This window comes from Caballeronia sp. SL1002, from assembly GCF_057814995.1.
Genome location: NZ_JBYMUW010000002.1, coordinates 1,036,091 through 1,093,761, shown reverse-complemented (window position 1 = coordinate 1,093,761; position 57,671 = coordinate 1,036,091). Strand labels below are relative to the sequence as shown.

Genomic DNA, 57,671 nt, shown 5'->3' with positions numbered 1-57,671 from the left:
CGAAACAGCGCTTCGGCCGCCTCCCAGGGCGCGATGTGGATCATGTTCACACAGACAATCGCCGCCACCTCGCCGATACCCCAGTCGGCCGCGCGCACGTCGAGCGCGAGCGGCGCGTTCACGTTCGGCAGCGCATCGTGCGCGCGCCATGCGGCGATGGACTGGCGCGCGTTTTCGTCCGGATCGCTCGGTTGCCACGTCAGGCCCGGCAAGGCTGCCGCGCAATGCACCGCGTGCTGGCCGGTTCCGCTCGCGATTTCCAGCACCGTCCCGCTGGGCGGCAAGATGTCCTTGAGGACGGCGAGAATCGCATCGCGGTTGCGGTTCGCCGCCGGGGCGATGCGGCGCGGAGTGGGATCGAGGGAATCGGTCATGGGGTCTCTTTTTGGCGCGGCGCGGGGTGGTGCGGGGAGCGTACGGGGGAGCGCGTTGTCGCGTCAAGCGGGGTTGCTGGCGTTCGGGGTTTTTTGGGTGCGTGCGCTCGCTGGGAACCTTCCGTCGGTTTTGTTTGCTGTTTTGTTTTCGTTTGCCGGCGCCCTTCGCTTTTGTTTGCCTGTGCTTCTCGGTGACTTGCTCTCGTGTAGGTCTATTAGCACGCCGCTATGCGCGGCAGCAGTCACTTTCTTTGCTGCTGCAAAGAAAGTAACCAAAGAAAGCAGCTTATCCGTCGAAGTGTCCACCACGAATAACCTCGCGGATAGGCGCGCAAGCTGACTATGGCAACTCGCATTCGTTGATATTGGCACAGCGCCTGTCAGTTCCCTCCTCGCTGCGCTCGGACGACGGGTGCATCAAAATCGGCGGTCGGTGTGGCTTGGTCTGGTTTTTCCGGTTATGCCTTACCGGCAGGCATTTATGCCTGCCGGGATGAATGAGCGGCTCCACTCTGTTGTGTGGTGCGATATCACGGCTGTTCTATCGCACCACTCCGGGTTACGGTTCGTGGTGGACACTTAGACGGTCACGCTGCTTTCTTTGCTTACTTTCTTTGCAGCAGCAAAGAAAGTAAGTGCCGCCGCGCACAGCGGCGCGCTAATAGACCGACACGAAATCAAGTTCCCGGGAAGCACGGTGCTAGGCCGGCTATGCCCATCGTCCGAGCGCAGCGAGGATGGAACTGACCGGCGCTGTGCCAATCCGAATAACTGCTCGTTGACCGAATCAGCTTGCGAGCCTATCCGGGTAGTTATGTGCGAGAGACACTTAGGCGGACAAGCTGCTTTCTTTGGTTACTTTCTTTGCAGCAGCAAAGAAAGTGACTGCTGCCGCGCATAGCGGCGTGCTAATAAACCTACACGAATGCAAGGTCCATAGAAGCGCCCGAACATCAGACGGTGTAACCCACCCACCCTAATCCCTCCATAGCGCCAGCAAAAACCAAACCCCAACTGCGCCAGCCATCCATCGCCCCCCGTGCACCTGGCGCGATTCGTGCTGTCAACGTGCGCCCGCAAGAACGCGCTGTCCGCGAAACCCCGTGAAACCTGTGTATCCTGCCAACTAAACGGAACGCCGCGAACAGCCCCCACCCACGACTCATCTTCCGCCCATGGAGCGACGCTATGCAGCATGAACCCGGCACACCGTCCGGTGAAGGTCCCGGCGAAGGTCTAAGTGAAGGCCCCGACGACGACATGATCGCTTTCGCCAGCGAAGTATTCGACGTCGCCCGCCGTGGCGACGCCGCGATGCTCGACGCGCTGCTCCACAAGGGCCTGCCGCCGAACCTGCGCAACGATCGCGGCGACACGCTCGTCATGCTCGCGAGCTACCACGGCCACGCCGACGCCGTGCGCGTGCTGCTCGGCCACAAGGCCGATCCGGATCTGCGTAACGACAACGGCCAGACGCCGATCGCGGGCGCGGCCTTCAAAGGCTTCAAACCAGTGATCGAGGCGTTGCTCGAACACGGCGCGGACGTCGAGGGCGCATCGCCCGACGGCCGCACGGCGCTGATGATCGCGGCCATGTTCAATCGCGTGGAGATGGTCGAATTCCTGATCGCGCATGGAGCGAACCCGGACGCGCGCGATGCAAACGGTTTCACGGCCCGCGACGCCGCCGAAAAAATGGGCGCACCCGACACGATGAAGCGCCTCGCCGACGCCGCCGCCACGCAAACGCGGCCCGACGGCGTCTGAACGTGCGGGACGTCCGGCAAAGGCGTCGGACACGACACGACACGCGCGGCAGAGCATTCCTGGCCGCGCGCCATCAATCCGTCCGGTACCATCCCGGACGATCTGAATCATGGCAGGTGGCCCGCAACATGGAGTGTTTGTGATGATTGGCGGTTTCTCGCGTCGCGGCGACGCCCGCATAACCTCGATCCCCGGCAGCGCGCGCGCTTTTCGCGCGGCTTCCGGTTTCGCGCCCGGTTTTGCGTCGGCATTGAACGCCGCCCTCGCCCGCGCGCGTCGCCCGCTCGCGATGCTGGCGGCCGTATCGGCGCTGGCCGCGCTCAGCGCGTGCAGTCTTTTTCCGCAGCAGGGCGCCGCGCCCATCGTCGATCATTCGAACGCCGAGGCCCCGCCCGACCTGATCGCCGCCGAACCGGACGAAGCGTCCGCGCCCGCCGTTGCCGAACCGGCGTCGGGGGCGAAACCGCGCCCGGCCAAGCCGAAGAAGCGGGTCGTCAAGCCGAAGCCGCGCGAAACGGTGGTGCAGCCGCCGCCCGAGGAACCGCCTCCGCCTCCGCCGCCCGAAATCATCACGACGCGCATCATGCAGCCGGAACAGGTGCATGGCCTCCTCGACAGCGAGGTCCAGCGGCCCGATGGCAAGGTCATCGGCCGCGCGGTCGATGCGTTCGCGGATCCCGCCGGCAAGCCCAAACTCATGGTGCTCAACCTGTCGGGCTTCTTGGGCGTCGGCGACCGCAAGGTCACGTTCCCGTGGAGCGCGTTCCGCTTCAACCCGGCGGCGAAGAAAGCGCCGATCACTCTCGTCCCCACGCCGCCCGCCAATCCGAAAGCGAAGCCCGAGCCGCCGAAGCCCGGCTCGGTGAACGACATTCCGCCGAGCATGGCGCAACTCGTCGATTCGACCGTGCTGCAACGAAGCGGCGCGCGCATGGGCCGCGTGGTGGACGTGCTGATCGACGCGCAGGCGCGGCCTCAGGCGCTGGTCGTCGATTTAAGCAATTCGCTTTCTGGCGAGAAACGCCACGTTGCGGCGAACTGGGCCGACGTGCATATCGTGACGCGGAACAAGGCGCAGCAATTGCAGATCGACTTCAACGACGCGCAACTGAAAGCGTCACCGACCTACGCGCCGGAACAGCCGATCAAGATCGTCTCGCCCGTCGTGCCGCCGCCCGTGCCCGCTTCGGCGCCGGCTGCCGCTTCGGGCGCGTCGGCATCCGGCGTACCCGCTGCCGTGCAGCCTGCATCGGCCACGCCAGCCGCCGCGCCGGTCACGGCCGCAAGCGGCGGCGCGACGGCAAGCGCTGGAGCGCATGCGCCGAAACCGCCTACAGACAACGCCAAATAACGATACCTACGATAAAGAGAGCGATCCAAACCAATGGTAATTGCACGAAGTCTTCGCGCGCTCGACTGGCTGAACTTCTTCGTCGCCAACGTGCAGACCGGCTTCGGCCCTTTCATCGCTTCCTACCTTGCCTCGAACAAGTGGACGCAAGGTGAGATCGGCCTGATGCTGAGCGTCGGCACGATCAGCGCGATGGCGAGCCAGCTGCCCGCGGGCGCGCTCGTCGATGCGTTGCGCAACAAGAAAGGCGCGGCCGCGGCGGCGATCATCGCGATCATCGCGAGCGCGCTGCTGCTCGCGGCGAGCCCGACGTTCGTGTCGGTTTTCGCCGCCGAAGTGCTGCACGGTTTCGCGAGCTGCATGCTGGTGCCGGCGATGGCCGCGATTTCGCTCGCGCTCGTGTCGCGCGCCGATCTCGGCGACCGGCTCGGCCGCAACGCGCGCTGGGCGTCGATCGGCAGCGCGCTCACCGCCGCGCTGATGGGCGCGTTCGGCGAGTATCTGTCGCTGCGCTCGGTGTTCTTCCTGACCGCCGCGCTCGCGTTGCCCGCGCTCGTCGCGCTGCACATGATTCACCACGAAATGGCCCCGCGCGTGCCGCGCCAGCGCACGGGCGATCTGCGGAAGGACGCCGACCCGAACGCCGACGCCGACGCCGCTTCCGATCCGAGCGCGGCAGTGACCGAGCCGCCCGAAAGCCTGCGCGAATTGCTGCGCGATCGCCGCTTGCTGATTTTCGCGGCGTGCGTCGTGCTGTTCCACCTCTCGAACGCGGCGATGCTCAATCTCGCCGCCGGCGAAGTGACCGCGCACATGGGCGACAACGTGCAGCTCGTGATCGCGGCGTGCATCATCGTGCCGCAGTTCATCGTGGCGGCGCTTTCGCCGTGGGTCGGACGGCAGGCGGAACGCTGGGGACGCCGGCCCGTCCTCTTGCTCGGCTTTTGCGCGCTGCCGGTGCGCGCGCTCTTGTTCGCGGGCGTGAGCAGCCCGTATCTGCTCGTGCCGGTGCAGATGCTCGACGGCATCAGCGCGGCCGTGTTCGGCGTGATGCTGCCGCTGATCGCCGCCGACGTCGCGGGCGGCAAGGGCCGCTACAACCTGTGTATCGGATTCTTCGGGCTGGCGGCGGGCGTCGGCGCCACGCTCAGCACGGCGGCGGCGGGTTTCGCCGCCGACCGCTTCGGCACGGCGATGAGCTTTTTCGGTTTAGCCGCAGCCGGTGCGCTGGCGGTCGCGCTGGTCTGGTTCGCGATGCCCGAGACCCGCGATGCGCGCATGCAGGACGAAGCGAAGAAAGCCGCCGCCTGAGCGTTCGGGCGCCGCGCAGCTTGTCCGCTGTGTCCGCGCCGGTTTATTTCAACGGTTCGAGACTGCCGAGCAAAGTCGGGATCAGTTCGCAGACGGTCGGATGAATGTGCATCGCGCGCTGCAGCGTGGTGTACGGCGCGTCCGCGTTCATGATGTCGATGAACGTATGGATGGCTTCGTCGCTTTCGATGCCGAGCATCGCCGCGCCGAGGATCTTGCGGGTCGCGGCGTCCACCAGCACCTTCATGTGGCCCGCCGTTTCGCCGCGCTCGCGCGCGCGCCCGACGCGCGACATCGGCATGGTCGCGATCAACGCTTCGCGGCCGTCGGCGCGCACCTCGGCCTCGCTCATGCCGACGCGCGCGAACGGCGGATCGACGAAAACCGCGTAGGCCATGATGCGCGTGTCCACGCTGCGGGCTTCCGTGCCCGCGCTACCGTCCACACCGCCGTCCACCACGTTCGACGCGATGATTTCGTAATCGTTGTACGACGTATGCGTGAACGCGCCGCGCCCGTTCACGTCGCCGAGCGCCCAGACGCCCGCCACCGCCGTGCGCAATTGCCCGTCCACATCGATCATGCCGTGCTTGTTACGCGCGATGCCCGCGTGCTCGAGACCGAGATCGTCGGTATTGGGCAGGCGGCCGGTGGCGAACAGGAGGTGCGACGCGTCGATCGACGAGTTAATCGACGAATTCGCCAGCGTCACCCGCACGCCGCTGCCGGCCACTTCGAGCCGCGCCGGATTCGCGCCGAAGCGGAATTCGACGCCCTCGCCCGCCAGCACGTCCTGTATCGCCTGGGCGAAATCGTCGTCCTCGCGCGTGAGCCCGCGCTCGCCGCGCACGAGCACGGTCACGCGGCTGCCGAAGCGGCGGAACATCTGGGCGAATTCGAGCGCGACATAACTCCCGCCGACGATCACCAGATGCTCCGGCACGACCTCCAGATCGAGCAGCGTCGAATTCGTGAGGTACGGCACGTTCGCGATACCTTCGATGTCCGGCACCGCCGCGCGCGTGCCGGTGTTGATGAAGATGGCGTCGGCGGTGAGCGCCTGCAGCGTGCCATCCGCGCTTTCGACTTCGATCGCATGCGGCCCGCTGAAACGGCCGTGACCGTTGAACACGGTCAGGTTCGGCGTGTCGCGCAGCCACTTTTCGACGCCGTCGCGCGACGCGCCGATCACCTCGTCCTTGCGCGCCTTCACGCGCGGCATGTCGATCCGCACGTCGCCGCCGATCACCACGCCGAACTCGCCCGCATGGCGCGCGACGTGCGCCGCGCGGGCGCTGGCGACGTAGGTTTTGGTCGGCGTGCAGCCGACGTTCACGCAGGTGCCGCCGAACAGATGCCGCTCGATCACCGCCGTGCGCCGGCCGCTCGCCGCGAGGCGCACGGCGAGCGGCGCGCCGCCCTGTCCGGTTCCGATCACGATGGCGTCGAAATGGTGTGACATGCGAAAACCTCCGGTGGCGTTTGCGGACTCAAATAAGGACTCGAAATAGGACGCAGAAAAGGACGAGGCAGCGCGAAAGAATTCGCCATCTTAATCGCTCGGACGCGCGCGCGTCTGTACGCGGCTAACCCGCGGCGAGAACTTGTTTCAGCGGCTCGTGTTGCCGCGCCGCCGGTCATGGCGGGCACGGAGCTTGCGCCGCTTTCCGATCCTCCGGCCACTGGCGCGCGCGCCGGTCTGTCTTTGCGGCTCAACTCAACACAAACAGGTTTCCATGACCGAGACGATGTGGTTTCTCGTCGTTGGCGGTGTACTCATTCTCATGGGACTTGCCAGTTCGACCTTCAAGCACCTGCCGATCAGCACGGCCATGTGCTATCTCGCGATCGGCTTCGGTTTGGGGCCGCTCGGGGCGAACCTGCTGTCGCTCAATCTCGTCTCCGATGCCGCCTTGCTCCGGCGTATCACCGAAGTCGCGATGCTCGTTTCGCTCTTTGCGATCGGCCTGCGGCTGCGCGTGCCGCCCACCGACCGCATCTGGCTGCTGCCGGTGCGCCTCGGCGTCCTCGCGATGATTTTCACCGTCCTCGCGATGACCTTCGTCTGCGTGTACCTGCTCGGCCTGAACTGGGGACCGGCGCTGCTGCTCGCCGCGATCCTCGCGCCAACCGATCCCGTGCTCGCCCACGATGTCCAGGTCGATACCCCCGGCGACGTCGATCTCCTGCGCTTCTCGCTGACCGGCGAAGGCGGCCTGAACGACGGCATCGCGTTGCCATTCGCGCTGCTCGGTATCGCCGTGTGTAAATACGAGGCATCGCCCGGCCAGGCGCTTAGCTGGGCCTTCACCGGCGAAGCGGTGTGGGGCGTCGCGGGCGCGCTCGCGAGCGGCTGGCTGCTCGGCGATCTGTCGGTGCGGCTGGTCGCGTGGCTGCGCACGCGCCACAACCAGGCGCTCGGGCCGGAAGGTTTTTATGCGCTCGGATTGATCGCCCTGTCTTACGGCTTGGCGGAATTGATCCACACGTATGCGTTTCTCGCGGTATTCGCGGCGGGCCTCGCGATGCGTCGCGTCGAACAGAAAGCGAGCGGCGACAAGACCCCTCGCCAGGCGGTCGGCACGATCGATTCGGAGGATGTAGGCGCGACCGCCGTCGACCCCGAGCGCGCCCACGCGTTCATGGCGGAGCGCGTGCTGGGCTTCACGATCGAACTGGAGCGGATTGCGGAAGTCGCGATCATGCTGATGATCGGCAGCGTGCTCGCCACGTTCTGGCGCGCGCTGTTCACGTGGCAGACGCTTGCGTTGATCGTGGCGCTATTTGTGGTCGTGCGACCGATTTCGGTGAGCGCGGCGTTGTTGGGGTCGAGCGCCACCGGCCCGCAGCGCCGGTTGATGAGCTGGTTCGGGATACGCGGGGTTGGGTCGTTCTACTACCTCATGTATGCGCTCGAGCATGCGCCACGGAGCGCTGCTGCGCCGTTGATTCCGCTGGTGATCGGGGTGATTACGGCTTCGGTTATCGTGCATGGGATCTCGTCTACGCCGTTGATGAATCGGTATCGCAGTTTGAGGGATGGGGAGACGGCGGACATGCCATGAGGGGTTGGGGGTTGACTGGGGCGGCGAGTTTTGGCTCGATTTTCGAACGGGATTGGTCTGCTGGCGCCGTACGCTTTTGTTTGCCTGCGCGCACGGTGAATTTGCTTACGCGGACGTTTATTGGCGCGCCCCTGTGCGGGGTGGCTGGCGCGTTTGGGTTTGCTGGCGCTCTCTTCTTTTGTCTGCTCGCGCTTCCTGGAAACTTGCTTTCGTGTGCGTCTATTAGCGATGCCCCTGTCCGGGGCGGGACTCACTTTCTTTGCTGCTGCAAAGAAAGTAAGCAAAGAAAGCAGCTTATCCAGCTAAGTGTCCACCACGAACCGTAACCCGGAGTGGTGCGCAAGCTGATTCGGCCATCGCACCACTCAACAGAGTGGCGCCGCTCATTCATCCCCGCAGCCACAAAGTGCCTGCCGGTAAGGCATAACCGAACAACAAACCAAACCAAACCGAACCACCGAACCAAACCGAACCAACCGAACCAACCGAACCAACCGAACCAACCGAACCAACCGAACCAACCGAACCAACCGAACCAACCGAACCAACCGAACCAACCGAACCAACCAAACCAACCGAACCAACCAAACCAACCAAACCAACCAAACCAACCAAACCAACCAAACCAACCGAACCAACTGCTGGTTGTTAGATATTCCCGTCGTTCGAGCGTAGCGAGGACGGAACTGACAGGCGCTGTGCCAATCCGAGCAACTGCGCGCTAGCCGAGTCAGCTTGCGGGCCTATCCGCTAGGTTATTCGAGGTGGACACTTAGCCGGATAAGCTGCTTTCTTTGGTTACTTTCTTTGCAGCAGCAAAGAAAGTGACTGCTGCCGCGCATAGCGGCGTGCTAATAGACCTACACGAAAGCAAGTTCAAAAGAAGCGCAAGCAAACAAACACGCCAGCGCCACCAAACCAAACCGTTGCAAAACGTTCCCAAAAAAGCACACGCAAACAAGACCCAAAGCGCCAGCAAAAAACCCTTAGGCGATTGCAAGCCGCGGCAACTCCGCCCTCAAGGCAACGCCCTCATAAAGCTCCCCAAAGCGGTTCGCCAGAAACGCCCCCAGCGGTACTTGCTCCTGCCGCACAAACCCGCTCTGCGGCAACACGCCTTCGCGAAACAAATCAAGCTCCGCGCACAAAGCCCCCGCCGTCGCGATCTGAATCGCGCTCATCCCCGCGCCGCACACCTCGCGCGCGAAAATCTTCCGCGTGAACACGTCCTGCACCAACTGGCCGCGCCGCATCCCCGTCGCGGTGACAAAAACGAGCACCACGTCCTGCGCAGTCGATGGCACCGCGCGACGCAGCATCGCCTTGAGGCCGTCTCGATCGCTCGCCATGCGCAAGTCGTCAAGAAGGAATTTCATCAGGTCGCGATGCCCCGGATACCGCACCGACTTGTAATCGAGCGCCTCCACCTTCCCGCTCAACGTTTCACAAAGCGTCCCCAATCCGCCGGAAGTATTGAACGCCTCGTATTCGGCGCCATCGAGCGAAAAATGTTCGACGCCTTCGAGCGGCTGAACCCATTGCGTGCGCCCTTCGCGGATCGCCTCGCACGGCTGGCAATACTCGTTGATCAACCCGTCGATACTCCACGTCAGGTTGTACTTCAACGCGTTGGTCGGGAATTGCGGCAGCGCGCCGACCCGCATCTTGAGCTCGTGCAGGTCGTCGAAACTGCGCGCCAGATCGTGCGCCACGATGCCGATAAACCCCGGCGCGAGCCCGCATTGCGGCATGAACGCGTGCGTCGAGCCTTCGGCGATCGCGCGGATCGCGTGGGTCGCGCGCACGTCCTCGGTGAGATCGAAGTAATGGACGCCCGCCGCTTTCGCCGCCGACGCTACGTTGATCGCGAGGTAGTACGGCAGCGCGTTGACGAGCGCGTCGAAGCCATTGAGCGCCTCGCGCAGCGCGGCGGTATCGGCGCAATCGACACGCCGCGTCGCCACGCCGTCGGCCGCGAGAAGGTCCAGTGCGGCTTCGTCGCGATCGAGCGCGACGACCTCGAAATCGCCCGTGTGACGAAGCAGGCGCGCGATGCTCTGGCCGATCAGGCCAGCCCCGACGAGGGCGACTTTCATGTTCTTCTCCTGTGGTAGCGCGCGCCGTCCGGCCCGCTTCGAACCCCAGTGTAGAAGCCCCTGAATATTGATCCTAGACGCAAAGTGCTGCGTATCGACGTCGATTTTCGACGTTATGACGTCTCAATCCTGCAAAACGTCGAAAATCAACCGGTGCGGTCGATCTTGCGCGCGAGAATGATCGAGGTCGTCGTGCGTTCGACGCCTTCCAGCGCGCCGATTTCGTCGAGCAGATCGTTCAGCCGGTCGGGTGAATCGGCGCGCAGCCACGCGACGTAATCGAATTCACCGCTGACCGCGCACAGCAGTTGCATTTCGGGCATGCGAGCGAAGCGTTTCTGCACATCGCGGCCGAATTTCGGCGCGAGCTTGATGCCGACATACGCCTGAATGCTCGCGTCGAGCACGTCCTGTCCGAGCCGCACGCCGTAGCCCGCGATCACGCCGGTCTTTTCGAGCCGCGCCACACGCGCGATGACGGTCGTGCGCGCCACGCCGACCAGACGCGCGAGATTCGCGACGCTTTCGCGCGCGTTGGCCTGAAGCAGCGCAATGAGATTGCGGTCGATGTCGTCGAGTTGGTCGAGGCGCGGCGGTCTCATGCGTGGAGGTCCCTGGTGGTCTGCCGGTATTTTTCGCAGACGTTTCGGTTGTAAGCGTTTGTGGCGAAGAACGCGGCGCGTCACGCAATCGTGATACTAATATCAGCCACGGGAGGCAGGTTCTCCTCTGCGCCGTTTTTCTAAAATAAACCGAAGGTGTATCGAATGAAAAAAACACTCGCTGCTCTGGTTGCGTCGCTCGCGGTTTCGGCAGCGTTCGCTCAATCTTCCGCGCCCGCTGCTGCATCCGCACCGGCCGGCGCATCGGCCGCGCACGCCACGCCTCGCGAGGCGCGTGTCGAAGAGCGTATCGCCGATCTGCATTCGAGCCTGAAAATTACCGCGCAGCAGGAAGGCGACTGGTCGAAGTTCGCCGATGTCATGCGCGACAACGCGCACACGATGGGCGATCTGTATCGCCAGCGGCTCGCGCAGGCGAGCACGACAACCGCCGTCGACGATATGAAGCAATACGCGCAGATCGCGCAGGCACAGGCCGACGGCACGAAGCGGCTGGTCGATGCGTTCGAGCCGCTCTACGCGAGCCTCTCGCCCGAGCAAAAGAAACTCGCCGACACCACGTTCCACAAGTCGGGCCGCCCGCACGAGCACAAGGGCGCGCACCGGCCGAAGAAAGGCGCGTCGCCCGACAGCGTCGCACCGGAACCGGCGATCACCAAGCCGTAAGTGTTTGCGCTACGCCAACACTCAAAACCCGCATCGGCCGATGCGGGTTTTTTCCTTACGCGCCGTCGGCGTGTGAGCGGTCTCAGTGGTTTAGCAGCGGTTTAGCAGCGGTTTAGCAGCGGTTTAGCAGCGGTTTAGAAGCGGCGTCCAGCCTTCGCATAAGCGCGCAAAATCGCGCCGATGCAGTAAGATCGCGGATCTTTATTCGAACTCGTCAGCCCACTCCATGACCGCACTTACTCGCATCGATTTGACCGGCGACCCGGCCGCCCAGCGCGTCGTCAAGGACGAAGCCGTCACGGTGGAATTCGCCTCGGCGAACGGCGCGTTGATGAGCCTCGAAGGTCCGAACCGCTACGCGCCCGGCGACGCGCTCATTACCGGTGCAACCGGCGAGCGCTGGGTGGTATCGCGCGACCGTTTCGACGCGAAGTATCTGCCCGAAGGCGGTATCGCGCATGGCGTGGCGGGCATCTACCGGAACCGGCCGGTTGTCGTGCTGGCGCGGCAGATGCAGGAGCCGTTTTCGATCGCGCGCACGGAAGCGGGCGATGTCTTGATCGGCGCGGCGGGAGACTGGGTGATGCAGTACGCGCCCGGCGATTATGGCGTCGTGAAGGCCGCGCGCTTTGCGAAGGTGTATCGGCTGGCCGAACAGGGCTGAAGCACACGCTCGCCGCTGATAATCCGACGCTCGCTAAAGCGCATGCTCATGCCTAGATTCAGGCCTAGATTCAGGCCTAAATTCACCCCCGCGCTGCGTCCTCAGGCGAAATCTTCGCCCATGTCGATTTCCACCGTGCGCGGCACGGTTTCCCCGTTCGCATACATCTCCTCCAGCGAGCCCAACGTCGCCTCGACATAGGCGCGCAACACCGCGTAACTGCGTGCGTGCAGCTTCGCCGGCATCGCGCGATAACGCGCAAGCGCAGCGGGATCGAAACGCACGTCGATCGCGATCCGTCGCGCCGTCGCGCCGAAACGCATCGCCACGTAGTGGATCACGAGCGACGTGCGGCCATCCTCGCCGATCCGTTCCGCGAACTGCGTCTGCTCCGGGAACAGGTCGCTGACAACGTGCGCGAGCACGTCGATATCGGCACTCGGGCAATCGAACTGGTAGTCGTCCATAAGCGTGAACCTTCTGTAAGAGCGAGTGCCGACTCAACGCGGCGTCGTGACGGACACCGGCCGCCCCGCGCCACTGCGGAAATACCGGACCAGCGCGCGCAGCACGATCAAACCGAACACGAGATACACGGCATCGGCGGCGAGAAGCGGAATCAGCCGCGCCTGGAACAATGCGGCCGGCACGCCGATCAACGCATGCGCCGCAATCAGCAACGGCAGCGTGTAGCGAACGCGTTCGCGCAGCAGTTGCCACATCAGCACCGACAACCCGACCTGAAACACGAACGCGGCGGCACGCTCGATCACGAAGAGCGCTGCGTATTGCGGCGAAAGATTGCCGAGAATCATGTGCAGGCGCATCAGGTCGTCGAGCGGCACGCTCGTGAAATGCGCGTCGAGCTGGTTATTGTTCGCGAGCACCGCGTAGACAATCCATTGCAACTGCACGAACACGCCGACCAGCCACGCCTCCGCGCCACCTTGTCCGATGCCGTAGCCGAGCGCCGTGCCGGGATTCTCAAGCGAGGCCGGCGCGCGCGAAATCAGCCATTTCATCGCGATGAAGCGCCCCACTTCCTCGCAGACGCCCGCCGCCAGCGCGCCGTAAGCGACGAACGCGGCCGGATGCATCAGCCAGCCGACGAGCGCGGCGTTCCCGAGCACGAAACCGTGCAGCGCGCGCTCGACCACCATCGAAAAGAACGCGAACGCGGCGATCCCCGCGATCACCTCGCGCCGCTCGAAGCTGAAGCGCGGCTTGAGGCGTCGATAAAGCACAATCGGCAACGCGGCGATCAAGAGCGTTGCAAGCGTGAGGCAAACCAGCGTCAATACACTAACCATTCAATTTCCTTGAGGATTGTCACGCCGCGTCGATGCGCGCACGACCAGTTCGCCGGGCAGCAGACATTCGCGCGCGGGCATCTGCGCGCCTTCGAGCCGCTCGTGCAGAAACTCCACCGCGCGGCGTCCGATGTCGCCGGTCGGCTGGCGGATCGTCGTCATGCCGGCGAGTTCGGCCCATTCGGAATCGTCGATGGACATCAGCGCCGCATGGCTTTGCCAGTCCGCGCCGAAACGTTCCCGCAAATGCAGCGCGAGGCGCAGCGCGACAGGAGCGTTCGCCGCGAACAGCGCAATGCGTCGTCCGGCGTCGCGCGCGGTGTCGAGCTGCGCGTCGATTTCGGCGAGCGCGGCCGGCGCGGCGACGGCGTCGCCGAGATCGAGCACGACCGTTAAGCCGCGCATCGGCGCAGCGCGTGAACCGGCCAACCCTGGCCGGGCCAAACCTGGCCGGGCCGAACCTGGCCGGGCCAAACCTGGCCGGGCCAAACCTGGCCGGGCCAAACCGGGGCCGCCGATAGTGTCACGAAACGCCGCTTCGCGCACGCGGCGCGAACTGACCTGCCAGAACGGCTGCACGATAAAAACCACGTCGTCGAAGCCGGCTTCCGCGAGATGCCGCACGGCGAGCGATACGGCGCTCGGGTTATCGAGCGAGACCATATCGGTCACGAGACCGTCGATCGCCCGATCCACCAGCACGACCGGTACGCCGCCCTGATTCAGCGCGTGCAAGAGTTCTTCCTTGACGCCGAGCGCATTGACGATCACGCCTTCCACCCGATACGTCGTCAGCAATTGCAAATAACGCCGCTCCATGTCCACTTCGTTCGCCGCGTGGCAGATGAGCGGCATGTAGCCGAGCGCGTGGCACGCGGCTTCCACGCCGCGCAGCACTTCCACCGAATACGGATTGGTCAGGTCCGCGAGCAGCATGCCGATCAGCCGGTTGCGTCCGCGCTTCAGGCCCCGCGCCATCTGGTTCGGCCGATAGTCGAGCTTGGCGATCGCCGCTTCGATCCGCGCGAGCAGTTCCGGCGAAAGCACGCCGGTTTCGCCGTTCAGATAGCGTGAAATACTGGTCTTGCCGGTGCCGGCTTCGCGCGCGACATCGGTAATGGTCGCGCGGCGCGGCAGTGCCGTCGAGCCGGGGCGCGCGCTGGTCGGAAAAGATCGTTCGGTCATTCGCTCGTGGGTTCGGGCTGCAAGAAGCACACAGCGCGCTCGGGGCGCGCTGTGTGTCCAGACCGCGATCTTACTGCACGCGGTGCGCGCAACGCCGCTGCTTCAGCGCTTCAACGCTTGAGCACGGCCGGATTCACGATATTGATCGCAAGCGTGCCATCCAGCGCCGCGACGAGGTTCTCCGCCGCGTTCATCGCCATCGCGTGGCGCGTTTCGTGAGTCGCCGAGCCGATGTGCGGCAGCGCCACCACGTTGCGCATCTTGAGGAGCGGCGAATCGGCGGGCAGCGGTTCGGTTTCGAACACGTCCAGCCCCGCGCCGAGAATCGTGCCGTCCTTGAGCGCCTCGATCAGCGCGGCTTCATCGACGGTCGGTCCGCGCGATGCGTTGATGAGGATCGCGCTTCGCTTCATCGCCTTCAGTTGCGCCGCGCCGATCAACCCGCGCGTCGCTTCCGTCAGCGGCACTTGCAGACAGACGAAATCGGACGTGGCGAGCAGTTCGTCGAGTTCGACGCGCTTCGCGCCGTAGTCGCGCTCGGCCTGCGCGTTCGGGCTGCGGTTCGTGTATTGCACGTTCATGCGAAAGCCGAGCGCCGCTCGCCGCGCGACCGCGCCGCCGATGCGTCCCAGCCCGACGATACCGAGCGTCTTGCCCTGCACGTCCACGCCGAATTCCGCCTCGCCGATGCTCTTCTTCCACTGTCCCGCCTTCACCCATTCGGCGAGATCGACGACACGTCGCGCGCTCGCGAGAATCAGCGCGAAAACGGTGTCGGCGGTGGATTCGGTCAGCACGTCCGGCGTGTGCGCGAGCACGATGCCGCGTTGCGTGAGGTCGTCCACGTCGAACTGGTCGAAGCCGACGGAGATCGTCGACAACGCCTTGAGGCGTGTTGCGCCTTCGATCATCGCGGGCGTGATCTGCACGCTTGCGCCGATCGCGCCGTCCGCGTTCTTCAGCGCGGTGACGAAGGCGTCGTGGTCTTTCGACTCGACGTTGACGACTTCAGCGTGTTCGCGCAGATACGCGAGGACGTCATCGGGGAGCGGCTTATAGGCGACGATCTGCTTTTTCATCGGAACGGATTCCTGTTGGGAAGGTGGATTTTTCAGCCGCGTGTGGCGAGCTTCGCCGACGGCGCTGCGGCGGGTTGCGGGCGCACGGCAAGCGTCAGGATGACGGCGGCGACGAGCGCGGCGCTCATGAACACATACGACGCCGCGGGCGAACCGGTCGCGCCGTTAAGATAGCCGACAAAATACGATCCGACGAACGAACCGAGCGCGCCCATGCTGTTGATGAGCGCCATCGCGCCGCCCGCGACGTTCTTCGGCAGCAGTTCCGGCACGATCGCGAAGAACGGGCCGTAAGGCGCGTACATCGCCGCGCCCGCGATCACGAGCAGCGCATACGACGCCCAGAAATGGGTCGCGCCGAGCAGGTAGCTGCCCGCGAACGCGAACGCGCCGATCAGCAGAAACGGCCAGACGAACAGCTTGCGTCGATTGAGTTTATCGGAGGCCCATGAAGCGGCGAGCATCGCGATAGTCGCCGCCAGATACGGCACGGCCGACAGCCAGCCCGTCTCGACCATGCCGAAGCTCGACGCATTTTTGAGAATGGACGGCAGCCACAGCACGAAGCCATACACGCCGATGCTCCAGCAGAAATACTGCGCGCACAGCTTGATGACCGCGGGCGAACGGAACGCTTCGCCGTAGTTCTTGACCGGCTTGATGGCGGCTTGTTCGGCGCGCAGCGTAGCGTCGAGATCGCGCTTTTCCTGATCGGTGAGCCACTTGGCTTGTGCGGGCTTGTCCTGCACGATGAACCACCAGATCACCGCCCAGATGATTGCCGGCGCGCCTTCCGCGATGAACATGTGACGCCAGCCGAACGAATTCACGAGATAACCGGACACGACCGACATCCACAGCACCGTGACCGGATTACCGAGAATGAGGAACGTGTTGGCCCGCGAGCGCTCCGATTTCGTGAACCAGTTCGCGATGAAGATCAACATCGCGGGCATGACGGCCGCCTCCACCACGCCGAGTACGAAGCGGATCGCCATCAGCGAAGGAATGTTGCTGACGAGTCCGGTGAGCGATGCACACGCGCCCCAGAGCACGAGGCTCCAGAAGACGAGTTTCTTCACGCTGCGGCGTTCGGCGTAGATCGCACCGGGAATCTGGAAGAAGAAATAGCCGAGAAAGAACAGCGCGCCGATGAGGGACGCCAGACCGTGGCTGATGTTGAGATCGCGATTGATCCCGGCCGCGGCCGCGAAGCCGAAGTTCGCGCGGTCGAGGTAGGCGAGACTGTACGTGATAAAGACGATCGGCATGATCGCCCACCAGCGGCGCGCTGCGAGTTTCGGTTGCATGAATGGCTCCGGGGTCCGGGGGGGTTGGGTTGCTGGCGCTCGTGGTTTTGTTTGCCTGCGCTTCTTGGGAATTTGCACTGGTTTTGGGTTGCTGGCACTTTTGCTTTTGTCTGCCTGCGCTTCCTGGGAACCTGCACTGGTTTTGGGTTGCTGGCGCTTTTGGTTTTGTCTGCCTGCGCTTCTCGGGAACCTGCACTGGTTTTGGGTTGCTGGCGCTTTTGCTTTTGTCTGCCTACGCTTCTCGGAAACTTGCTTTCGTGTACGTTTATTAGCACTGCCCCTGTCCGGGGCGGGACTCACTTTCTTTGCTGCTGCAAAGAAAGTAAGCAAAGAAAGCAGCTAGTCCGCCTAAGTGTCCACCACACATAACCAGACGGATAGGCGCGCAAGCTGATTCGGCTAACTCGCATTCAATCGAATTGGCACAGCGTCCGTCAACTCCATCCTCGCTACGCGCGGACGACGGGCATAACAAAAACCAACCCACTAAGTACGTCTTCTTGCAGCTCACAGTTCACAGTTCACAGCTCACAGTTCACAGTTCACAGTTCGTGGTTCGTGGTTCGTGGTGGTTCGTGGTGGTCTGGTTTGGTTTGTCCCGTTATGCCTTACCGGCAGGCACTTTGTGCCTGCCGGGATGGATGAGCGGCTCCACTCCGTTGTGTGGTGCGATGGCCGAATCAGCTTGCGCACCACTCCCGGAAACCGTTCGTGGTGGACACTTAGGTGCCCTAGCTGCTTTCTTTGGTTACTTTCTTTGCAGCAGCAAAGAAAGTGACTGCTGCCGCGCATAGCGGCGTGCTAATAAACCGACACGAAAGCAAGTTCCCAGAAAGCGCCCAAGAAACCAAATCAACAAGCGCCAGCAAACCCAAACCCTCACGCGTGATTCAAAGCGTCCGCAGCCTGCTCGAGCAAATCGAGCTCGCCCCTTGTGGGCAACCCTTCACTATCCCCAATCACCTGAATCGCCAGCGCGCCAATCCGATTCCCGCGCGCGAGCGCATCCCTCACATCGCGCCCTTCAAGCAGCGCGCTGACAACCCCAACAGCAAACCCGTCCCCCGCTCCAACCGTATCGACGACCTTCGCCACCGGCATCGCGGGAACGATGCCCTGATCGCCGTCGGCGGTGCGGAAATACGCGCCATGTGCGCCCAGCTTCACAATCACGCCCTTCGATCCCTGATCCAGATAAAACCGCGCGATGTCCTCCGGCGTCGTGTAACCGGTCAGCGTGACGCCCTCGCTCACGCCCGGCAACACCCAGTCGGCGTGCGCCGCGAGCGCATTCAGCGCGTCGGCCATCGCCTCGCGCGAAGGCCAAAGCGTCGGACGCAGGTTCGGATCGAAGGTGATGGACTTGCCGGCTGCGCGCATCTCCTTCGCGAGATGGAACGCGAGTTCGCGCGAACTCGGCGAAAGCGCAGGTGCGACGCCCGTTAAGTGCAGATGCCGCGCGCCGAGCACGTAGTCGGCCACGTAGTCGTCGAGCGAAAGATGGCTCGCCGCCGACCCGCGCCGGAAATATTCGACCGTCGGATCGCTGCCGTCGTCGTTCTTCGATTTCAGCTGGAAACCCGTCGGATAACGTTCGTCGACCGTCACGCAGCCCGCATCGACCCCTTCCGCCGCCAGCACGTCGAGCACGTAGCGGCCGAACGAATCGGCACCGACGCGGCTCATCCAGCCCACCTTGAAGCCGAGCCGCGACAAACCGATCGCCACGTTGAGATCCGCGCCCGCGACGCGTTTCGTGAAGCGGCCGACCGCCGCCAGATCGCCCGTTTCAGCCGCGACGAACATGGTCATCGCTTCGCCGTAAGTCACGACGTCGAGTGCAGATTGCATCATTTTTCCTTCTTTTACACAGTTCAACACGTTCAGTACGGTCAGGCGGCGGCGAGCCACGCCACATAGCAAGCTGCATCGGCATCCGGCTGAGCGGTATCGAACGGAAACTCGATCCCGCGCGGCACGTTGCGCGGCAAGCTCGCGAGAAGCGCGGCGAAACGCGCGTCGTCGGCGTGCGGGGCGCACGCGAAACGCCGCGCGCCTTCGCCCGTGACCGCCTTGCAATGCACGTAAGTCACGAACGGCGCGAGACGGCGCGCCGCATCGGCCGGATCCTGCAACGCCCACAGCCAGTTGCCGGTATCGAAGGTCATGGTGAGCGGCAAATGCTCCGGCTGCGCGGACTCAAGCGCGGCGAACAATTGCTCGAATGCACGGATCGTGCCGCCCGCCTTCGGCTGCCCATTCTCGACCACCACCCGCGCCGGCGAATTGTGCGTCGCGTTCAAAAGCCAGTCGATCGTCGCCGGGTCGGTCGCGATGGCGGGCTGGCCGTTTTCAGGATCCGCGCCGCCCAGTTGCAGCTTGACGATCCGCGCGCCGAGCGCCGCCGCTTCGTCGATGGCACGCGTCACCGCCGCACGATCCAGCGTGCCGTCCGGCGAAAATGTGTCCGTCGGCGTCGAATAGACGGCCCAGAGGCCGAGCGCGCGGATCGTCTCGCCGAGCTTTTGCAACGCGTCGCGCGCGATGTCGGCGTCGTTTGCAAACAATTCGCGGCGAACCTCGAAACCCGCCGCCCCGGCGCGCGCCGCCGTGGCCGCCCAGATCGCGTGGCCATCGCGGCGGATCGCCTCGGCGCCGAACGCACTCGCGACGATCACGATCCCAAGCCGCTGGTTTGTCTCCACATCCATATCGAATGACCTTTGTTTTCGGCTCAATCGTCTGATTTTTATCGATTGGAACCGGTTCCAAATCTCGGTTTGAAAAAAGACGCGCTCGGCGTCTGTCTCAAAACGAATGGTGCGCCTCCGCCTCCGAAGCGCGCCATAGTGGAAATCCCTAGCCTGCTTCGCGCGTGTCTCCGATGTCTTCCAGACATAGTTCGTGGAAGCGCGCCGCGACGCGCGACGGCGTGGCGGCGTGCGGCATGAGGATCGAAAAGCGTCGTGCGAGGGGCTCGGGCGCGATCGGCAGCCGAATTAGCGCCCCGTCTTCGTGACGCATCGACATCGCGGAAACGAAGCCGATTCCCATGCCCGCGCGCACCGCTTCCTTGACGCCCTCGACGCCCGCGATTTCGAGCGCCACGCGCATCGGCGCGGCCGCGCGGGCGAACGCGCGCTCGACGATCTGCCGCACGCCCGAACCCGCTTCGCGCAAAACGAGCGGATACGCGGCGATCTCGGCGAGCGTGGCGGATCGCGGGGCCGCGCCCGCGCTGGTTTTCACCCACTGCGCCAACGCGTGCGCGCACGGGACGATGGCGACTATCTCGTCCTCGCGCCACGGCGTCACGCCGGTCCCCGGCGGCAAATCCGCACCGACCGGCCCTTCGATCATCGCAATATCCAGCGTGCCGAGCGCCGCGACGATGTCCGATGTGTTGCCGTCGATGGTCTGGATCGTGACGTCCGGATAGCGCCGATGAAATCCCGCAATCAAATAAGGCAGCAGGTAACTCGCGGGCGTCGTGCTCGCGCCGATGCGCAGCGTGCCGCGCTCGAACCCGCGCAATGCATCGCGCAACGCCTCGGCCTGCGCGAAGATTTCGGCGAGCCGCGCGGCATAAGCGGCAAGCTGCTCGCCCGCCGCCGTCAGCCTGATTCCGCGCCCGTCGCGCTGATAAAGCGGCTCGCCGAACTCGTCCTGAAGTTGGCGCAGTTGCCCCGACACCGCCGGCTGCGACAAATGCAGCGCGAGCGCGGCACGGCTGATATTCCGATGCTCGGCGACAACCGCGAAAGTTATAAGCTGGTCAGGGGTCATTTCAACGAAATATCCAGATTGCCGATACTTCACATTCTAAATGACGATTTTTTATATTGATATACGGAGATTAGGATTAGAGCCTTCAGAGATATCGAGGTCCCCATGTCCACCGTCACGACGCTCCCTTCCCCGCGCGGCCAACTGAACGGCGTCCTGTTCGTCGGCTTGTTCGCCGCGGCCGTGACGCAAGTGGCGTCGCTGCCCGCAATTGCCGGGCTGGGCGTGAGCCCGCTGATCATCGGGATCATCGCGGGCGCGGTGTATGGCAATGCGCTGCGTCACGGCATGCCGGAAAGCTGGGCGGCGGGCGTCAACTTCTCGGCGCGCAAGCTGCTGCGGATCGCGGTCGCGTTCTTCGGGCTGCGCGTGAGCTTGCAGGAAATCGCGCAAGTCGGCTTGACTGGTCTGACGGTGTCGGTGCTCGTGGTAGTCAGCACGCTCGCCATCGGCACCTGGGCGGGCATGAAGCTGATGAAACTCGACCGCGATACGGCGCTCCTCACGGCGGCCGGCAGCGCGATCTGCGGCGCGGCCGCCGTGCTCGCGTTCGAATCCACGTTGCAATCGAAGCCGCACCAGAGCGCCATGGCGGTCGGCAGCGTCGTTTTGTTCGGCACGCTCTCCATGTTCCTCTACCCGTTCGCGATGCACGCGGGCTGGCTGCATCTCGATACGCTCGGCGTCGGCCTCTTCTTCGGCGGCACGATCCACGAGGTCGCGCAGGTGGTCGGCGCGGCGAGCAACGTGAGCCCGGAAGCGACGCACATCGCGACAATCGTGAAAATGACGCGCGTGATGCTGCTCGTGCCCGTGCTCCTCTCGCTCGGCTTCTGGCTGAACCGTTCGCGAGCAAAGAACGCCGCAGACCACGCCGATCAATCGCGCGGCAAGCTCGCGGTGCCGTGGTTCGCGCTCGGCTTCCTGGCACTGGTGATCGTCAATTCGCTGCACATTCTGCCCGCCCACGCGACGACCACGCTGAACAACCTCGACACCTTCGCGCTCACGATGGCGATGACCGCGCTCGGCATGGAAACGCGCGTCGCGCAAATCCGTCAGGCAGGTCCGCGCGCGCTCGCAACCGGGCTGATCCTGTATGTGTGGCTGGTCGGCGGCGGACTCGCGATCACGATCGGCGTGGAAAAGCTGCTCGGCTGAACGCCGCTTACTGTGTGACCCTGCGCTGAACTCCTGGATTGCGTTCGAAGTCATAAGGGCTTGCGGCGGCTGAATCTCTCGCCGCCAGACCAATGACCGAACCGCGAGGACGAAGGCGCATGGCATACGAACTCTATTATTGGGACGGCTTGCAGGGCCGCGGCGAATTCGTGCGGCTCGCGCTGGAAGACGCCGGCGCGGATTACATCGACGTCGCGCGCGGCGCTAAAAAAGACGGTCTCGGCACGGATGCGATGATGAAAATCATCAAGAGCAAAACCGAGCCGCACATTCCCTTCGCGCCGCCTTTCCTGAAAGACGGCGACCTGATCGTTCCACACGTCGCCAATATTCTCCAATATCTGGGACCCAAACTCGGCCTCGCACCGAAGGACGAGGCGCTGCGTTTCGTCGCCCACGGCCTGCAGTTGACCATCGCCGATATCGTCGCCGAGGTGCACGACACGCACCATCCGCTCGCCACCGACCTCTACTACGAAGACCAGAAAGACGCGGCAAAAGTGCGTTCGAAGAACTTTATCGAAGCGCGCGTGCCAAAGTTCATCGGCTACTTCGAACGCGTCCTGAAACAGAATCCGCACGGCGACACCACGATGATCGGCGACACGGTAACCTACGTGGACCTGTCGATGTTTCAACTCGTCGATGGCCTGCACTATGCGTTTCCGCGCGCGATGCGGCGCTTCGGCGAGCAGTATCCGCGTGTCGCGGCGCTCCACGACGCCGTGCTGGCGCGTCCGAACATTGCTGCTTACGTCGATTCCGAACGACGGATTCCGTTCAACGAATCCGGCATCTTCCGGCATTACCCCGAGCTGGATCAGGACGCCTAGCCGTCGGCCATTCCGGTGTCCTTGTTCTGCTCGCCACAACAACACATTCAAGGACACCGCCATGTTAGAAAGCATTCCCCACTTCGGACTGGGCACGTTCCGCGTCGAGGCCGAGAAGACCGCGATCGCCGTGAAGAGCGCCTTGCTGCTCGGCTATCGTCACATCGACACCGCCCAGTACTACAACAACGAAGAAGCCGTCGGCAGCGGCGTGCGCGACTCGGGCATTCCGCGCGAAGATATCTGGATCACGACCAAGGTGTGGCACGACCGTCTGCGCCACGACGACCTGATCGCGAGCCTGAAGGACAGCCACAAAAAGCTCGGCGTCGGCGAAATCGACCTGGCGCTGATCCACTGGCCGTCGCCCGACAGCGTCGTGCCGATCGCGGAGACGCTCGGCGCGTTGCAGGAAGCGCAACGGCTCGGGCTGATCCGCCATTACGGCGTATCGAATTTCACCGCGCCGCTGCTCGAAGAAGCGCTCGCCGCGCCGGGCGGACGGGCGATCGTCACGAACCAGATCGAAGTCAGCCCGTTTTTCGCGAACCGCGCGCTGGTCGCGGCGACCCAGAAACTCGGCGTGAAAGTGACGGCCTACATGCCGCTCGGCGAAGGCCGCGCGCATCAGGACGCCACGCTTGGCGGCATTGCCGAGAAGCACGGCGCGACGCCGGCGCAGGTGACGTTCGCGTGGCTCTTGTCGCGCAATATCGTGGTGCTGTCGGCATCGACGAGCGCGGAGCATCAGCAGATCAACTGGGATGCGCAGAAATTGCGGCTCGACGCGGGCGATATTGCGAAGATCGACGCGCTCGACGAAGGCAAGCGCAACGCGAATCCGCCGTTTGCGCCGAAGTGGTGAGCGCCGGCGCACGATAGCCGGTGCAAAAAGCAAAAGCAAAAAAGCCCGGCCGCGTTGCGGCCGGGCTTTTTTGCGTCTGCGGCGGTTCCGGCGTTCGAGCGCTATTTTCGTCCGCGCGAGCGCTGCAACCTCTGTCGCGATGCTATTCTTGGCCGCGCATTCACCCTTCGTTCGTCGCTCGCCGTGCTCTCATTTCTGCTCAAGCTGCGCACCCGCGCGCAAAGCCTGTTTCGCTTCTCCGAATCGCACACGATGCTGCTGTGGGCCGTCGTGGTCGGCGTGGCCGGCGCGTTCGCGACCGCGGCGTTTCGCGAAGGGATCGACGCGCTGCAGCGCATCGCGACCGGCGAGAGCGGCAGTTTCGTCGATATGGCGCGCCATCTGCCGTGGCCGATGCGCGTCGCGCTGCCGACGGTCGGCGGCCTGATCGCCGGCGGCTGCCTGCTGCTGGCGCGGCGCGGCACGACCGACCACGCCAACGCCGACTACATGGAGGCCGTGACGATCGGCGATGGCGTCGTGCCGGTGCGGCCGAGCTTGTGGCGCAGTTTGTCGTCGCTATTCACGATTTCGAGCGGCGGCTCGATCGGCCGCGAAGGCTCGATGGTGCAACTGGCGGCGCTGGCCGCGTCGCTCGTCGGCCGCTGGGTTCACTTCGATCCCCCGCGCCTGCGCCTGCTCGTCGCGTGCGGCGCGGCGGCCGGAATCACCTCGGCCTATAACGCGCCGATCGCCGGTGCGTTTTTCGTGACCGAAATCGTGCTCGGCTCGATCGCGATGGAAAGCTTCGGGCCGATCGTGGTTTCGTCGGTGGTCGCCAACATCACGATGCGCGAGTTCGCCGGTTATCGCCCGACGTATGAAATGCCGGTGTTTCCGGCCATCACGGGCGTCGAAGTGCTTTTATTCGTGCTGCTCGGACTGCTCTGCGGCGCGCTCGCACCGCATTTCCTGCGCTTGCTGGCCGCATCGCGCAAGCACTTCGGGCGTCTGCCGTTGCCGGTGCCGGTGCGTCTTGCGTTTGGCGGGCTGATCGTCGGCGTGATTTCGATCTGGTGGCCGCAGGTCTGGGGCAACGGCTACGAAGTCGTCAATTCGATCCTCCACGAACGGTGGACCTGGGGCGCGCTTCTCACCGTGCTTATTTTCAAGACGCTCGCCACGGCCGCAACGGCCGGTTCCGGCGCGGTCGGCGGTATTTTCACGCCGACGCTTTTCGTGGGCGCCGTGGTCGGCTGTCTGTTCGGGCTCGGCGCGCACGCGATCTGGCCGGATTCCACGTCCGCGCCGTTCGCCTACGCGATGGTCGGCATGGGCGCGTTCCTTGCCGCCGCGACCCACGCGCCGCTGATGGCGATCCTGATGATCTTCGAGATGACCCTGAGCTATCAGGTCATGTTGCCGCTGATGCTGTCGTGCGTGGTCGCGTATTTCATCGCGCGGGCGTCGGCGCCGGCGTCGATGTACGAAGTCACGCTGCGCCGCACGCGCGAGGAGAAGGCGCGGCTGCGGCTCGCCGCGACCCAGATGCGCGAGCTCGTGCGTCCCGCCGACACCGTCGTGCCGCTCAGCGCCGACGTGAAGGAAATGACGCGGGTGTTCCTCGAATATCCGGTGAAGTACCTGTATGTCGTCGATCACGCCGAGCACTTTCAGGGCGTGGTCGCGCTGAAGGACATCACCTCGGACCTGCTCGACGAACGCGACACGGCCGCGAAAACAGCCGCCGATTACCTGCAGCCGCATTTCGACGTGCTCACGCCCGACATGGCGCTGGGCGTCGCGTTGCAGCACTTCCTCGCGTTTCAGGGCGAGCGTTTGCCGGTCGTCGAAAATGCGGCTGAGCCGCTGCTGCTCGGCGTGGTTTACAAAACGTCGCTGCTGGATGCGTATTTCCGCCTCAATCCCACCGCCACGCGCTGAAATACACGCAACCGTGCAATTTGGGCTGGCTTGGGGCAATTCCCGTGGCGGCGCTCGTTGTCCGGTCGAAAATGTCTGACATTAAGGCGTTACTTTAAGAGTTGCCGCGCGACCGCCCATTCTCGGGGGACGATGGCGCATGCGGGATGGACGACGTTAGGGCTCGGATAGGCGTGGATGCAAGCCGGTTCCAAGTGGCATATGCTTTGCTCTACTGCTCCCACGGCTCATGTCAGAGGGGTTGAGCGATGAAAACCTCAACGTTGTTGTCGATGGCTTTGGTTTCGGCGTCCTGCTACGCCGCGCCGCTTCACACTAGCGACTCGGACATCACCGGTCCGCGCGCGGCTGCGCAGGCCGCGATGGTGTTGCGGGCGAACGCCGCGCCGGTTGCGCCGCCCGCGCCGGATGTGAGCGCGGAAGACCTTGGCCACGCACGCTGGCGACATGTGCCGTTGCCGAAATCGCGAACGCCGAGTCATGGGATCGCGAGCCAGGTCGTTCAGGTTCAGACCTGAGCGGTCTTTTTTTCAGCCGAACTTGATCGGGAAACTTAACGGATGACGGACACGCGCGTGACAGACGAACTGAACTACGAACCCATCGACGATGAAATTGCGCAGGTGCTGCGGGCCGTGAAGTTTCCGGCGAATAAGGACGCGATTGTCGATGCCGCGCGGGAGGCTGGCGCGAGTAACGATGTCATTACTATTTTCGACGGGTTGCCGGAGCAGGATTATGTCGACGCGAACTCCGTCGAGCAGTTGTTGGGGAGTAATGGGGGGTCGGGGATTTCCGCCTAAGGTTGTTCAGTTTTGCTGGCGCTTTTGGGTTTTGGTTCTGCATGCGCTTTGGGTTCTGCTTGCGCCTTTGGTTCTGGTATTTAGCGCTTTTTGTGAACTTGCATTCATGTAGGTTTATTAGCACGCCGCTATGCGCGGCAGCAGTCACTTTCTTTGCTGCTGCAAAGAAAGTAACCAAAGAAAGCAGCTTATCCGTCTAAGTGTCCACCTCGAATAACCACGCGGATAGGCGCGCAGGCTGATTCGGCTAACTCGCAGTTCAAGGTATTGGCACAGCTCCTGTCAGTTCCATCCTCGCTGCGCGAGGACGATGGGCATAACAAAAACCGGCGGTTTGGTTTGGTTTTATTCGGTTATGCCTTACCGGCAGGCACTTCGTGCCTGCCGGGATGGATGAGCGGCTCCACTCTGTAGTGTGGTGCGATGGCCGAATCAGCTTGCGTACCACTCCCGGTTACGGTTCGTGGTGGACACTTAGACGGATAAGCTGCTTTCTTTGGTTACTTTCTTTGCAGCAGCAAAGAAAGTGACTGCTGCCGCGCATAGCGGCGTGCTAATAGACCTACATGAAAGCAAGTTCCCAGAAAGCGCCCGAGCATCAGACGGTTTACCCCGCCCACCCTCAAGCCGCCCAACGGCGCCGAATCCTGTGGGCAACCAAAACCCAAGCGCGCGAGCAAACCCTAGGGCGCACCAAAAACCACGCGCCTAAAAAACCCCCCCAGTACAGCTTCAGCAAACTCACTACTTACGGCCTGCGGATCGGCGGTATAAAAAAACTGGACCCCATCGCAAAGTGCCATTAACCCCATCGCAAGCTGCTCGGCCGGCATCGGCAACGGCGTCCCGACGCGATCCGAAAACGCGCTGATGTAATCAGTCGTGGTCTGCCGCAATTCGCGCAAAAACGCGTTAAACCGCACGCGAAACTTGGCATCGCGGCTAGCATGAAGCTTCGCCTCCATCCACAGCAAAAAGCACTTGTTATCGCGATAACACTGGCTGTAATACTGCAGCACGCGCGCTTCCATATCGGCGCGCGACGTCTCGCCTTCGAAGATGGAATGCAGCCGCCCCATGATCGAATCGTGGTCGCGCTTGAGTAACTCCAGAAACAACTCAGGCTTGCTGCCGAAATTCGAATAGAACGCGCCGCGCGTGTAGCCGGCCGCCGCGGCGATGTCCTCGACACTCGCCGCCAGAAATCCCTTCTTCATGAAAATCGCTTGCGCAGCGTCAAGCAGACGCTGACGCGTCTGGTCCCGGCTCTGCTCGCGTGTCAGTCGGATTCGTTTCATGCGCGGCAGTTTAGCATCGAACGGAACCCAGATTCATCTTTGCTTTCAGATACACTGTTGTATTAAAATCCATCTCGAATGTGTGTGCGCGCGCCTCTCGCGTCTGCCCGGGAAGCCCGCAGACATTGACGTTCGCGACGGCGAATCAGCCCGCCGAGAATCCGCCTCCTATCTCGAAATATGCCGGTGACGAGCGTGCGCGAGCCGCGTCGACGCCTTTTATGTGCATCACCCGTGGTGCTTTTCGCCGCCTTTGCGTCGAGGTTTCCCGTGACTCGCTTCTCCAGCCGTGTCTCCCGCAGTGCCCCTCGCCAACTCGGTGCGGCCGCGCTGATCTGTGTGCTTGCCGCGTGCAGCAAAAAAGAAGCGCCGCCGCCCCCGCCGCGGCCGGTCGTGGCTGTCGCCGCGCAAGCCGATCAGCGTCTGCCGCAATCCACGCTGCCCGGCCAGATCGAGGCGCGTTATTCGACGCCGTTATCGTTCCGGGTCGGCGGGAAAATTATCGAGCGGCGCGTGCGGCTCGGCGATACGGTGAAGGCCGGCCAGATCGTGGCGCGGCTCGACCCCGCCGATCAATCGAAGAACGCCGCCAGCACGCGCGCGCAACTCGACGCGGCGCAGCATCAACTGGATTACGCGACGCAGCAGCTCAACCGCGACCGCGCGCAGGCCGCTGAAAACCTGATCGCGCCCGCGCAACTCGAACAGACGCAAAACGCCTACGCGTCCGCGCTCGCCCAGCGCAATCAGGCGCAGCAGCAAGCCGCGCTCTCCGCCGATCAGTTGAACTACACCACGCTCACCGCCGACCACGCGGGCTTCATCACGTCCGAACAGGCCGATACCGGCCAGAACGTCGCGGCCGGTCAGGCCGTGTACAACCTGGCCTGGAGCGGCGATATCGACGTGGCCTGCGACGTGCCGGAAGGCGCGCTCGCCGCGCTCGCGGTCGGCCAGCGCGCGAACGTGAGCCTCGCGGCCGTGCCCGGCAAGCAGTTCGCCGCGCGCGTGCGCGAACTCTCGCCCGCCGCCGACGCGCAAAGCCGCACGTGGCGCGCGAAACTCACGCTCGAAGCGCCGACGCCGGAAGTCCGGCTCGGCATGACCGCCGACATCGCGTTCGCACAAGGCGCACAAAACGCACAATCGACGAGCTTCACCGTTCCCTCGACCGCCCTTTTCCACGACGGCCACGAACCCGCGGTGTGGGTCGTCAAGTCGCCGGGCGATGCGCTCGAACTCCGCCGCGTGTCGGTTGCGCGGTTCGGCGAACGCACGGTCACGCTGTCCGGCGGGCTGAACGCGGGCGATCGGGTCGTCTGGCAAGGCGTGCATACGGTCAGCGCCGGGGAGAAAGTGCGCGTCGTCGCGCCGCTGCATCCCGAGGATTTCGCGTCATGAGCGCGCCGGACTCAAAGCCGGACTCAAAGCCGGACTCAAAGCCGGAAACGTTGCCGGAGCCCGACTACCGTCACGAGGAAGGTCACTTCAACCTGTCCGCGTGGGCGTTGCGGCACCGCGCGCTGGTGATCTTCCTGATCGCGATGGCGACCCTTTTCGGCGCCCTCGCCTACACGAGGCTCGCGCAGTCCGAAGACCCGCCGTTCACGTTCCGCGTGATGGTGATCCGCACGTTCTGGCCGGGCGCCACCGCGCGGCAGGTGCAGGAACAGGTGACTGACCGCATCGCGAGGAAGCTCCAGGAAACGCCGTCCACCGACTTCCTGCGCAGCTACTCGCGCCCCGGCGAATCGCTGCTGTTCTACACGATGAAGGATTCCGCGCCCGCGAAGGACGTGCCCGAGGAGTGGTATCAGGTGCGCAAGAAAGTCGGCGATATCGCCGCGACCTTGCCGCCAGGCGTGCAAGGCCCGTTCTTCAACGACGAATTCGGCGACGTCTACACGAATATCTACACGCTCGACGGCGACGGCTACTCGCCCGCGCAACTCCACGACTACGCCGACGCGTTGCGCGTCGTGTTGCTGCGCGTGCCGGGCGTCGCGAAAGTGGATTATTTCGGCGATCAGGACGAGCGCATTTATATCGAGATCGCCAACACGCAACTGACGCGGCTCGGCATTTCGCCGCAGCAAATTGCCGATGCGGTGAACGGCCAGAACGCGGTCGCGCCTGCCGGCACGCTGACGACGCCCGACGACCGCGTGTTCGTGCGTCCGAGCGGCCAGTTCAACGATGCGCAGGCGCTCGCGGACACACTGATCCGCGTGAACGGACGCTCGTTCCGGCTAGGCGATATCGCGACCATCAAGCGCGGCTACGTCGATCCGAAAGTCACCGAGATGCGCTCGAACGGCCAGCCGGTGCTCGGGATCGGCGTGACGATGCAACCGGGACAGGACGTGGTGCGGCTCGGCAAGTCGCTCGACGAAACGGCCGCGAAGCTGCGCGCTCACCTGCCCGCCGGGCTCAGGCTCGCGGAAGTGTCGAGCATGCCGCACGCGGTTTCGCACTCGGTGGACGACTTCCTCGAAGCGGTGGCGGAAGCGGTGGTGATCGTGCTGATCGTGAGTCTCGTCACGCTCGGCGTGCGCACGGGCATGGTGGTCGTGATCTCCATTCCGATCGTGCTCGCCGTGACCGCGCTCTTCATGTACCTGTTCGATATCGGGCTGCACAAGGTGTCGCTTGGCACGCTCATTCTCGCGCTCGGGCTGCTCGTGGACGACGCGATCATCGCCGTCGAAATGATGGCGGTGAAGCTCGAACAGGGCTGGAACCGCACGCGCGCCGCGGCTTACGCGTACACCAGCACGGCGTTTCCGATGCTCACCGGCACGCTCGTGACGGTCGCCGGCTTCCTGCCGATCGCGCTCGCGAAGTCGAGCACGGGCGAGTACACGCGCTCGATCTTCGAGGTGTCGGCGATCGCGCTGATTGCGTCGTGGCTCGCGGCCGTCGTGCTGATTCCGCTGCTCGGCTACAAGCTCCTGCCCGAACGCAAGCGCGAGGCGCACGAGGCGCATCTGCCCGACGACCACGAACACGATATCTACGACACGAAGTTTTACGGACGTCTGCGCGGCTGGGTGACGTGGTGTATCGAGCGGCGTTTCGTCGTGCTCGCGATCACGGTCGCGCTCTTCGTGGTCGCGATGTTCGGCTTCACGCTCGTGCCGCAGCAGTTTTTCCCGAGTTCGGACCGCGCGGAATTGCTGGTCGATGTGCGCCTGCAGGAAGGCGCTTCATTCGACGCCACGCTGCGGCAAGCGAAGCGGCTCGAAAAAGTGCTCGAAGGACGGCCTGAAATCGATCACGTCGTGAACTTCGTCGGCACCGGCGCGCCGCGTTTTTATCTGCCGCTCGACCAGCAGTTGCCGCAACCGAATTTCGCGCAGTTCGTGGTCACGGCGAAATCGGTCGAGGATCGCGAAAAGCTCGCGCAGTGGCTGGAACCCGTGCTGCGCGAGAAGTTTCCCGCGATCCGCACGCGGCTTTCGCGGCTGGAGAACGGGCCGCCGGTCGGGTATCCGGTGCAGTTTCGCGTGAGCGGCGACGATATCGCGACCGTGCGCAAGATCGGCGAGCAGGTGTTCGCCGACATGCGCGCCGATACGCGCACGACCAACGTCCAGTACGACTGGGACGAACCGTCGGAGCGCTCAGTGCATTTCGAGATCGACCAGAAGAAGGCGCGCGAACTCGGCGTGTCGTCGCAGGATATTTCGAACTTCCTCGCGATGTCGCTTTCCGGTTACACCATCACGCAATATCGCGAGCACGACAAGCTGATCGGCGTGGATCTGCGCGCGCCGCTCAAGGAACGCGTCGAGCCGGCGCGTCTCGCCACGCTCGCCATGCCGACGCCGAACGGTCCTGTGCCGCTCGGCACGCTCGGGCGCGTGGTGGACGATCTGGAATACGGCGTGATCTGGGAGCGCGACCGCCAGCCGACCATCACCGTGCAGTCGGATGTGCGGGCAGGCACGCAGGGGATCGACGTGACGAACGCGATCGACAAGAAACTCGACACGATTCGCGCCTCGCTGCCGGTGGGTTATCGCATCGAAGTGGGCGGGCCGGTCGAGGAAAGCGGCAAGGGCCAATCGTCGATCAACGCGCAGATGCCGATCATGGTGATCGTCGTGCTGACGCTGCTGATGATCCAGTTGCAAAGCTTCGCGCGCGTGATGATGGTGGTGCTGACCGCGCCGCTCGGGCTGATCGGCGTGGTGGCGACGCTGTTGCTGTTCGGCAAGCCGTTCGGCTTCGTCGCGATGCTCGGCGTGATCGCGATGTTCGGCATCATCATGCGCAATTCGGTGATTCTCGTCGATCAGATCGAGCAGGACATCGCCGCCGGGCATAAGCGCTTCGACGCGATCGTCGGCGCAACCGTGCGGCGTTTCCGGCCGATCACGCTGACCGCCGCCGCCGCCGTCCTCGCGCTGATTCCGCTCTTGCGCAGCAACTTTTTCGGGCCGATGGCGACGGCGCTGATGGGCGGCATCACCAGCGCGACCGTGCTCACGCTGTTCTATCTGCCGGCGCTGTACGCGGCGTCGTTCCGCGTGAAGCACGACGAACGCGAAAGCCACGCGGGTACTTTAGCGGGCCAGGGAGAACAATCATGAGACGGATTCCACGAAATTCGATCGTTCCGGCGCTCATTCCGAGGCTTATTCCGGAGCGCGTTCCGGTGCTGATCCCGGCGCTCCTGCTCGCGCTCGCCGGCTGCTCGTTCGGCCCGAACGGCGACCTGCCGCCGGTGCCGCACCCCGCGCATTACGGCATCACGGCGCCGCCCCTTGAAACCGTGACCGCCGAGGGCGCGTCTCAACGGTTTGTCGCCGGAGCGAAGCCGGTGCCCGACTGGTGGACCCTGTACCGATCCGACGCGCTGAATGCGCTCGTCGCCGAAGGTCTCGCGAATAGCCCGAATCTCGCCGCTGCCGACCGCGGGCTCGCGGCCGCCCGCGAGCAACTGAAGGCGCAGATCGGCTCGTCGCTTTTTCCTTCCATCGATCTGGGCGGACAGGCCGCTCGCCAGCGCGGCCTCGGCGTGCCGAATTTCGGACCGCCGACCGCGCTGTACAACCTCTTCGTCGGCCAGGTTCAGGCGCAATACACGTTCGACCTGTTCGGCGCGGCCCGGCTGGAAGACGCGTCGCTCGCGGCGCAAGTCGATCAGCAGGCGCATCAGTTCGATGCCGCCCGCCGCGCGCTCGCCGCGAACATCGTGACCGGCGCGATCGGCGCGGCCGCGCTGAACGCGCAAATTCGCCTGACGGAGCGGCTCGCCGCCCTCGCTGCCGACGACGCCCGCGACGCCGAGCGGCGCTACGCGCTCGGCTCCGCGTCGCATTCGGATGCACTCGATGCCGAGCAGAACGCCGCGTCGATTGCAGCGCAGTTGCCGGGTTTGCGCGCCCAGTGGCTTGCCACGCGCCACGCGCTGGCCGTGCTGCTCGGCCGCACGCCCGACCAGGCTCCCGACGATCTCGATTATGCGAGTCTCGCCGTGCCGCCGGATGTGCCGGTCGTGGTGCCGTCGGCGCTGCTCGCGACGCGCCCGGACGTCGAGGCCGCCGATGCCGCGCTGAAGGCGGCCGCCGCGTCGGTCGGCGTGGCGACGGCGCAGTTGTTCCCGAGTTTGTCGCTGTCGGCGTCGATGGGCAAAGGCGGTTTTAGCTGGCCGGTCGCGTTGTCGGGCGCGGGGGCGTTGTGGAGTATCGGCGCTTCGCTGACTCAGCCGGTGTTTCACGGCGGCGCGCTGCTCGCCCAGCGACGCGCGGCCCAGCACACCTATGAGGCTGCCGTGCTGCAGTATAAGCAGACCGTGCTTGCTGCTTTTCAGAACGTGGCGAACACGTTGGCCTCGCTCGAAAACGACAGTCAGGCGCTGGCACAAGCCGACGCCGCGAGCCGCGCGACGCAAGGCATCTTCGACGATTCCGCCGCCCGCGTGCGGCTCGGCGCGATTCCGCCGCGCGCGGCGCGGGCGAGTGAGCAGCAGTACAGGAATGCGCAGTTGAACGCGCTGAGGTATTCGAGTGCGCGGTTGACGGATACTGCGGCGCTGTTTCAGGCGATGGGTTCGCCGGTTGGGGTGGGCGCTACGGCCGCGCGGTAGACGGGTTGTTTGCTCGCGCTTCGGGTTTTTTGTCTGCTCTCGCTTGTGCTTTTGTTTGCGTGTGCTTCTCGTGAACTTGCTTTCGTGTAGGTCCATAAGCACGCCGCTATGCGCGGCAGCAGTCACTTTCTTTGCTGCTGCAAAGAAAGTAACCAAAGAAAGCAGCTTATCCGTCTAAGTGTCCACCACGAACCGTAACCGGGAGTGGCGCGCAAGCTGATTCGGCCATCGCACCACCCAACAGAGTGGAACCGCTCATTCATCCCCGCAGGCACGAAGTGCCTGCCGGTAAGGCATAACCGGAAAAACCAAACCGAACCAACCGACGGTTTTCAAATATGCCCGTCGTCCACGCGCAGCGAGGATGGAACTGACAGGCGCTGTGCCAATACCAACGAATGCGAGTTGCCATCGTCAGCCTGCGCGCCTATCCGCGCAGTTATTCGTGGTGGACACTTAGCCGGATAAGCTGCTTTCTTTGGTTACTTTCTTTGCAGCAGCAAAGAAAGTGACTGCTGCCGCGCATAGCGGCGTGCTAATAAACCTACACGAAAGCAAGTTCCCAAGAAGCGCCCGAGCATCAGACGGTGTAACCCACCCAAACCAAGCCGCCCCACGGCGCCAAACCCCGTGCTGCTTTCTTTGGTTACTTTCTTTGCAGCTAGCCAAAGAAAGTGACTGCTGCCGCGCATAGCGGCGTGCTTATAAACCTACACGAAAGCAAGTTCCCAAGAAGCGCCCGAGCATCAGACGGTGTAACCCACCCACCCTCAAGCCGCCCCACGGCGCCGAATCCCGTGCTGCTTTCTTTGCTTACTTTCTTTGCAGCTAGCCAAAGAAAGTGACGGCTGCCGCGCATAGCGGCGTGCTAATAAACGCACACGAAAGCAGGTTCCCAAGATGCGCATGCAAACAAAAGCAACGAGCGCCAGCAAACCCTAAACCACGACTCTATTCCGCCCATCCCGCTTAGCGCGATACAGCGCCAAATCCGCCGCTTCGATCAACTGCTTGGCGTTTTCCTCCATCTCCGGCACCTGCGTGACACCACCCACGCTAATCGTGAGTCTGCCCGCGTCAGAACCCGAGTGCGGCACGTCGAGCGCCTCCACCGCAAGCCGGATCTTCTCGCCAAGCAGCCGCATGCCGCCTTCGGCTGTCGACGGCAACACCACAGCAAATTCCTCGCCGCCAAACCGTGCCGCCAAATCAGCCGGACGGTTGAGACTTTCCTCGATGGTATGCGCAACTCGTTTCAGCACGTCATCGCCCGCGACATGGCCGTAAGTATCGTTGTACGACTTGAAGTTATCGACGTCGATCATCAGGAAGCCGATCGGCAGCCGGTCACGCATCGCGCGCCGGAATTCGGCGCTCAGATAATCGTCCAGATGCCGCCGGTTCGACAGGCCCGTCAGGCCGTCCGAATGCGTAAGCCGCTGCAACTCCAGGTTCGTCTCCATCAACTGCTGTTGCGATTGCCGCAACGCGCGATACGCCTCGTCGCGCTGCAGCAGGTTCAGATACGAACGCGAGTGATAGCGAATCCGCGCCACGAGTTCGATGGTATCGGGCAGCTTCACCAGATAATCGTTGGCGCCCGCCGCGAACGCCGCGCTCTTGATGCGCGCTTCTTCCTTGGTCGAGAGCACGATGATCGGAATGTCGCGCGTCGCCTCGCTCTCGCGGTACTGACGCACGAGCGTGAGCCCGTCGACACCCGGCATCACGAGGTCCTGAAGAATCACCGTCGGCCGCGTTTCCTGCGCGACGCGCAGCGCGTCTTCCGGGTTCGCGCAATAGTGGAAGTCGACGTTCGGCTGGGTCGCGAGCGAGCGGCGCAGCGCCTCGGCGATGATCGCCTGATCGTCGACCAGCAGCACCATGATCGCGCAATCGGCGGCAGGCGGCGCGGCCAGCGCGGCGGCGAGCAGGTCCGTGCCGGCGCGCTCGTCGGCGAAAGTCTTGCGCTCTACGCTTGCCGCCGCGTCGGCACGCTGCGCACGGTCGGCGAGCGGATCCGGGTTTCGATGTTCCATGATGTGTCCTGTTATTGATTGCGTCCGGCGCTTAACGCGCGCGTCAGGCCGCGAAGGCTTTTTCGATCGCCGCGGCGATCTTCGGCAGCGGCAGGATCGCGACCGCTGCGTTCAGCGACGCAGCCGCTTTCGGCATGCCGTACACCGCCGAGGTCGCTTCGTCCTGCGCGATCGTGTAATACCCTTTTGCGCGCATCGCCTTCAGTCCGATCGCGCCGTCGCGTCCCATTCCGGTCAACAGCACGCCGACCGCGCGGCCCGTCCAGTGCGTCACCGCGCTCTGAAAAAACACATCGACGGAAGGACGGTACGGCATGTCCACCGGATGCGCCGTATAGCCGAGCCGGTTGACACCGCAAAAATGCAGGTGGTCGTTGGTTGCCGCCAACAACACCTGTCCCGCTTGCGGCCGGTCGCCCTCGCGCGCGATCCTGACAGGCAGCCGCGACTGCGCGTTCAGCCACTCGGCCATGCCGGCGGCGAACGCCTGATCGACGTGCTGCACGATCACCGTCGCCGCCGCGAAATCCGGCGGCAACGCGGCGAGGAGTGTGGCGAGCGCGGCCGGCCCGCCCGCCGACGAACCGATCGCGAGCAAACCCGTATCACTCGTGATACGCGGCAAAACGCTCGCTGGATGCGCGCCGGCCGATGCCGCGAGCCGCGCGCCGATCTGGTCGATCTTCGCGATCAGCGCAGCGATGCCGCGCCGCGAATCCGGGCCGACAAGCGTGGGGGTATCGACGGCGTCGAGCGCGCCCGCGCCCATCGCCTCGTACACGCGCCACGCGTTCGCGCCCACGTCGACGGTGACGATCAGGATCGCGCACGGTGCGCGCGCCATGATGCGCCGCGTGGCTTCGATCCCGTCGACGTTCGGCATCACGAGGTCCATCAGCACGACGTCCGGCTTCTGCGCGACGCAATATTCGACCGCTTCCGCGCCGTCCTTCGCGACCCACACGACCTCGAAATCGGTCCGCGTGGCGAGCGCGCGCCGCAACGCCTCGACCGCCAGTTGCACGTCGTTCACGATGCCGATTTTCATCACGCGTTCTCCACGGTTTTCATCGACGCCACATTGTTCGGACTTGTTCGTCCACACGCTACGACTTCGCCTCGCCGATCAGATCGCGCACCGCATCGAGCAGCGTCTGGTCGTGAAAACTGCCCTTCGCGAGATAGTAGTCCGCGCCCGCGTCGAGCCCGCGCTGACGGTCTTCCGCGCGGTCCTTGTACGACACGATCATCACCGGCGTGTCGCGCAATTGCACGTCGCGCTTGATGAGCGTCACCAGTTCGATGCCATCGAGCCGTGGCATGTCGATATCCGTAATCACGAGGTCGAAGCGCTCGCCGCGCACCGCGTTCCAGCCGTCCATGCCGTCCACCGCGATCGCCACGCTGTAGCCACGCGACGCGAGCAGCTTGCGTTCGAGTTCGCGCACGGTCAGCGAGTCGTCGACGACCAGCACGCGCTTCGCCGCCACCGTCGCGGCGCGTCCCGCGCCGAGCGAAACCCGCCCGAGTTCGCCGCCGCTGACGAGCTTCTCGACCGAGCGCAGCCAGTCATCGAGATCGGCGATCAACAGTGGATCGCCGTTTTCCATCAGCGCGCCCGCCGCGATGTTGCGCACCTTGCCGAGGCGTTTGTCGAGCGGCTGCACGACCAGCATACGCTCGCCGAGAAAACGATCCACAACCACGCCGTAGCTCGCCGCGCCCTGCCCGATCACGACCACGTTGAGCGTATCGGTGTCCGCCGTGGCGGAGGATTCGAACGCGCCCGCCTGGAGAATCTGGTGCGCTGTGACGAGCCCGACCCGGCGCCCTTCGAAGGCGAAATGCTGATGGCCTTCGAGCACGTCGATCGCACCGCGCGCGAGCGCGAGCGTGTGCGTCACATGCGCGAGCGGCAGGCCGTAAGGCTCGCCCGCGACCTCGACGATCAAACTGCGGATGACCGAGAGCGTCAGCGGCAATTGCATCAGAAAACGCGTACCCGCGTGCGCTTCCTGCGTCACGCGCACGCTGCCGCGCACCTGGCGCACGGTGTCCTGCACGGCGTCCAGTCCGACGCCGCGCCCGGACACGTCGGTCACGGTGTCGCGCATGGAAAAGCCCGGCAGAAACAGGAATTCGAGGAGTTCGGCTTCGGACAGGCGCGCCGCCGTTTCCGGGCTCACGAGGCGCTTGCGTTCCACCGCGCGCCGCAACGCGTCGATATCGATTCCGCCGCCGTCGTCGCTCACGCTGATGAAAAGCGCGCCCGCGCTGTGACGCGCTTCGAGCATGATGGTGCCTTCCTCGGGCTTGCCGAGCGCGCGCCTGAGCGACGGCGGCTCGATCCCGTGATCGACGGCATTGCGCAGCAGATGGCCGAGCGGGCCGTCGAGCAGATCGAGAATGTCGCGGTCCACCTGCGTCGATTCACCGACGGTGACGAGCCGCACCTGCTTGCCGAGCGAGCGCGCCACGTCGCGCACCATGCGCGCGAAGCCGCCGGTGGCATCGACGAATGGACGCATCCGGCATTCGAGCGCTTCGTCGTAAAGTTGCTGCGACAGATGCGTCGAACGACGGTCGTAGATGTCGAGTTCCGCGAGCCGCTCGTTCAGTTGCGCGTGCGCTTGTGCCGACAGACGCCGCGCTTCGTCGAGGGCGGCGAGCGCGCGGGCATCGAGCGATGTGGCGTGAGTTGCAGTTTCATTGAGCGATTCGTGCAGGCGATCCAACGCCCGGCTCGCGTCGCGCTGGATGCGCTTCACGCGCAGCATCGACTGCGCGAACGGTTTGAGCCAGCGCGACTCCACCAGCGATTCGCCGGAGTGGCCGAGTAGCCGGTCGAGCGTATCCGCGCGCACGCGCAGCATGCGGATTTCGCCGGGACGCGCGGACGTCGTGCGCTCGACGGTTTCCTGCAGCAGCGCCGGTTCGGGTTCGTCCGTAGGTTCGGCCGTAGGTTCGTCCGTAGGTTCGGCCGCGAGCGTGAGTTCGCGCGAGAGGTCGAAATACGCGTCCACGTCCGCTTCGGTCACCACGTCCTTGAGCGCGTCCGTGAGCACGTCCGCGCCGCCGAGAAGCGCGTCGAGCGCGGCGACGAATGCATCGGCGTCCTTCGGCGTCACGGCATCGGCATCACTGCCGCCATGCCCGATCTGCACGATCAGATCGACGCCGCGCAGCAACAGGTCGATATAGCCCGCATCGAGCGCGATCCGCCCCTCCTGCGCGCCGACAAAGCAATCCTCCAGCGCGTGCGCGAGCGTCACGCCCACCGGCACGCCGACGATCCGCGCCGCGCCCTTCAACGAATGCGCGGCACGCATGCAGATTTCGAGCGTCGCCGGATCGCGCGGCGCACGTTCGAGCGCGATCAGGCCGTCGGAGAGAATCTGCGCCTGCGTGCGCGCTTCCTCCCGGAACAGTTCGATGAGCGACGGCTGGCCCTGGTCGTCGGTACTCATGTCAGGCTCCGGTTCAGCGTGTCGAGAAGTTTGTCGGCGTCGAGCAGCCCGACGGTCGTGTCCTTCCACGCGACGACAGCTTCGGCGTGCGATGCCGAAAGCTGCGCGAGCGTCGCCGGGACCGCCTGAAAATCGGCGCGGGCGAAACGATGCACGCCGTCCACCGCATCCACCGGAAACACGACCGGCCCGTTCGTTGGGTCGCGGGCGTCTTCCACCACGAGTAACCGCCCGAGTTCGCGCGCGTCCACCGCGCGGTGAGCGGACGTGGCCGTGTCCCCCGCCGCCGCCGCCGACGACGACGACGATTCGATCCCGAACAGCCGCGCGAGCGACGCGCACACCGTCAGCACGCCGCGCACGTTGACTACGCCGAGCACCGCGCGATGCCGGCGATGCGGCAGCGAATGGATCGGCCGCAACTGCGCGACCTGCCGGAACAGCGTGGTCGGCAGACCGAGCCATTCGCCGCCGATCCTGAAGACGAGATACGACACGGTATCGGCATCGAGACGGCTTCGGCGCGGCGCGGCAATGACGGACTGCATGGCGCGTCCAGGTTCGTCGCGCACGTCCACCACGTTCACGCGATCGAGCACGCGCGCGGCGGCGGCGTCGTGTACCGGGCAATTGCGGCAATGCACGTAACCGATAAGCCGCTCGCAAGACCGGTCGCCGCGCACGCCGATCCGGTTCCAGCAATCGTCGATATCGTCGAGCCGCGCGTTGTCGAGCTGGTACGCGGAATCGGCGGCTTCGGCCATCAGCGGCAAAGGGTCATCGCCGGATGCGGGCAAATTGGGGAAACCGGGCAAATTCGGCAGATCGCTCATGAGCGCCTCCCGCCGACACGTCCGGCGCGTTCGAGCAGACGGCGCGCGCCCGCTTCGTCGCCGTCGAGCTCGAGCACGGCGGCGAGATGCGTCAGCGCCTCGCCGTGCGCGGGATCGAGATAGAGCGCGCGCTTGTAGTTCGCGCGGGCGTCGTCGACGTCGCCTTGCGCATCCGCGATCACGCCGAGCAGGTAATACGCGTCGGCGCTCGACGGATGCGCGTCGAGATAGCCGCGCGACGCGCTCGCCGCCTGCGCGAGCTTGCCGGCATCGGCGAGCGCGCGGGCGTGGGCGAGACTCGGCGCGGATAACGACGATAACGCGGGCGGCGTGAGTGTTGTGGATGGCGTGGGCACGAGATTGGCCGAGGGCGCTTGCACGCGCGGCGGCGCGGCCATCGGCACGAACGCGGCGCGCGCAGGCGGCGACGCGAACTCACCGAGAGCCGGCGGCGGCGCGAATCCAACGCGCGCCACCTCAGCCGCCACGCGGCGAAACGCAAACGCGAGCGGAATCTTCGCGGACGACATCCCTTCGCGCATCAGCAAACCCGTCTCGGCTGGACCGACGAACAGCGTGCCGCCGTCGGCCAGGAGACCGTCGATCACCCGAAGCGCCGCGCGTTGCGTGTCGCGGTCGAAGTAAATCAGCACGTTGCGGCAGAAGATGAAATCGAAGGATTCGTAGGTGGCGGGATCGAGTTTCAGCAGGTTCGTCTGCGTGAAATGCGCCGAGCGCGCGACGCGCGGATCCAGTTGCCAGCCATCGCCCGAAGCCGTGAAATGCCGCTCGCGGAAACTCAGCGCATGGCCGCGAAACGCGTTGCGCCCGTAATGCGCGCGACGTGCGCGGGCGAGCGCGCGCTCGCTCACATCGATCGCCTCGATTACGAACTGCTCGGGCGCAAAACCGGCGTCGAGCATCGCCATTGCCGCCGAATACGCCTCCTCGCCTGACGAACACGGCAAGCTCAGCACGCGCACGGGCCTGAACGGCGCATCGCGCAGACGCGCCTTCGCGAGCCGCACGAGCGCGGCGAAGGCTTCGGGATCGCGGAAAAACCAGGTTTCCGGCACGACGACCGCTTCGATCAGATCCTGCAGCCGCGCGGGATCGGTATTGAGCGCGTACCAGTAGTCGTCGAGCGACGCGCCCGCGTGGCCGTGCGCGCGCCAGTCGGCCAGACGCTCGCGCACGGCGCGTTCGATCGCGCCCGCGCCGATCGACTCGGCATCCAGTCCGATAGTCCGGTGCAAGAGCGCGATGAAGCGCGCGATCGACGCGTGGTCGGCGTGGGCGGCGGCGCGGTTCATGCGGCGCTCGCGGTGAAAAGCTGCGCCTGCACGTCGGCTGGCAGCAGATGCTCGATGCGCACCCATTGCAGCAGCCCGGCGGCATCGCGGGCGACCGGACCGAGATAGCGCGCGTGCGGCGTTTCGATGCCCGCATCGCGGAACGCGGTGGCATCGAGCGTCACCGTGCGCGTCGCCTGTTCGAGCAGAATGCCGAGCCGCCGCCTTTCGACGCCCGTTTCTGTGTGCGTTTCTGAGCCCGTTTCTGAGCGCGTTTCTGAGCGCGTTTCTGTGTGCGTTTCTGTGCCCGCTTCCGTCGCGCGCGGGTAATGCGGGTAATGCGGGTAATGCGGGTAATGCGGGTAATGCGGGTAATGCACGAGCGCAAGCCGGGTGGAAAGACGGTCGCGCGACCGGCGGCCGAGCGCGAGCGCCGAGAGGTCGATCACGGGCACCGGCGCGCCGTCGAAGTCGAGCAGACCCGCGACCCACGCGGGGACGCCCGGCAGCGCTCTGAGCGGCGTGAGCGACATCATCCGCTCGACTTGCGCGGCATCGAGCAGATAACGTTCCGTGCCGAGGTTGAACTGGACGAACAGCATGGCGGATCAGTGGGCGCGCGCGTTCACATCTTCACCTTGAAGCGCGACACGCCCGTGCGCAGGCCGTTCGCGACGTGCGTCAGGTCGTCGATGGCTTGCGTCGACTGGCGCAGCGACTCCGCCGTCTGCTGCGCGGCCTCGGACAATTGCGCGAGCGCCTGAGTGATCTGGTCCGCGCCGGTCGCCTGCGTCTGCATGCCTTCGTTGACCATCACGAAGCGCGGCGCGAGCGTCTGCACCTGCTGGATGATCTGCGACAACTGGCCGCCGACCTGCTGCACGTCGAGCATGCCGCGCCGCACTTCCTCGCTGAATTTGTCCATGCCCATCACGCCCGCCGCGACGGCCGACTGGATCTCCTTCACCATCTGCTCGATATCGAAGGTCGCGACCGCCGTTTGATCGGCGAGACGCCGGATTTCGGTCGCCACCACCGCGAAGCCGCGCCCGTATTCGCCCGCCTTTTCCGCTTCGATGGCCGCGTTCAGCGAGAGCAGATTGGTTTGATCGGCGACCTTCGTGATGGTCGCGACCACTTGGTTGATATTGCTCGCGCGCTCGTTGAGGATCGCGAGCTTGCCGTTCACCGATCCCGCCGCCTCCATCACGAGCCGCATGGTTTCCTCCATGCGCGTGAGACCCAACTGGCCCGTTCCGGCGAGCACCGCCGATTGTTCGGCCACGCCCGACACTTCGTTCATCGTGCGCACGAGATCGCGCGACGTCGCGAAAATCTCGCGCGACGTTGCGCCGATCTCGGTAGTCGTCGCGGCGGTCTCGCTCGCCGTGGCCTGCTGTTCCTTCGCCGTCGCGGCGATTTCCGCGACGGACGTCGTCACCTGGACGGCCGATTTCTGCGCCTGGCCGACCAGCCCGGTCAGTTCGTCGGTCATGCGGTTAAAGCCCGATTCCAGCGTGCCGAATTCGTCGCGGCGATTCAGACTCAGGCGCTGCGTCATGTCGCCGGTCCGCATCTGGTCCACGACATCCACGAGCCGCTGCATCGGCACGGTCACCGCGCGCAGGAGCAGATAGCCGAGCACGGCCGCCGACAGGATGGCCGCGACGAGCACGATCAGAAGCGTGAGTTCGGCCTTACGCACCGAATCTCGAATGCTCGCGACCGAGGTTTCCTCGTAGCTGTTGTTATGGTCGACGAGCGCGCGCACCGAGACGCGCCCCGCTTCCCAGATCGGGTTCAGCTGCGTATTGAAGGTGGTGGCCGCCGTCGCCTTGGCCGTGTCGAGATCGCGCAGGATCTGCGCCTGAATCGGCGCGTAGGCAGTGCGCTGCTGCCGGAACTGGTCGAAGAGCTGGCGGTCGGTATCCTCGAAGATCGTCGCGGTGTACTTGTCCATCAGCTTGTCGAGCGACTCGCGCGTCTCGGCCGCGCGCGCGAGGTCGCGCTTGATCTGGTCCGGCTCGGCGTCGATGAACACGAGCCGTTGCGTCACCACGTAGTTCTCGAACCAGGCGGCGCGGATCGTCGTGGCGAGGTAGACGCCGGGCATCGAATCTTGCTGGAGGCTCTTCGCGTCGCGGTCGATACCGCCCAGCAGCACGTAGGAAAACACGGCCATGAGCAGCATCAGCGACAGGATCACCCCGAAGCTCGCGAGAATGCGTTGCCGGATCGTGAGAGTGGACATGGAGGGCAACTGAGTCGGCTGCTTCACGCGGTGACCTTTGGCGAAGAGATTGGACGATTGCGCGGCGGCGCCTCGTAATTTCGAGACTATAGATCAGACGGATCTGCCCGGCACGCTTGGGTTGGGCGTAATTCTAAGATGTATTGGCGCAGCGGATGGAGTTTTGCGCCGAGGCTCCGCTTGTTGCGTGCGTTTCGCGCCGCTGAGGTTATCCCCAAATTTTGGGGACCACCTTGTTGACAACGTTCTGACAAGGCCGCCAACGTGTTGATCCGAAACGGCATTCGGCCAGTGCTTCGTGGGGTGGCTTTGCGGCGCTTTTGGCGGCTTCGGGCTTCGGAGTTATCCACGTCGAATGTTGAAAGGGCTGTGGACAACCTCGGGGCTACCCGGTCAAACGCTTGATTTTGCTGGATAAAAGACGCCCGGCGCGGTTTGCATCAGGGCTTGGGCGGGGGAATCGTGCGGAAAAGTGCGGGCGGGTTATCCACAGATTTTGTGGACAGCTTTGTTGATAAGCGCCGGGGAGAGACGTTAAGTGGTTGAGGAATAAGTGTTTCTTTGGGCGACCGGCTTGTGAGGCATGAGGTGCACTGGAACGCGGCGCGCCGGCGCGCAAGCGCGACGTACCGTACTATTTCCATGTCGCCCACGGATCATGTAAAGGGCCTGCGAGCGGACGCAAACGTCAATCGCTGCGAAACGCCAATGTGACACTTCGAGAGAGCGAACCCGTTAGCGACAACGCCCTCCTCCACGCGACAGCAAGCGCGATTCGAGCGGAACGAAATACGCTGTGTATTTCGGCATCGCGCTCAGCCTTTATCCGATAAAGCTCATCACATAATCCACGATCGCCCCCACAGTGAGCGCGACGGATCGAGGATGACGGATGATGAACAACACGAGCAGGAAGAAAACGGTAAGGCACGTGACGAGCATATCCCTCGTACTCCAGCCCTCGTCCCCTGACAGCAGCATGCCGACCATCCAAAACGACATGAGCGCGCGGAATTCGGGACCCAGCAACCGCTTGTACCCATATTCCTCCTTCCATGGCACGTCCACCGGAGCCGGTTCCTTCGCCACCAGATTCAGCGCGATACCCTGTTCGTCAGGAAGCGCGATGAGCTGTGACCCCTGGCCGAAGTGCGCCATCTTCGCGGCCAGCGCCTGAATCACCCAGCGCGTCACGGGGGCCTGCGGGCCGATGGCCGGATCGAGCGCGTGCGCTTCTACCTTCAGGTCGGACTCCCTTACGGCGCCGAGCGTCGCATGTTGTGTCAGCCCCTTGAGTCCGCTGTGCCAGAAGTGACGGATACGCTCTCTGGGCACCTGTTCCGCCTTGAGCAGCGAGGCAAGCAATCTGTCTGCCTGATCGGCGTCGCCGGTAATCTGGCGCAGCAGCCACGCCTGGCGCTTCAGGTCCGGCTTCGCGACCATGAGTGCAGGCGAACCCAGCAGCAACGCCACCGCCGCTTCGGAGTTCCGATGCTCTGCGCCCGGTCCGCTACCGTTCAGATGCCAGCCCAACAGCAGGCGGTACTTCGGCGTCCCGTCCTGCGCATACCGATAGGGGCGGGCCTCGTCCTCGAACCACGCATCAGCAAAGCCAACGTTGCGACGGTTATCCAGCCACCGCACTACCGGTTTGCCCGGTAGCTCCAGCCTGCCCCAGGCCGTCAGAACCTCGCTGGACAGCGCCTCGTGGTCGCACTGCATCACGATCTCGAACGATCCGTCTTTTGCCGCCTGCACGAGCTTCGCGGTCAGCGGCGTAAGCAGCGCATCCAGCAGGCAGTTCAAACGCGAGCCATCGTCCGCAGCATTGATGCTTCCTAGCGCCATCACTTTGCCTGCATTCTCGGGGGGCGTGCCTTCGAGACTCAGCATGCGCTCGGCCAGGTCCGGCTCGGGGGTGAGGATCACGCTGTCGAGCACCGCCAGGCCCGAGCGGCTCTGCTGCTGCCAGCCGGTTATCTCGCGCCAGCGCGCCGAGTTATGTTCGGCAGCCTGCGTCGCCGGAATGTCGTAGGCGAACCAGTGCACAAGACAACTCAGTGTCAGCCAGCAGAAAAACGGCACCGCGACCGCGTATTGCAGGACTTTGTCCCAGGGTATGGCGCCGGCCTTCGGCAGGCCAGGCACCACCATTGCGAGGGCGGCACCCTCGACAATCACGTACAGCACGAGATAGAACCAGATGGGCAACGGCTCGTATGACACCCGCTCGGACGGGAACTGCGGGTTCCAGCGAAAAACCATTCAACCTCCAGTCAGTCAACCGTCCATTCGTGCTGCGAGGCAAGCAGCAGGGGTTTCGGATTACAGGCGCACAGGCAGAAGTCGTTCTCCAGCGCGGGCACCTCGCCGTACCAGTCCTGTTCGAAGCGCTCACCGTTGCGGCCTATCCTGCCGGTCGTGCCGCAAGCCGGACAGGTCACGGGTGCGCCGATATAGCCCATCCTGCGTCCGTTATAGCCGGTGCCATCGATGCCATCGGTCACGATCCCGCGCGCGGTGGTGCAGTCGCCTTCGTAAATATGGGCGCGTGCTCCCATCTCAGGCGCCCACCCATTCCCAATCGGCCCGCTCGCCCGCACCTTTGATCAATGGCATCGGCTGGCCGCGCCGCAGCGTCACGAGGCTCGACAGGTCATGGCGATATTCCGGGTGCAGGGAATCCGATCCTGCATTGATGCGGGGCACCCAGCGCCCGCTGCGCGGACAGGTCGAACCCGCCGCGCAGAACTGCCGGGTGTCATCGATCATGTCGAACGACCACTGCTTGACCGGTGTCGGCGCGGTGGCCTGCCACTCCCACTGCACTGGCCCGCTGATGTTGATGCCGCTCCCGTTGTCCATCGGCATCTTGACGTTTTCGGTGGTAGCGACGTCACCGGCCTTGAATGGCTTGACCTGAAGACTGCGGTAACGGACACCGGAAATGAGTGTCACCGCACGATACAGGCCGTCCTCCGCAAACGCTTCACCAGGCTTGACTGGTTGAGACGACATGGTGGCGCGATGCGTCGCTTCCCACTGCTCGCGTTCCTCGGGTGTTGAGGGATAGTCGCGGTCGATGGTAACGCGTGTCTTGATCGGACCCAAAACCACAAGCCCAGACAGTGCCGCCCCACCTCCTTCACATTCAATACTCATATATGCGACACCAGAAAACTCGTACTCCCCCTTCGAAGCCTTGTTATCAGGGATCGTCTGAAATTTAAGGATCTTCGATTCCCCTGGGTTTAGCGTAACAAGCCCCTCGTGGAATTCATCCCTATTAATTAATTTTTGCCCGCCTAACGCGAATCCCCAACTACCTTCTACTGACTCACTTACCCCATTATCTCCAATTTTGTTTATCGCGCCTATGCCCAACCGCCCTCCCCAAGTAGTTCCCTGCCATTGATCTGGAGTATTAAATTTAATCCACCGATTTCCCGAATTTACGAATCGCACTGATACAATAAATTTTCCATCTCGGTACTCGACCTTGTCAGGCGCGAAGTCAAGTTTAACCAGCTTTTTTCCTTCCGAATATGCCTTATCCGATAATCTCGAAGTAATTGTATAAAGTTTGCTTTTGAGATCGTCCGGAATCGCCCGAAGGGTACCTTTTTTTGTAACAGCCGCACTCCCTTCAAAACATGTCACGGAGAAAATAGCCGGGGAGTCAGTTGTTTTTAAATCATCCTTCTGAATACTCTTATCACAAAGAACATTCGCAGCAGTCTTCACCTCTTCGAGGTCAGCATTCTGCAACTCAAGCTGGAAAGCACCAACGCCTGTCTGCGAGTCGCTGTGCAGGGTATCCCCAATTGCATAATAAAACCTTCGATTACCGTCGAAGCTGATCTCCCTCGAACCCCAGTCGTGTCCGCCGCTCCACAGCAGCGTGAATTTGCCACCGTCACCAAGGGACGTTTTGTTATCGGCAGCCATAACGTTTGTGCTCCATAAAAAGAAGAAGGACAGGAGAAAAATTGTCGACATGAACAGCCCCTGGAGGAGGGCTATATTCGCAACACCTTTCGGCTCCACCGCAAAATCACGCTTTATTCTCATAGCCAACCCTCCATTTCTTATTGGTATAGCTTGAAAACCATTGTCGGATGTACTCAAGATAATACGGCTGAATAATGGCACTTGATTTGTTGCATCCATAACCCATAAGATTATCTTGCGACTCAATTTGCCACGTCTTGTTATCACTTGAATTTTCCCTGCCACGCGCAAAGTCAAGTGTCATATCACTCTTGACGTACTGTTTGTGCACAAATCCCCCATATTTCCAATATTCGTCAGGGAACGCGAATAAATGTCCTGTCTCATGCGCCTTGACTTGCCAATTTTCCGCCACCGTTTGTCCGAAATTATCGACCCCGTAATGATCCGCCGCAGGCCAATTCTTCGCGCCTGCCCGATCGACGTTGGGAAACAGATTAATAGTAGTATCAGCATTAAGCTTTTCAGCTTCCGCTGGGGTAACAACCCGGATGTCAGCGCAAAATTTCACAGGGACTCGACAACCGCAGGACGCACCTTTCTGACAACCGTCAAGAATCAGTTTGTACCCACCTTTATTCAATGTCGTTTCAATTAAGTTTTTGTAGACCGAACCATTAACGTCGCTCACGTTTCGGTCGATCAACATAAGCCCTTGTTGAGCAAAAGTCTTACCGGAATTCGCGCCGTTGTTAACAGTTTCATAATTGACGACAACGTATCGGCCAGCAGCATCACGCAAAGGCTGCTTGGTTGCCGGATTCATTTTGACCAGTAACTTCGGCACCAGCGCGATGACTACTTTTGCCGTTAACGTCTTAGCATCAGAATCATAGTCAAAGTGACAAGTTGTATTCGCCGGCCCAGCCCAACTGATCGGATCATTGTTGGCATCCTTTTCTGGTGCGCTATCGGTGGAACCGTACCTGTGGTAAGTCGGCGTTTCCCGATGCAAGGTTGCACTCGTACTGAAAGCGCTCATTACCCAATTACAGGGCGCAGGCTGCTCCAATTTGACCGCTCTTGGATATTCATTAGGATTGGGTTCCAATCCTGTTTTCGGCGCATTCTCAGGATCATCGACCTTCAACGGGTTACGATTGCCGCTAAAGAAGTCACCCAGCGCAGACGGCGGCACCGGGCTCGTACCTAGCGACGGTGCGGGCGGCACTGTTCCCATGCTCTCCGGCCCGTCCATCTCAGACACTGGCGCTGGTGGCGGTACAAAATCTGGATTGGTACGCCACACTTCACACGCCGTCGTGTACGGCACGAACGCAGGAGCGAACGCCGCACCGCTCAGGTCCATCTGGGCGGGCCCGGTCCCCGTCACGCCAGCCGTGCGGTACAGCACACCGCCACGCGAACCGATCTCGACGCCGCCTCCGCTGATCTTCACGTAGGTGCCGTTCACGTTCAGGATGATTTCCTTCGCCGCCTTCACGTGAACCACGCCGTTGACCGACTCGACGGACATATCCTCCTGCGAGGCAAGCTGCATTCGGCCACGCTGGGCCTGCGCAACAAAGTCACCCGCCGACGTGATGAGGCTCATGCCCTTCTGCGAGAACATCGACACCATGTCACGCGCAGCGACCGTGAACCGTTTGAGCGTACTGAAATGCACGCCCTTCTTCGCGGTGCCGATGATCGAACCGTCTGCGGCAAGATGCACACCATCGCCGGACGCCACGCCCACCGGCCCCGGACCCGTGACCAGGACGCCAGGCGTCTTCAGTTCCTTCAGGCCATTATGGATTGCGTGCTGCGCATCCAGATCGGCGGGCGATGCCTTCGACGACCCGGCAGAATCAGCAAGCGACTTGACGAACGCCTGATGATCCTGCAGTTGCGCGTCCGTCTCATCCATGGCGAGCACCTTGCCGCTGCCACCCGCCTGGTTGTAGGCGGTCAGCATCGCACCTGCACCGCCGCGCCCCACCAGGTGACCCGACGTCCTCAGTTCAGCACCCGTGCCACGCTCCTTCAGCTCACGATCCGGTATGAATCCGAGGTTGAGTTGCGAGCGGCCCGAATGCTCGGTGCTCAGTTCGATCCCCTGCTGGTCGTCCCAGTCATCCATCCACATTTTGTTGCCGGACTGCGTGCGGATCTCGTTACGCGACATGCGCCGCCGCGACGAATTGATGAGGTCGGGACGCTGGCTGTTTGGCATGAAGCCCACCAGGATCGGCTTGTTCGGGTTGCCTTCGCGAAACGCTACCAGGGCTTCGTCGCCGTCCAACGCGGGCATATGCATGCCCGTATTGTTCTTGCCCGAAAAGGGTTTCGCCAGCCGCAAGGGGATGCTTTCCGCACCTTTGGGCCAGGTGCCGAAATCGCAATGAAAGCGCGCAACGTATTCCCCTTTGTTAGTCAGGTAGGCATATTTATACTTATCGGGCGAACAGATTGTGGCGCCTAGCGTGCCGTGTATCCGCGGCCACCTGTTTCTATCGATAACCATACGGTAGGGACGGTCAGCCGGAATGGCGGTAAAGCGATTCATGTAACTCTCGTCGCGCGCGCCGCTATGCACGACCTTTGTCACGAACATGCCCGCTTTCGCGTCTTCAAGCGACCGGTCCGACCGCACGAGGCGACCTGGCCTGAGCTCGAGCACGGTGGACCTGATCTTGTATCGCACCTGCCGTGCAAGCGCAGCCTCATGCCGCAACTGCGCCTCGCGTTTCGCGCCCGCAGCGTCTGCATGATGCGTGCCCCAGACGTAGGGCCGGCCGATCATCGTCTGGTCGCTACCCGTTGGCGCGCTTTCGTGGCGAAGCATCTCCCAGGCGTTTTCCGGGTTGTAGTCCGCGACGACAAAAGCCTCTGGCACAGCACGGGTGCGTACCTTGAACGAAAAGATGGACTCCTCGAACGTCGACAACCCGGCGGTAGGACGGTCGAGTACGGTGATGCAGGGTTGCTCGTAGCCGTCGATATCATCGGCGATCACCAGCACTTCGCCACGCTCGCTGGTCGTCGTAAAGCAGAACAGTCCTGCCTGTTCCATTTCTAGCCTGATGTAGGCCCAATCGCCCATGTTGTACTGAAAACGGAAGTCGTGTCTCGGGTGCTCGCGTCTAAGGCGAAGTTCGACCTGCATCCAGAAACGGATATCGTGGCGCTCGAGGATTGTCTTGACGATTTCCCACGATGCCATCTGCTGGTAAGTGGCGCAGTTGCTCGGGCCGTCGAGCGTGGCGAGCCGCTGGCGCACCACGACGCGGTAAGTGCAACCATCGCGCGACTCCGATACCAAATCGAAGCGCGATACAAAGCCGTTAAATATCCGCAACGCACGCCATCGTCGGGCTGGATCGAAAACTCGGCGAACTGCCCGAGCACCTTCTTTCTGCTGACTGGATCCAGCGTCGAGATCACGGCCTTGATGCGGTATGGTTCGCAGATTTCCTCATGCACTTCCCACGTTACGACCGATACAACAGGCGACGGGTTCGACCTGTCATTCCCAATCTCCCGGTCAACCTGCTGCGGCTTGCGCGGTACGAACTTCATATGGGCCGACTGCCGCCCGGTCAAATGCACGCTCAAACGATCCGACTCCGCCATATCGCTCCTATCAAAGTCCAGTCTTGTTCTTTTGCGCCCGCACAGGCCAATAAGTGCCTCGCGTCAAACCGGCTTGCTAATTGAACAATTTTGCTTCGACATCCTAACTTACCTAAACCTTAAAAATAGTGTCAAATGATTGAGTTCGGGTCGAACCATGCGTTGACCATGTGATGAAACAATGTTCCGGCATTCAGGATCGTCGCATTCAACCGCATCGGCTCAAAAGGCACGCTGAGCAATAAAAAAAACCCGCACATCGCGGGCAAGCGTCACTTCTTTTGCGAGGCGGGCCGATGCGGACCGACAGTCTTGCTGTGATCGGCCATGTCTCGTGGACTCGTACGCTGCAATCCGGGTTATCCACAGATTTTGTGGACAGCTTTGTTGATAAGCGTCGGGGAGAGAGGTTAAGTGGTTGAGGAATAAGTGTTTCTTTGGGCGACGACGCTGTGAGGCATCGGGTGCATGGAACGCGGCAGCCCGACTCGCAGCCGCCGCATCCCAAGTTACTCACAATTCAATTGATGCGCCGTCGAAGACCCGGATGACGCTGGCCCAAATAGCGATCGCAAATCCTCAAGCCGCGCCGCCTCAAACAACGCTCAACTCCCCCGATACTCCGCCGCACTCGCCGGACTCTTACTCGCCGGCGCGCTCTTCTTCCCCGCGGCGCCGCTAGCAGGCGAAGGAACCGCCGCCGCATCCGACGCCATATACCCCGGCGCTGCCTTAGCCCTCTGCTTCTGACCCGGCGGCGGCGCGGTCGGCGACGCGCGCATGTCGGCGAGCATCTGCGCGCACGGCAGCGGCTTGTTGTTGCTCGGCGCGATCAGCGGGATCAGCGCGGCGAACGGATTCACCAGACCCAGACCCACCGCCGCCGCACCGCGCACGGCCAACGCCCCCGCGTTCACGCCGACATGCGGGTCCTTGAACGTGCCCTTCACGTAAAGCGGCGAGCGCAGCGAGAACACCCGGAAGCCCTTCGTATGCGGATGAATCGCGAGATCCATTTCCTCGCTCTTCAAATTCACCGTGCCGTCCATGTTGATCACGGCGTCGTCGGTGTCGAGGGCGAACACGCGCGACTCCATCACGCCGTTCGTCGCGACGAAATCCGCCGCCGCGCAGTTGATCTTCACGTCGCGCTGGCCGAAGAGCTTCTCGTACACGACGTTCGCGACGTTCAAGCCCGCCGCTTCCATGTACAGGCGGCTCACGGTGCCGTCGGTGACCAGCGCCTTCACCTCGCCGTTCGCGGTTCCCGCGAGCGCGGCGGGCGAATTGCCGGTGGCCGAAAGCGCGGCGTCGCCGTTCACTTCGCCGAGCGCCGACTGCATCGTCTTGACGGTCGGGAACAACTGCTTGAGCTTCAGATGGCGCGCTGCCGTCGCGAAGCGGCCCTTGAGCGGCGTCGTGCTGCCGTCGAGGTGGATGTTGGAATCGAGCGTGCCGCCCGCCACGCCGAAGCGCAGCGGTTCGAACGACAGCACGCCGTCCGTCATGACGATGTGCGTGTAGAGATCGGTGATCGGCAGATCCGGATCCTTGACGATGCGCCGCCCCGTGAACTTCACGTTGGCGTCGATCGCCTTCCAGCGGTCCGTCTTGAACTCTTCCGTGGGCAGCGCCTTCGCCGACGGCTGCTTCTCGGTCTCGCCGCGCTTGGCCTTGCTCGCGTTCGAATCCGCGCCGATGACCGGCGCGAGATCGGAGAACTGCAGCAGGTTCGATACGAGTTCGCCGGAGAGCAGCGGACGCGGCTTCTTGCCTGCGAACACGAGCGAGCCATTCAGATCGCTGCCGCCCACGCGCCCGGTGAAATTCTCGTACTTGAAGACGTTGCCTTCGGCCTTGAACTGGCCGACCAACCGGCCTTCGGTCGCATACGGCGGCGTGGCCGGCAGCGTCACGCCGGTCAGCGGATACAGATGCGCCATGCTCACGCCCTGCAGCCACAGCCGCAGATCGAGCGCGGCGAGATGCGCCGGGTCGGTCACGGTGCCGACGAGCGCGATATGCGTATCGCCGATCTTCACGTCCGCCTGGACCGGGAACGGCCGCATCGCGTCCTGCAACGCGAGCACGCCGCCGGCCTTGCCTTCGCCCGAGACCGCCACCGCGTTGTACGTCCCCTTCACGGTCCAGCCGATCCCATAGGGTGGCACCGGCGGCTTCGGCCCTTCCTTGGTCGTGATGCTGTTGTTGGCGGACGTGCTGGCCGGGTTCGGCGCGGCACCGCTGGCGGCGGCCGCAGCCGATGCCGCCGACGCCGCCGATGCTTCGGACGCCGCCGCTGCATCGACCTGCTTGTTGAGCTTCGCCGCGCCGCTCTTGCCCACCACTTGCGCCGACGATTTACTCGACGCTTCTTCCTGCTGCTTCATCACATCGCCGATCGGCACGGACTGGCCGAGCGTATTGACGACCGCTTTCATGTCGGCCTTGGTGATGGCATCGGCGTAGGCGATATTCCCCTGATTCAGCGAGATATCGTGCAGCCGCAGATTCCACGTGGAAGGCTCCGACGACTGCTTGAATTTGAACGTCCAGTTATTGCGGTTATCCTTGAGCCGTTCGAGATCGACGGAAGGATTGACGAGGTTGATCGACGGAATCACGATGTCGTGCGCGAGCAGCGGCAGGATGGCGACCTGGAAGTCGATTTCGTCGAGCGTCGCGAAGTCCGGCTGGCGCGCCCAGTCCGGATTCGCCACGGTGATTTTTTGCGCCGAGAAGCGCGGCCACGGCACCCAGCGTTTCCAGCCGGTCTCGCTCGGCGGACGCTGCCAGCCGACTTTCAGGTCGCCGGTGATATGGAACTGCCGGCCGATGGCCTGCGTCACTTTATCGTCGATCCAGGGGCGCGCCCGGTTCCAGTCGAAGGTCAGGAAAAAGATCACGAGCGCGACGATCAACACCACTAGAACAGCGACCACCCACCCGACTATTTTTCCGATTTTTCTGCCAAGCGCCATGACGGCTCCATCGTTTTTTCTCATTGCGTTTGCGGCAGCACGGTTCATGCCCGGCGCGCCTTCTCTACTCTTTCCCCTGCATGCCTGAAGACATCGTTGAAGCGCTCGTTTCCGCCGAAAGCCTGACGCGCCGCGACCCCGCGCGCGAGCGCACCTTGCTGTTCCCTTGCGACTTCACGTTGCGCGCGGGCGACCGCGCCGTCGTGACGGGGCCGTCCGGATCGGGGAAAAGCGTGTTCATGCGCGCGCTCGCGCTGCTCGATCCAATCGATGCCGGCACGATCCGCTGGCGTGGCGAGCCGGTCGGACGCGCCGGGATTCCCGCTTACCGGCGGCGCGTCGCGTATATCGCGCAGCGCCCGGCGATGCTCGACGGCACCGTCGAAGATAACCTACGTTATCCGTACACGTTGAACGTGTATCGCGGGATGCGTTTCGAGCGCGCGATCGCCGCGCGGCTCGCGGCGGCGGCGGGACGCGACAGCGGTTTTCTCGACCAGCGCGCGAGCGCCTTGTCGGGCGGCGAAGCGCAGATTGCCGCCTTGATCCGCGTGCTGCAGCTTTCGCCCGACGTGCTGCTGCTCGACGAGCCGACCGCCTCGCTCGATCCCGCTTCGGCACGCGAGATCGAGGCGCTGGTGGACGCATGGTTCGACGAGGATCGAAGCCGCGCGAGCATGTGGGTCTCGCACGATCCCGCGCAGGCCGCGCGGGTCGGCGCGCGCGCACTCGCGATGAACGCGGGCGTGTTGACCGAACCGGCTGGAGCCACGCGATGAACGCTTATCAACCTTTAAGCCTCGTCGATATCGCCATTGCCGCATCGCTGATCGTGGTGAACGGCGCGTTGTCGGTGGCGTTGAAACTCGGCCTTGAACGCAAGCTCGCGTGGGCGGCCGTGCGTACGGTCGTTCAACTGCTGTTGATCGGCTACGTGCTCGGCTGGGTGTTTCAGTTCGGCCACTGGTACGTCGTGTTGCCGCTGATCGCCGCGATGACGTTGATTGCCGGACTCGCCGCCTCGGGACGCGGACGACGTACTTACGCTGGGCAGCGCGTGGACAGCGTGCTGTCGATCTGGGCGAGTTCGTGGCTGGTCGGCGCGATCGGACTGTTCGTCGTGATCCGGATTCACCCGTGGTACGAACCGCAATACGCGATACCGATCCTCGGCATGATTCTCGGCAATACGCTGACGGGCGTGTCGCTCGGGATCGAGCGGATGACCGAGGAATTGACTTCGGGACGCGGCGTGGTGGAGATGTCGCTCGCGCTCGGCGCAACGCGTTGGGAAGCCGCGCAAGGTCCTGCGCGGCAGGCGGTGCGGGCCGGCATGATACCGACGCTGAACCAGATGGCCGTGGTCGGACTGGTGAGCCTGCCGGGGATGATGACCGGGCAGGTGCTGGCCGGGCAATCGCCGTTGCAGGCGGTGCGCTATCAGATCGTGATTATGTTTTTGCTGGCGGCATCGTCGGGGTTGGGGACCGTTGGGGCGGTCGTGTTGACGTATCGGCGGCTTTTTTCGCCGGAGCATCGGTTTATGGCCGATCGGCTTTTGGAGCGCACTGTGGGTGCGCGGAGGGGGTTTTTGCGCGGGCGCGGGTAGGTGGTTTTGCTGGCGCCCTTTGCTTTTGTTTGCCTGCGCTTTTGTGGGGACCTGCACAAAAGAGGTTTGCTGGCGCCCTTGCTTTTGTTTGCATGCGCTTCTTGGGAACTTGCTTTCGTGTCGGTCTATTAGCTCGCCGCTGTGCGCGGCAGCAGTCACTTTCTTTGCTGCTGTGTACAGACCGGAGACATAGCTGACAGGTGTACGGAGACATGGTTGACACTTTCGGGTAATCGAACGCCCGAAATCCTCCCATGCCCTGGAACGTAAAAGACACCATGAGTCTCCGACAGGAATTCGTTCAACTCGCCACCCAACGGAGCGTGCCGTTCAGCGAGTTGTGCCGACGTTTCAACGTCAGCCGCCAGACCGGCTACAAGTGGCTTGCCCGCCACTCGACGCAAGGCCTTGAAGGTCTCGTCGATCGCTCGCGTCGTCCGCACGACAGTCCCGCGCGCTCATCCGATGAGATCGTCGCCGTCGTGCTCGACCTGCGCCGCGAGTACGGCTGGGGCGGACGCAAGATCGAGCGTCGTCTGCAAGATCTCGGCTACGCCAATGTGCCCGCACCCTCCACGATCACCGAGATCCTGCGCCGTCACGACCTGCTCCACGCGCCTGAGGACAGACCGCAGCGGCCCTGGCAGCGCTTCGAGCACGAGCATCCGAATGCGCTGTGGCAGATGGATTTCAAGGGCGATTTCCCGACCCTGGAGGGTGGCCGCTGTGCGCCGCTGACGGTGCTCGACGATCACTCGCGCTTTAACATCGTGCTCGCCGCCTGCGGCCGGATTACCACGGAAGTCGTGCAGACCGAGCTCAAGCGGGCGTTTCGCTGCTACGGGCTACCGTCACGCATCAATACCGATAACGGTGCGCCGTGGGGTTCTCCGAGCGCGCCGGGCCAGTTGACCGAGCTTGCGGTGTGGCTGATCAGACTGGGTATTCACGTGAGCTACAGCCGACCGTATCATCCTCAGACGAATGGCAAGGATGAGCGATTTCATCGGTCGCTGAAAGCTGAAGTGCTGGCGCGGCACGTGTTCACGACCCACGCCCACGTGCAGCAGGAGTTGGAACGCTGGCGACAGGTGTACAACACGCAACGCCCGCATGAGGCGCTGGACCTGGCGACGCCGGTGAGCCGCTACCAGCCCAGCCCGCGGACGATGCCCGAGCATCTGCCAGAACCGCAATACGGGCCTGCCGACGAGGTGCTGCGGGTCAATTCAAATGGCCTGGTGCGTTTTAGAGGCGAGGCGCTGCGTCTGTCGACTGCGCTCAAAGGGCTGTACGTGGCCGCACGTCCAAAGCACGACGAAGACGGCGTAATTGAGTTCTGGTTTGCCCATCAACGCATTGCAAAACTTGACCTGAAAGCAGCAAAACCCTGAACATCAGGTGTCAACGATGTCCTCGTACATGTGTCAACTATGTCTCCGGTCTGTACACTGCTGCAAAGAAAGTAACCAAAGAAAGCAGCTTGTCCGTCTAAGTGTCCACCACGAACCGTAACCGGGAGTGGTGCGCAAGCTGATTCGGCCATCGCACCACAAAACAAAGTGGAGCCGCTCATTCATCCCGGCAGGCACAAAGTGCCTGCCAGTAAGGCATAACTGAACACCAAATCAAACCAAACCAAACTAAACCGAACCGAACCGAACCGAACCGAACCGAACCGACCGCTGGTTGTTAGATACGCCCGTCGTCCGAGCGCAGCGAGGATGGAACTGACAGATGCTGTGCCAATACTAACGAATGCGAGTTGCCATAGTCAGCTTGCGTGCCTATCCGCAAGGTTATTCGAGGTGGACACTTAGGCGGATAAGCTGCTTTCTTTGGTTACTTTCTTTGCAGCAGCAAAGAAAGTGACTGCTGCCGCGCATAGCGGCGTGCTAATAGACCTACATGAAAACAAGTTCCTAGAAAGCGCCGGAGCATCAGCCGGTGTACCCCGCCCACCCTCAAGCCGCCCCACGGCGCCGAACCCCGTGCTGCTTTCTTTGGTTACTTTCTTTGCAGCAGCA

General features: G+C 63.3%; 44 protein-coding genes (1 of these 44 cut by a window edge). 18 read left to right on the top strand and 26 right to left on the bottom strand.

From position 1 onward, the window contains the following. Positions 1-374 carry the 5' portion of a DUF938 domain-containing protein gene (locus AC3D25_RS07890; protein WP_488887865.1) on the bottom strand. 253 nt of this gene lie to the left of the window's left edge, so 374 of the gene's 627 nt are visible here — the first part of the coding sequence; the start codon lies at positions 372-374; its stop codon lies beyond the left edge, outside the window. 1,260 nt (positions 375-1,634) lie between these two features. Between AC3D25_RS07890 and AC3D25_RS07885 the strand changes: the two genes are divergently transcribed. The 3 genes from AC3D25_RS07885 (at position 1,635) to AC3D25_RS07875 (ending at position 4,803) form a co-directional block, all read left to right on the top strand. Next, on the top strand, positions 1,635-2,141 hold the full coding sequence (locus AC3D25_RS07885) for an ankyrin repeat domain-containing protein (protein ID WP_488889634.1): 507 nt from the start codon (positions 1,635-1,637) through the stop codon (positions 2,139-2,141). A gap of 142 nt (positions 2,142-2,283) precedes the next feature. Further along, a complete protein-coding gene (locus tag AC3D25_RS07880; RefSeq protein WP_488887864.1) occupies positions 2,284-3,492 on the top strand; it encodes a hypothetical protein in 1,209 nt (402 codons plus the stop codon). Positions 3,493-3,525: 33 nt separating this feature from the next. Further along, positions 3,526-4,803, top strand: a complete 1,278-nt coding sequence (locus AC3D25_RS07875) for an MFS transporter (protein WP_488887863.1) — start codon at positions 3,526-3,528, stop codon at positions 4,801-4,803. A 43-nt stretch (positions 4,804-4,846) separates the two neighbouring features. Here AC3D25_RS07875 and AC3D25_RS07870 read toward each other — a convergent pair whose 3' ends face one another. After that, on the bottom strand, positions 4,847-6,265 hold the full coding sequence (locus tag AC3D25_RS07870) for an FAD-containing oxidoreductase (protein WP_488887862.1): 1,419 nt from the start codon (positions 6,263-6,265) through the stop codon (positions 4,847-4,849). 274 nt (positions 6,266-6,539) lie between these two features. On the opposite strand from AC3D25_RS07870, the gene AC3D25_RS07865 reads away from it, so the two are divergent. Continuing rightward, on the top strand, positions 6,540-7,868 hold the full coding sequence (locus AC3D25_RS07865; protein ID WP_488887861.1) for a cation:proton antiporter: 1,329 nt from the start codon (positions 6,540-6,542) through the stop codon (positions 7,866-7,868). 387 nt (positions 7,869-8,255) lie between these two features. On the opposite strand, the gene AC3D25_RS07860 is transcribed toward AC3D25_RS07865, so the two are convergent. The 3 genes from AC3D25_RS07860 to AC3D25_RS07850 form a co-directional block, all read right to left on the bottom strand. Further along, complete coding sequence (locus tag AC3D25_RS07860; protein WP_488887860.1) at positions 8,256-8,492, bottom strand: hypothetical protein; 237 nt, start codon at positions 8,490-8,492, stop codon at positions 8,256-8,258. A 362-nt stretch (positions 8,493-8,854) separates the two neighbouring features. Next, entirely contained in the window at positions 8,855-9,964 is a 1,110-nt protein-coding gene (locus tag AC3D25_RS07855) for a saccharopine dehydrogenase family protein (RefSeq protein ID WP_488887859.1), read from the bottom strand. Between the two features lie 146 nt (positions 9,965-10,110). Further along, entirely contained in the window at positions 10,111-10,566 is a 456-nt protein-coding gene (locus AC3D25_RS07850) for an Lrp/AsnC family transcriptional regulator (RefSeq protein ID WP_488887858.1), read from the bottom strand. 165 nt (positions 10,567-10,731) lie between these two features. Here AC3D25_RS07850 and AC3D25_RS07845 point away from each other — a divergent pair, with 165 nt between their 5' ends. After that, positions 10,732-11,253 (top strand): Spy/CpxP family protein refolding chaperone, encoded by a 522-nt coding sequence (locus AC3D25_RS07845; RefSeq protein WP_488887857.1) that lies wholly within the window; start codon positions 10,732-10,734, stop codon positions 11,251-11,253. A gap of 226 nt (positions 11,254-11,479) precedes the next feature. Continuing rightward, entirely contained in the window at positions 11,480-11,917 is a 438-nt protein-coding gene (locus AC3D25_RS07840; RefSeq protein ID WP_488887856.1) for a PGDYG domain-containing protein, read from the top strand. Positions 11,918-12,018: 101 nt separating this feature from the next. Here AC3D25_RS07840 and AC3D25_RS07835 read toward each other — a convergent pair whose 3' ends face one another. From AC3D25_RS07835 to AC3D25_RS07800, 8 genes are all read right to left on the bottom strand, one after another. Beyond that, positions 12,019-12,384, bottom strand: a complete 366-nt coding sequence (locus AC3D25_RS07835; protein ID WP_488887855.1) for a DUF3022 domain-containing protein — start codon at positions 12,382-12,384, stop codon at positions 12,019-12,021. A 33-nt stretch (positions 12,385-12,417) separates the two neighbouring features. Then, complete coding sequence (locus AC3D25_RS07830) at positions 12,418-13,227, bottom strand: YhfC family intramembrane metalloprotease (protein ID WP_488887854.1); 810 nt, start codon at positions 13,225-13,227, stop codon at positions 12,418-12,420. Continuing rightward, the gene (locus AC3D25_RS07825; protein WP_488887853.1) at positions 13,228-14,412 is read right to left on the bottom strand and encodes a LacI family DNA-binding transcriptional regulator; all 1,185 of its coding nucleotides are present in this window, start codon (positions 14,410-14,412) and stop codon (positions 13,228-13,230) included. A gap of 110 nt (positions 14,413-14,522) precedes the next feature. Beyond that, positions 14,523-15,491 carry a 2-hydroxyacid dehydrogenase gene (locus tag AC3D25_RS07820; RefSeq protein ID WP_488887852.1) on the bottom strand — a complete coding sequence of 323 codons (969 nt, stop codon included), beginning with the start codon at positions 15,489-15,491 and terminating at the stop codon, positions 14,523-14,525. Between the two features lie 32 nt (positions 15,492-15,523). Then, positions 15,524-16,801: an MFS transporter gene (locus AC3D25_RS07815; RefSeq protein WP_488887851.1), complete on the bottom strand. Its 1,278-nt coding sequence runs from the start codon at positions 16,799-16,801 to the stop codon at positions 15,524-15,526. A gap of 879 nt (positions 16,802-17,680) precedes the next feature. After that, positions 17,681-18,652 carry a sugar kinase gene (locus tag AC3D25_RS07810; protein WP_488889633.1) on the bottom strand — a complete coding sequence of 324 codons (972 nt, stop codon included), beginning with the start codon at positions 18,650-18,652 and terminating at the stop codon, positions 17,681-17,683. Between the two features lie 41 nt (positions 18,653-18,693). Beyond that, positions 18,694-19,512, bottom strand: a complete 819-nt coding sequence (locus tag AC3D25_RS07805) for a sugar phosphate isomerase/epimerase family protein (protein ID WP_488887850.1) — start codon at positions 19,510-19,512, stop codon at positions 18,694-18,696. 148 nt (positions 19,513-19,660) lie between these two features. Beyond that, a complete protein-coding gene (locus tag AC3D25_RS07800) occupies positions 19,661-20,587 on the bottom strand; it encodes a LysR family transcriptional regulator (protein WP_488887849.1) in 927 nt (308 codons plus the stop codon). Positions 20,588-20,692: 105 nt separating this feature from the next. Between AC3D25_RS07800 and AC3D25_RS07795 the strand changes: the two genes are divergently transcribed. From AC3D25_RS07795 to AC3D25_RS07770, 6 genes are all read left to right on the top strand, one after another. Next, on the top strand, positions 20,693-21,748 hold the full coding sequence (locus AC3D25_RS07795; protein WP_488887848.1) for a YeiH family protein: 1,056 nt from the start codon (positions 20,693-20,695) through the stop codon (positions 21,746-21,748). Between the two features lie 119 nt (positions 21,749-21,867). After that, positions 21,868-22,602, top strand: a complete 735-nt coding sequence (locus AC3D25_RS07790; protein WP_488887847.1) for a glutathione S-transferase — start codon at positions 21,868-21,870, stop codon at positions 22,600-22,602. 61 nt (positions 22,603-22,663) lie between these two features. Beyond that, positions 22,664-23,467 (top strand): aldo/keto reductase, encoded by an 804-nt coding sequence (locus tag AC3D25_RS07785; protein ID WP_488887846.1) that lies wholly within the window; start codon positions 22,664-22,666, stop codon positions 23,465-23,467. A 183-nt stretch (positions 23,468-23,650) separates the two neighbouring features. Continuing rightward, positions 23,651-25,390: a ClcB-like voltage-gated chloride channel protein gene (locus tag AC3D25_RS07780; RefSeq protein ID WP_488887845.1), complete on the top strand. Its 1,740-nt coding sequence runs from the start codon at positions 23,651-23,653 to the stop codon at positions 25,388-25,390. A 248-nt stretch (positions 25,391-25,638) separates the two neighbouring features. After that, positions 25,639-25,908 carry a hypothetical protein gene (locus AC3D25_RS07775; RefSeq protein WP_488887844.1) on the top strand — a complete coding sequence of 90 codons (270 nt, stop codon included), beginning with the start codon at positions 25,639-25,641 and terminating at the stop codon, positions 25,906-25,908. A 42-nt stretch (positions 25,909-25,950) separates the two neighbouring features. Next, positions 25,951-26,193 carry a DUF2795 domain-containing protein gene (locus tag AC3D25_RS07770; RefSeq protein WP_488887843.1) on the top strand — a complete coding sequence of 81 codons (243 nt, stop codon included), beginning with the start codon at positions 25,951-25,953 and terminating at the stop codon, positions 26,191-26,193. 683 nt (positions 26,194-26,876) lie between these two features. On the opposite strand, the gene AC3D25_RS07765 is transcribed toward AC3D25_RS07770, so the two are convergent. After that, positions 26,877-27,491, bottom strand: a complete 615-nt coding sequence (locus AC3D25_RS07765) for a TetR/AcrR family transcriptional regulator (protein ID WP_488887842.1) — start codon at positions 27,489-27,491, stop codon at positions 26,877-26,879. A 270-nt stretch (positions 27,492-27,761) separates the two neighbouring features. On the opposite strand from AC3D25_RS07765, the gene AC3D25_RS07760 reads away from it, so the two are divergent. From AC3D25_RS07760 to AC3D25_RS07750, 3 genes are read left to right on the top strand one after another with little or no spacing between them, the layout of a single operon-like run. Continuing rightward, entirely contained in the window at positions 27,762-28,892 is a 1,131-nt protein-coding gene (locus AC3D25_RS07760) for an efflux RND transporter periplasmic adaptor subunit (protein WP_488887841.1), read from the top strand. After that, positions 28,889-32,086, top strand: a complete 3,198-nt coding sequence (locus AC3D25_RS07755) for an efflux RND transporter permease subunit (RefSeq protein WP_488887840.1) — start codon at positions 28,889-28,891, stop codon at positions 32,084-32,086. Before AC3D25_RS07760 ends, AC3D25_RS07755 begins: the two co-directional genes overlap by 4 nt. Further along, the gene (locus AC3D25_RS07750; RefSeq protein WP_488887839.1) at positions 32,083-33,585 is read left to right on the top strand and encodes an efflux transporter outer membrane subunit; all 1,503 of its coding nucleotides are present in this window, start codon (positions 32,083-32,085) and stop codon (positions 33,583-33,585) included. The genes AC3D25_RS07755 and AC3D25_RS07750 overlap by 4 nt, the downstream gene beginning before the upstream one ends. A gap of 938 nt (positions 33,586-34,523) precedes the next feature. On the opposite strand, the gene AC3D25_RS07745 is transcribed toward AC3D25_RS07750, so the two are convergent. From AC3D25_RS07745 to AC3D25_RS07690, 12 genes are all read right to left on the bottom strand, one after another. After that, entirely contained in the window at positions 34,524-35,624 is a 1,101-nt protein-coding gene (locus AC3D25_RS07745; protein WP_488887838.1) for a diguanylate cyclase, read from the bottom strand. Positions 35,625-35,667: 43 nt separating this feature from the next. After that, positions 35,668-36,672: a chemotaxis response regulator protein-glutamate methylesterase gene (locus tag AC3D25_RS07740; protein WP_488887837.1), complete on the bottom strand. Its 1,005-nt coding sequence runs from the start codon at positions 36,670-36,672 to the stop codon at positions 35,668-35,670. Positions 36,673-36,730: 58 nt separating this feature from the next. Next, positions 36,731-39,091 carry a hybrid sensor histidine kinase/response regulator gene (locus AC3D25_RS07735; RefSeq protein WP_488887836.1) on the bottom strand — a complete coding sequence of 787 codons (2,361 nt, stop codon included), beginning with the start codon at positions 39,089-39,091 and terminating at the stop codon, positions 36,731-36,733. Next, positions 39,088-39,855: a chemotaxis protein CheW gene (locus tag AC3D25_RS07730; protein WP_488889632.1), complete on the bottom strand. Its 768-nt coding sequence runs from the start codon at positions 39,853-39,855 to the stop codon at positions 39,088-39,090. Before AC3D25_RS07730 ends, AC3D25_RS07735 begins: the two co-directional genes overlap by 4 nt. 65 nt (positions 39,856-39,920) lie before the next feature. Further along, a complete protein-coding gene (locus AC3D25_RS07725; protein ID WP_488887835.1) occupies positions 39,921-41,237 on the bottom strand; it encodes a CheR family methyltransferase in 1,317 nt (438 codons plus the stop codon). Then, on the bottom strand, positions 41,234-41,818 hold the full coding sequence (locus tag AC3D25_RS07720) for a chemotaxis protein CheW (RefSeq protein WP_488887834.1): 585 nt from the start codon (positions 41,816-41,818) through the stop codon (positions 41,234-41,236). Before AC3D25_RS07720 ends, AC3D25_RS07725 begins: the two co-directional genes overlap by 4 nt. 23 nt (positions 41,819-41,841) lie before the next feature. Continuing rightward, a complete protein-coding gene (locus tag AC3D25_RS07715; protein WP_488889631.1) occupies positions 41,842-43,467 on the bottom strand; it encodes a methyl-accepting chemotaxis protein in 1,626 nt (541 codons plus the stop codon). An 822-nt stretch (positions 43,468-44,289) separates the two neighbouring features. Further along, positions 44,290-45,732 carry a hypothetical protein gene (locus AC3D25_RS07710; protein ID WP_488887833.1) on the bottom strand — a complete coding sequence of 481 codons (1,443 nt, stop codon included), beginning with the start codon at positions 45,730-45,732 and terminating at the stop codon, positions 44,290-44,292. Between the two features lie 11 nt (positions 45,733-45,743). Then, positions 45,744-46,028, bottom strand: coding sequence for a PAAR domain-containing protein (locus AC3D25_RS07705; protein ID WP_488887832.1), 285 nt, complete (start codon positions 46,026-46,028; stop codon positions 45,744-45,746). 1 nt (position 46,029) lies between these two features. Next, positions 46,030-47,538, bottom strand: a complete 1,509-nt coding sequence (locus AC3D25_RS07700; RefSeq protein WP_488887831.1) for a hypothetical protein — start codon at positions 47,536-47,538, stop codon at positions 46,030-46,032. Beyond that, positions 47,522-50,779: a type VI secretion system Vgr family protein gene (locus AC3D25_RS07695; RefSeq protein WP_488887830.1), complete on the bottom strand. Its 3,258-nt coding sequence runs from the start codon at positions 50,777-50,779 to the stop codon at positions 47,522-47,524. The genes AC3D25_RS07700 and AC3D25_RS07695 overlap by 17 nt, the downstream gene beginning before the upstream one ends. Positions 50,780-51,659: 880 nt before the next feature. Next, a complete protein-coding gene (locus AC3D25_RS07690; RefSeq protein WP_488887829.1) occupies positions 51,660-54,035 on the bottom strand; it encodes an AsmA family protein in 2,376 nt (791 codons plus the stop codon). 80 nt (positions 54,036-54,115) lie between these two features. On the opposite strand from AC3D25_RS07690, the gene AC3D25_RS07685 reads away from it, so the two are divergent. The 3 genes from AC3D25_RS07685 to AC3D25_RS07675 all read left to right on the top strand — a co-directional run bounded on the left by AC3D25_RS07685 (position 54,116) and on the right by AC3D25_RS07675 (position 57,038). After that, positions 54,116-54,814 (top strand): ABC transporter ATP-binding protein, encoded by a 699-nt coding sequence (locus AC3D25_RS07685; protein ID WP_488887828.1) that lies wholly within the window; start codon positions 54,116-54,118, stop codon positions 54,812-54,814. Further along, positions 54,811-55,644 carry an ABC transporter permease gene (locus AC3D25_RS07680; protein ID WP_488887827.1) on the top strand — a complete coding sequence of 278 codons (834 nt, stop codon included), beginning with the start codon at positions 54,811-54,813 and terminating at the stop codon, positions 55,642-55,644. Before AC3D25_RS07685 ends, AC3D25_RS07680 begins: the two co-directional genes overlap by 4 nt. Before the next feature lie 254 nt (positions 55,645-55,898). After that, entirely contained in the window at positions 55,899-57,038 is a 1,140-nt protein-coding gene (locus tag AC3D25_RS07675; protein WP_488887826.1) for an IS481 family transposase, read from the top strand. Positions 57,039-57,671 lie beyond the last annotated feature (633 nt).

What these genes read in the sequence shown, in the direction of transcription:
- AC3D25_RS07885 (WP_488889634.1), top strand. Translation starts at nt 1,635, where the DNA reads ATGATCGCTTTCGCCAGCGAAGTATTCGACGTCGCCCGCCGTGGCGAC.
- AC3D25_RS07880 (WP_488887864.1), top strand. Translation starts at nt 2,284, where the DNA reads ATGATTGGCGGTTTCTCGCGTCGCGGCGACGCCCGCATAACCTCGATC.
- AC3D25_RS07875 (WP_488887863.1), top strand. Translation starts at nt 3,526, where the DNA reads ATGGTAATTGCACGAAGTCTTCGCGCGCTCGACTGGCTGAACTTCTTC.
- AC3D25_RS07870 (WP_488887862.1), bottom strand. Translation starts at nt 6,265, where the DNA reads ATGTCACACCATTTCGACGCCATCGTGATCGGAACCGGACAGGGCGGC.
- AC3D25_RS07865 (WP_488887861.1), top strand. Translation starts at nt 6,540, where the DNA reads ATGACCGAGACGATGTGGTTTCTCGTCGTTGGCGGTGTACTCATTCTC.
- AC3D25_RS07855 (WP_488887859.1), bottom strand. Translation starts at nt 9,964, where the DNA reads ATGAAAGTCGCCCTCGTCGGGGCTGGCCTGATCGGCCAGAGCATCGCG.
- AC3D25_RS07850 (WP_488887858.1), bottom strand. Translation starts at nt 10,566, where the DNA reads ATGAGACCGCCGCGCCTCGACCAACTCGACGACATCGACCGCAATCTC.
- AC3D25_RS07845 (WP_488887857.1), top strand. Translation starts at nt 10,732, where the DNA reads ATGAAAAAAACACTCGCTGCTCTGGTTGCGTCGCTCGCGGTTTCGGCA.
- AC3D25_RS07840 (WP_488887856.1), top strand. Translation starts at nt 11,480, where the DNA reads ATGACCGCACTTACTCGCATCGATTTGACCGGCGACCCGGCCGCCCAG.
- AC3D25_RS07835 (WP_488887855.1), bottom strand. Translation starts at nt 12,384, where the DNA reads ATGGACGACTACCAGTTCGATTGCCCGAGTGCCGATATCGACGTGCTC.
- AC3D25_RS07830 (WP_488887854.1), bottom strand. Translation starts at nt 13,227, where the DNA reads ATGGTTAGTGTATTGACGCTGGTTTGCCTCACGCTTGCAACGCTCTTG.
- AC3D25_RS07825 (WP_488887853.1), bottom strand. Translation starts at nt 14,412, where the DNA reads ATGACCGAACGATCTTTTCCGACCAGCGCGCGCCCCGGCTCGACGGCA.
- AC3D25_RS07820 (WP_488887852.1), bottom strand. Translation starts at nt 15,491, where the DNA reads ATGAAAAAGCAGATCGTCGCCTATAAGCCGCTCCCCGATGACGTCCTC.
- AC3D25_RS07815 (WP_488887851.1), bottom strand. Translation starts at nt 16,801, where the DNA reads ATGCAACCGAAACTCGCAGCGCGCCGCTGGTGGGCGATCATGCCGATC.
- AC3D25_RS07810 (WP_488889633.1), bottom strand. Translation starts at nt 18,652, where the DNA reads ATGCAATCTGCACTCGACGTCGTGACTTACGGCGAAGCGATGACCATG.
- AC3D25_RS07805 (WP_488887850.1), bottom strand. Translation starts at nt 19,512, where the DNA reads ATGGATGTGGAGACAAACCAGCGGCTTGGGATCGTGATCGTCGCGAGT.
- AC3D25_RS07800 (WP_488887849.1), bottom strand. Translation starts at nt 20,587, where the DNA reads ATGACCCCTGACCAGCTTATAACTTTCGCGGTTGTCGCCGAGCATCGG.
- AC3D25_RS07795 (WP_488887848.1), top strand. Translation starts at nt 20,693, where the DNA reads ATGTCCACCGTCACGACGCTCCCTTCCCCGCGCGGCCAACTGAACGGC.
- AC3D25_RS07790 (WP_488887847.1), top strand. Translation starts at nt 21,868, where the DNA reads ATGGCATACGAACTCTATTATTGGGACGGCTTGCAGGGCCGCGGCGAA.
- AC3D25_RS07785 (WP_488887846.1), top strand. Translation starts at nt 22,664, where the DNA reads ATGTTAGAAAGCATTCCCCACTTCGGACTGGGCACGTTCCGCGTCGAG.
- AC3D25_RS07775 (WP_488887844.1), top strand. Translation starts at nt 25,639, where the DNA reads ATGAAAACCTCAACGTTGTTGTCGATGGCTTTGGTTTCGGCGTCCTGC.
- AC3D25_RS07770 (WP_488887843.1), top strand. Translation starts at nt 25,951, where the DNA reads ATGACGGACACGCGCGTGACAGACGAACTGAACTACGAACCCATCGAC.
- AC3D25_RS07765 (WP_488887842.1), bottom strand. Translation starts at nt 27,491, where the DNA reads ATGAAACGAATCCGACTGACACGCGAGCAGAGCCGGGACCAGACGCGT.
- AC3D25_RS07755 (WP_488887840.1), top strand. Translation starts at nt 28,889, where the DNA reads ATGAGCGCGCCGGACTCAAAGCCGGACTCAAAGCCGGACTCAAAGCCG.
- AC3D25_RS07750 (WP_488887839.1), top strand. Translation starts at nt 32,083, where the DNA reads ATGAGACGGATTCCACGAAATTCGATCGTTCCGGCGCTCATTCCGAGG.
- AC3D25_RS07745 (WP_488887838.1), bottom strand. Translation starts at nt 35,624, where the DNA reads ATGGAACATCGAAACCCGGATCCGCTCGCCGACCGTGCGCAGCGTGCC.
- AC3D25_RS07740 (WP_488887837.1), bottom strand. Translation starts at nt 36,672, where the DNA reads ATGAAAATCGGCATCGTGAACGACGTGCAACTGGCGGTCGAGGCGTTG.
- AC3D25_RS07735 (WP_488887836.1), bottom strand. Translation starts at nt 39,091, where the DNA reads ATGAGTACCGACGACCAGGGCCAGCCGTCGCTCATCGAACTGTTCCGG.
- AC3D25_RS07730 (WP_488889632.1), bottom strand. Translation starts at nt 39,855, where the DNA reads ATGGCCGAAGCCGCCGATTCCGCGTACCAGCTCGACAACGCGCGGCTC.
- AC3D25_RS07725 (WP_488887835.1), bottom strand. Translation starts at nt 41,237, where the DNA reads ATGAACCGCGCCGCCGCCCACGCCGACCACGCGTCGATCGCGCGCTTC.
- AC3D25_RS07720 (WP_488887834.1), bottom strand. Translation starts at nt 41,818, where the DNA reads ATGCTGTTCGTCCAGTTCAACCTCGGCACGGAACGTTATCTGCTCGAT.
- AC3D25_RS07715 (WP_488889631.1), bottom strand. Translation starts at nt 43,467, where the DNA reads ATGTCCACTCTCACGATCCGGCAACGCATTCTCGCGAGCTTCGGGGTG.
- AC3D25_RS07710 (WP_488887833.1), bottom strand. Translation starts at nt 45,732, where the DNA reads ATGGTTTTTCGCTGGAACCCGCAGTTCCCGTCCGAGCGGGTGTCATAC.
- AC3D25_RS07705 (WP_488887832.1), bottom strand. Translation starts at nt 46,028, where the DNA reads ATGGGAGCACGCGCCCATATTTACGAAGGCGACTGCACCACCGCGCGC.
- AC3D25_RS07700 (WP_488887831.1), bottom strand. Translation starts at nt 47,538, where the DNA reads ATGAGAATAAAGCGTGATTTTGCGGTGGAGCCGAAAGGTGTTGCGAAT.
- AC3D25_RS07690 (WP_488887829.1), bottom strand. Translation starts at nt 54,035, where the DNA reads ATGGCGCTTGGCAGAAAAATCGGAAAAATAGTCGGGTGGGTGGTCGCT.
- AC3D25_RS07685 (WP_488887828.1), top strand. Translation starts at nt 54,116, where the DNA reads ATGCCTGAAGACATCGTTGAAGCGCTCGTTTCCGCCGAAAGCCTGACG.
- AC3D25_RS07680 (WP_488887827.1), top strand. Translation starts at nt 54,811, where the DNA reads ATGAACGCTTATCAACCTTTAAGCCTCGTCGATATCGCCATTGCCGCA.
- AC3D25_RS07675 (WP_488887826.1), top strand. Translation starts at nt 55,899, where the DNA reads ATGCCCTGGAACGTAAAAGACACCATGAGTCTCCGACAGGAATTCGTT.